This window comes from Polaromonas sp. (assembly GCF_012927455.1).
Classification (GTDB): Bacteria; Pseudomonadota; Gammaproteobacteria; order Burkholderiales; family Burkholderiaceae_C; genus Polaromonas.
Genome location: NZ_JABBPE010000016.1, coordinates 56,119 through 113,183 on the forward strand (window position 1 = coordinate 56,119; position 57,065 = coordinate 113,183).

The 57,065-nt window shown below is 62.7% G+C and carries 51 protein-coding genes and 1 pseudogene (2 of these 52 only partly in view); 12 read left to right on the forward strand and 40 right to left on the reverse strand.

Going from position 1 to position 57,065, the window contains the following annotated elements; all coding sequences use genetic code 11:
- Nucleotides 1-41, reverse strand: the beginning of a protein-coding gene (locus tag HHJ18_RS15345) for a potassium transporter Kup (protein WP_296916725.1). It extends 1,828 nt beyond the left edge of the window; the window shows 41 of its 1,869 coding nt (coding positions 1-41); its start codon is at nt 39-41; its stop codon lies off the left edge, out of view.
- Here HHJ18_RS15345 and HHJ18_RS15350 point away from each other — a divergent pair.
- A complete protein-coding gene (locus tag HHJ18_RS15350; protein WP_296916726.1) occupies nt 34-273 on the forward strand; it encodes a hypothetical protein in 240 nt (79 codons plus the stop codon). The two genes, HHJ18_RS15345 and HHJ18_RS15350, sit on opposite strands and share 8 nt — an antisense overlap.
- A 70-nt stretch (nt 274-343) precedes the next feature.
- Here HHJ18_RS15350 and gshA read toward each other — a convergent pair whose 3' ends face one another.
- From gshA to HHJ18_RS15440, 19 genes and pseudogenes are all read right to left on the reverse strand, one after another.
- On the reverse strand, nt 344-1,639 hold the full coding sequence (gene gshA / locus HHJ18_RS15355; RefSeq protein WP_296916727.1) for a glutamate--cysteine ligase: 1,296 nt from the start codon (nt 1,637-1,639) through the stop codon (nt 344-346).
- A gap of 121 nt (nt 1,640-1,760) precedes the next feature.
- On the reverse strand, nt 1,761-3,095 hold the full coding sequence (locus tag HHJ18_RS15360; protein WP_296916728.1) for a glutamate-5-semialdehyde dehydrogenase: 1,335 nt from the start codon (nt 3,093-3,095) through the stop codon (nt 1,761-1,763).
- Nucleotides 3,096-3,134: 39 nt separating this feature from the next.
- The gene (locus HHJ18_RS15365; protein ID WP_296916729.1) at nt 3,135-3,740 is read right to left on the reverse strand and encodes a hemerythrin domain-containing protein; all 606 of its coding nucleotides are present in this window, start codon (nt 3,738-3,740) and stop codon (nt 3,135-3,137) included.
- Complete coding sequence (locus tag HHJ18_RS15370) at nt 3,721-4,125, reverse strand: ribonucleotide reductase subunit alpha (protein WP_296916730.1); 405 nt, start codon at nt 4,123-4,125, stop codon at nt 3,721-3,723. Before HHJ18_RS15370 ends, HHJ18_RS15365 begins: the two co-directional genes overlap by 20 nt.
- A 53-nt stretch (nt 4,126-4,178) precedes the next feature.
- Nucleotides 4,179-4,769: a nitroreductase gene (locus tag HHJ18_RS15375; protein WP_296917341.1), complete on the reverse strand. Its 591-nt coding sequence runs from the start codon at nt 4,767-4,769 to the stop codon at nt 4,179-4,181.
- 112 nt (nt 4,770-4,881) lie between these two features.
- Nucleotides 4,882-6,204 carry an NnrS family protein gene (locus tag HHJ18_RS15380; protein ID WP_296916731.1) on the reverse strand — a complete coding sequence of 441 codons (1,323 nt, stop codon included), beginning with the start codon at nt 6,202-6,204 and terminating at the stop codon, nt 4,882-4,884.
- Nucleotides 6,201-8,624, reverse strand: a complete 2,424-nt coding sequence (locus HHJ18_RS15385; protein ID WP_296916732.1) for an adenosylcobalamin-dependent ribonucleoside-diphosphate reductase — start codon at nt 8,622-8,624, stop codon at nt 6,201-6,203. Before HHJ18_RS15385 ends, HHJ18_RS15380 begins: the two co-directional genes overlap by 4 nt.
- Nucleotides 8,625-8,801: 177 nt before the next feature.
- Nucleotides 8,802-8,926 (reverse strand): annotated as a pseudogene (locus HHJ18_RS15390) (nitronate monooxygenase); the annotation flags it as partial.
- A gap of 136 nt (nt 8,927-9,062) precedes the next feature.
- Entirely contained in the window at nt 9,063-9,923 is an 861-nt protein-coding gene (locus HHJ18_RS15395; RefSeq protein ID WP_296916733.1) for a peptidylprolyl isomerase, read from the reverse strand.
- 26 nt (nt 9,924-9,949) lie between these two features.
- Entirely contained in the window at nt 9,950-10,669 is a 720-nt protein-coding gene (gene narI, locus HHJ18_RS15400; protein ID WP_296916734.1) for a respiratory nitrate reductase subunit gamma, read from the reverse strand.
- Nucleotides 10,666-11,373, reverse strand: coding sequence for a nitrate reductase molybdenum cofactor assembly chaperone (gene narJ / locus HHJ18_RS15405; RefSeq protein ID WP_296916735.1), 708 nt, complete (start codon nt 11,371-11,373; stop codon nt 10,666-10,668). Before narJ ends, narI begins: the two co-directional genes overlap by 4 nt.
- Before the next feature lie 3 nt (nt 11,374-11,376).
- A complete protein-coding gene (gene narH / locus HHJ18_RS15410) occupies nt 11,377-12,909 on the reverse strand; it encodes a nitrate reductase subunit beta (protein ID WP_296916736.1) in 1,533 nt (510 codons plus the stop codon).
- A complete protein-coding gene (locus tag HHJ18_RS15415; protein ID WP_296916737.1) occupies nt 12,906-16,724 on the reverse strand; it encodes a nitrate reductase subunit alpha in 3,819 nt (1,272 codons plus the stop codon). Before HHJ18_RS15415 ends, narH begins: the two co-directional genes overlap by 4 nt.
- A gap of 56 nt (nt 16,725-16,780) precedes the next feature.
- Entirely contained in the window at nt 16,781-18,409 is a 1,629-nt protein-coding gene (locus HHJ18_RS21005) for an antiporter (RefSeq protein ID WP_366558843.1), read from the reverse strand.
- Between the two features lie 27 nt (nt 18,410-18,436).
- The gene (locus HHJ18_RS21010; RefSeq protein WP_366558844.1) at nt 18,437-19,699 is read right to left on the reverse strand and encodes a nitrate/nitrite transporter; all 1,263 of its coding nucleotides are present in this window, start codon (nt 19,697-19,699) and stop codon (nt 18,437-18,439) included.
- Nucleotides 19,700-19,857: 158 nt separating this feature from the next.
- Nucleotides 19,858-20,568, reverse strand: coding sequence for a response regulator (locus HHJ18_RS15425; RefSeq protein ID WP_296916738.1), 711 nt, complete (start codon nt 20,566-20,568; stop codon nt 19,858-19,860).
- Nucleotides 20,569-20,589: 21 nt separating this feature from the next.
- On the reverse strand, nt 20,590-22,518 hold the full coding sequence (locus HHJ18_RS15430) for a type IV pili methyl-accepting chemotaxis transducer N-terminal domain-containing protein (protein WP_296916739.1): 1,929 nt from the start codon (nt 22,516-22,518) through the stop codon (nt 20,590-20,592).
- Nucleotides 22,519-22,531: 13 nt separating this feature from the next.
- Nucleotides 22,532-23,659: a DNA polymerase III subunit delta gene (holA, locus tag HHJ18_RS15435; RefSeq protein WP_296916740.1), complete on the reverse strand. Its 1,128-nt coding sequence runs from the start codon at nt 23,657-23,659 to the stop codon at nt 22,532-22,534.
- 39 nt (nt 23,660-23,698) lie between these two features.
- Nucleotides 23,699-24,121, reverse strand: coding sequence for an Lrp/AsnC family transcriptional regulator (locus tag HHJ18_RS15440; protein WP_296916741.1), 423 nt, complete (start codon nt 24,119-24,121; stop codon nt 23,699-23,701).
- Between the two features lie 205 nt (nt 24,122-24,326).
- Here HHJ18_RS15440 and HHJ18_RS15445 point away from each other — a divergent pair, with 205 nt between their 5' ends.
- Together HHJ18_RS15445 and rocF are read left to right on the forward strand one after the other, a co-directional pair.
- On the forward strand, nt 24,327-25,430 hold the full coding sequence (locus HHJ18_RS15445; RefSeq protein WP_296916742.1) for an ornithine cyclodeaminase: 1,104 nt from the start codon (nt 24,327-24,329) through the stop codon (nt 25,428-25,430).
- Nucleotides 25,427-26,341: an arginase gene (gene rocF, locus HHJ18_RS15450; RefSeq protein ID WP_296916743.1), complete on the forward strand. Its 915-nt coding sequence runs from the start codon at nt 25,427-25,429 to the stop codon at nt 26,339-26,341. Before HHJ18_RS15445 ends, rocF begins: the two co-directional genes overlap by 4 nt.
- 101 nt (nt 26,342-26,442) lie before the next feature.
- Here rocF and lptE read toward each other — a convergent pair whose 3' ends face one another.
- The 6 genes from lptE to HHJ18_RS15480 all read right to left on the reverse strand — a co-directional run bounded on the left by lptE (nt 26,443) and on the right by HHJ18_RS15480 (nt 32,617).
- Nucleotides 26,443-26,949 (reverse strand): LPS assembly lipoprotein LptE, encoded by a 507-nt coding sequence (gene lptE / locus HHJ18_RS15455; RefSeq protein ID WP_296916744.1) that lies wholly within the window; start codon nt 26,947-26,949, stop codon nt 26,443-26,445.
- A 34-nt stretch (nt 26,950-26,983) separates the two neighbouring features.
- On the reverse strand, nt 26,984-29,632 hold the full coding sequence (gene leuS, locus HHJ18_RS15460; protein WP_296916745.1) for a leucine--tRNA ligase: 2,649 nt from the start codon (nt 29,630-29,632) through the stop codon (nt 26,984-26,986).
- Between the two features lie 146 nt (nt 29,633-29,778).
- Entirely contained in the window at nt 29,779-30,207 is a 429-nt protein-coding gene (locus HHJ18_RS15465) for a biopolymer transporter ExbD (RefSeq protein ID WP_296916746.1), read from the reverse strand.
- A 97-nt stretch (nt 30,208-30,304) separates the two neighbouring features.
- The gene (locus HHJ18_RS15470; RefSeq protein WP_296916747.1) at nt 30,305-30,952 is read right to left on the reverse strand and encodes a MotA/TolQ/ExbB proton channel family protein; all 648 of its coding nucleotides are present in this window, start codon (nt 30,950-30,952) and stop codon (nt 30,305-30,307) included.
- Between the two features lie 226 nt (nt 30,953-31,178).
- The gene (gene dapB / locus HHJ18_RS15475; protein WP_296916748.1) at nt 31,179-32,003 is read right to left on the reverse strand and encodes a 4-hydroxy-tetrahydrodipicolinate reductase; all 825 of its coding nucleotides are present in this window, start codon (nt 32,001-32,003) and stop codon (nt 31,179-31,181) included.
- A gap of 11 nt (nt 32,004-32,014) precedes the next feature.
- Nucleotides 32,015-32,617: an outer membrane protein assembly factor BamE gene (locus tag HHJ18_RS15480; protein WP_296916749.1), complete on the reverse strand. Its 603-nt coding sequence runs from the start codon at nt 32,615-32,617 to the stop codon at nt 32,015-32,017.
- 135 nt (nt 32,618-32,752) lie between these two features.
- Here HHJ18_RS15480 and fur point away from each other — a divergent pair, with 135 nt between their 5' ends.
- A complete protein-coding gene (gene fur, locus HHJ18_RS15485) occupies nt 32,753-33,205 on the forward strand; it encodes a ferric iron uptake transcriptional regulator (RefSeq protein ID WP_296916750.1) in 453 nt (150 codons plus the stop codon).
- An 86-nt stretch (nt 33,206-33,291) separates the two neighbouring features.
- On the opposite strand, the gene hprK is transcribed toward fur, so the two are convergent.
- The 3 genes from hprK to raiA all read right to left on the reverse strand — a co-directional run bounded on the left by hprK (nt 33,292) and on the right by raiA (nt 35,275).
- The gene (gene hprK / locus HHJ18_RS15490) at nt 33,292-34,242 is read right to left on the reverse strand and encodes an HPr(Ser) kinase/phosphatase (RefSeq protein WP_296916751.1); all 951 of its coding nucleotides are present in this window, start codon (nt 34,240-34,242) and stop codon (nt 33,292-33,294) included.
- 31 nt (nt 34,243-34,273) lie between these two features.
- The gene (locus HHJ18_RS15495) at nt 34,274-34,747 is read right to left on the reverse strand and encodes a PTS sugar transporter subunit IIA (RefSeq protein ID WP_296916752.1); all 474 of its coding nucleotides are present in this window, start codon (nt 34,745-34,747) and stop codon (nt 34,274-34,276) included.
- Nucleotides 34,748-34,942: 195 nt separating this feature from the next.
- Nucleotides 34,943-35,275, reverse strand: coding sequence for a ribosome-associated translation inhibitor RaiA (raiA, locus tag HHJ18_RS15500; RefSeq protein WP_296916753.1), 333 nt, complete (start codon nt 35,273-35,275; stop codon nt 34,943-34,945).
- Between the two features lie 433 nt (nt 35,276-35,708).
- Here raiA and HHJ18_RS15505 point away from each other — a divergent pair, with 433 nt between their 5' ends.
- Nucleotides 35,709-36,854, forward strand: a complete 1,146-nt coding sequence (locus HHJ18_RS15505) for a patatin-like phospholipase family protein (protein WP_366558847.1) — start codon at nt 35,709-35,711, stop codon at nt 36,852-36,854.
- A gap of 247 nt (nt 36,855-37,101) precedes the next feature.
- A complete protein-coding gene (gene corA, locus HHJ18_RS15510; protein ID WP_296916754.1) occupies nt 37,102-38,091 on the forward strand; it encodes a magnesium/cobalt transporter CorA in 990 nt (329 codons plus the stop codon).
- A gap of 80 nt (nt 38,092-38,171) precedes the next feature.
- Here corA and HHJ18_RS15515 read toward each other — a convergent pair whose 3' ends face one another.
- From HHJ18_RS15515 to HHJ18_RS15540, 6 genes are all read right to left on the reverse strand, one after another.
- Nucleotides 38,172-38,939, reverse strand: coding sequence for a 5'-methylthioadenosine/adenosylhomocysteine nucleosidase (locus HHJ18_RS15515; RefSeq protein WP_296916755.1), 768 nt, complete (start codon nt 38,937-38,939; stop codon nt 38,172-38,174).
- Between the two features lie 126 nt (nt 38,940-39,065).
- Nucleotides 39,066-40,778 carry a long-chain-fatty-acid--CoA ligase gene (locus tag HHJ18_RS15520; RefSeq protein WP_296916756.1) on the reverse strand — a complete coding sequence of 571 codons (1,713 nt, stop codon included), beginning with the start codon at nt 40,776-40,778 and terminating at the stop codon, nt 39,066-39,068.
- A gap of 157 nt (nt 40,779-40,935) precedes the next feature.
- Nucleotides 40,936-42,360, reverse strand: coding sequence for an NAD(P)(+) transhydrogenase (Re/Si-specific) subunit beta (locus tag HHJ18_RS15525; protein WP_296916757.1), 1,425 nt, complete (start codon nt 42,358-42,360; stop codon nt 40,936-40,938).
- Complete coding sequence (locus HHJ18_RS15530) at nt 42,357-42,683, reverse strand: NAD(P) transhydrogenase subunit alpha (protein ID WP_296916758.1); 327 nt, start codon at nt 42,681-42,683, stop codon at nt 42,357-42,359. The genes HHJ18_RS15525 and HHJ18_RS15530 overlap by 4 nt, the downstream gene beginning before the upstream one ends.
- A gap of 68 nt (nt 42,684-42,751) precedes the next feature.
- On the reverse strand, nt 42,752-43,867 hold the full coding sequence (locus HHJ18_RS15535; RefSeq protein ID WP_296916759.1) for a Re/Si-specific NAD(P)(+) transhydrogenase subunit alpha: 1,116 nt from the start codon (nt 43,865-43,867) through the stop codon (nt 42,752-42,754).
- 278 nt (nt 43,868-44,145) lie between these two features.
- Nucleotides 44,146-45,678: a CoA-acylating methylmalonate-semialdehyde dehydrogenase gene (locus HHJ18_RS15540; protein ID WP_296916760.1), complete on the reverse strand. Its 1,533-nt coding sequence runs from the start codon at nt 45,676-45,678 to the stop codon at nt 44,146-44,148.
- 124 nt (nt 45,679-45,802) lie between these two features.
- Between HHJ18_RS15540 and HHJ18_RS15545 the strand changes: the two genes are divergently transcribed.
- The 6 genes from HHJ18_RS15545 to mnmA all read left to right on the forward strand — a co-directional run bounded on the left by HHJ18_RS15545 (nt 45,803) and on the right by mnmA (nt 52,086).
- The gene (locus tag HHJ18_RS15545) at nt 45,803-46,861 is read left to right on the forward strand and encodes a LysR family transcriptional regulator (protein ID WP_296916761.1); all 1,059 of its coding nucleotides are present in this window, start codon (nt 45,803-45,805) and stop codon (nt 46,859-46,861) included.
- A 34-nt stretch (nt 46,862-46,895) separates the two neighbouring features.
- Entirely contained in the window at nt 46,896-47,405 is a 510-nt protein-coding gene (locus HHJ18_RS15550) for an NUDIX hydrolase (protein WP_296916762.1), read from the forward strand.
- A gap of 194 nt (nt 47,406-47,599) precedes the next feature.
- Entirely contained in the window at nt 47,600-48,457 is an 858-nt protein-coding gene (locus tag HHJ18_RS15555; RefSeq protein ID WP_296916763.1) for a MaoC family dehydratase N-terminal domain-containing protein, read from the forward strand.
- A 93-nt stretch (nt 48,458-48,550) separates the two neighbouring features.
- Complete coding sequence (locus tag HHJ18_RS15560) at nt 48,551-49,375, forward strand: CoA ester lyase (RefSeq protein WP_296916764.1); 825 nt, start codon at nt 48,551-48,553, stop codon at nt 49,373-49,375.
- 37 nt (nt 49,376-49,412) lie between these two features.
- Nucleotides 49,413-50,762, forward strand: coding sequence for an adenylosuccinate lyase family protein (locus HHJ18_RS15565; protein ID WP_296916765.1), 1,350 nt, complete (start codon nt 49,413-49,415; stop codon nt 50,760-50,762).
- Nucleotides 50,763-50,853: 91 nt separating this feature from the next.
- Entirely contained in the window at nt 50,854-52,086 is a 1,233-nt protein-coding gene (gene mnmA / locus HHJ18_RS15570; RefSeq protein WP_296916766.1) for a tRNA 2-thiouridine(34) synthase MnmA, read from the forward strand.
- A 63-nt stretch (nt 52,087-52,149) separates the two neighbouring features.
- Here mnmA and HHJ18_RS15575 read toward each other — a convergent pair whose 3' ends face one another.
- From HHJ18_RS15575 to HHJ18_RS15595, 5 genes are all read right to left on the reverse strand, one after another.
- Nucleotides 52,150-52,899 (reverse strand): ABC transporter ATP-binding protein, encoded by a 750-nt coding sequence (locus HHJ18_RS15575; protein ID WP_296916767.1) that lies wholly within the window; start codon nt 52,897-52,899, stop codon nt 52,150-52,152.
- A complete protein-coding gene (locus tag HHJ18_RS15580) occupies nt 52,896-54,731 on the reverse strand; it encodes a branched-chain amino acid ABC transporter ATP-binding protein/permease (RefSeq protein WP_296916768.1) in 1,836 nt (611 codons plus the stop codon). The genes HHJ18_RS15575 and HHJ18_RS15580 overlap by 4 nt, the downstream gene beginning before the upstream one ends.
- The gene (locus tag HHJ18_RS15585) at nt 54,728-55,753 is read right to left on the reverse strand and encodes a branched-chain amino acid ABC transporter permease (protein ID WP_296916769.1); all 1,026 of its coding nucleotides are present in this window, start codon (nt 55,751-55,753) and stop codon (nt 54,728-54,730) included. Before HHJ18_RS15585 ends, HHJ18_RS15580 begins: the two co-directional genes overlap by 4 nt.
- Nucleotides 55,754-55,819: 66 nt before the next feature.
- Nucleotides 55,820-56,965 (reverse strand): ABC transporter substrate-binding protein, encoded by a 1,146-nt coding sequence (locus tag HHJ18_RS15590; RefSeq protein WP_296917342.1) that lies wholly within the window; start codon nt 56,963-56,965, stop codon nt 55,820-55,822.
- 63 nt (nt 56,966-57,028) lie between these two features.
- On the reverse strand, nt 57,029-57,065 hold the 3' portion of the coding sequence (locus HHJ18_RS15595) for a TetR/AcrR family transcriptional regulator (RefSeq protein WP_296916770.1). Its footprint extends 587 nt past the window's final position; 37 of the gene's 624 nt are visible here — the last part of the coding sequence; the start codon falls outside the window, past its right edge; its stop codon occupies nt 57,029-57,031.

The following is a 57,065-nucleotide window of genomic DNA, read 5'->3' on the forward strand; positions in this document are numbered from 1 at the left end:
CCTAGTGTGAGCGCCGGGAGTGATGATTTTTTGGTGGCCACAAAGATTTATGATTTTGCCGCTCAAACCGCACAAAAGCGGCCGCTCGCGATGGGGGCGGGGTTAAGTTGGGGAACGCTATTTTGCGCCCGGCTGGCTGATTTTGCGGGCGGCGGCCAGCAGCGTCACGACAAAACAGGGATTTGTGGCAGAGAAACAACTCGTAACAAAAATCCTGGTAGCCGAATCAGAACAGGCGCTTGCGGCGCCCTCATTTTGCTATTTTTTCAATAGCAGCTAGCGCCCGTCCATCATGGCTTAGACATAAAAAAGTACGAAAATCTTTTTCACCGGGCGACTCGGCTCAGTCGTAGACCTCGGCGTTGGGATCGGTCGCTTCGAGCTCATAACTGGCGGCCAGCATGGCGAGCCGGCCAATCACCCCGTACATGTAAAAGCGGTTGGGGCTGCTGGAGCCGGGTTTTTCACCGGGCTGCGGCAGCCGGCCGCTGTCGGCAAAGGCCAGCGGTGCAAAGCTTGCGCCCGGCGCGTTGAGGTTTTCGTCGACGCCGCGCTCGGCGTGCACACGGTAAAAGCCGCCGACCACGTAACGGTCCATCAGGTAGACCACCGGCTCGGCCACCGCGTCGTTGACGCGTTCGTTGGTCAGCACGCCTTCCTGGATGATGACTTCGGACAGCGCCTGGCCGTCCTTGGTCGTACTCATCTTGTTTCTGGTCTTGCGGTTCAACGCGGCCAGGTCTTTCACGTCGTGCACTGTCATGATGCCCATGCCGTCGGTGCCGTTGTCGGCCTTGACCACGACAAAGGGCTTTTCGTTGATGCCGTATTCCTTGTACTTGCGCTTGATCTTGGTCAGCAGCGCGTCGACGTTGGTGGTCAGGCAATCCATGCCGGTTTCTTCGGAAAAATTGACCTCGCCGCAGCGCGCGAACATCGGGTTGATGAGCCAGGGGTCTATGCCCAGCAACTTGCCAAAGCGCTTGGCGACCTCCTCGTAAGCCTTGAAATGGCGTGACTTGCGCCGCACCGACCAGCCCGCATGCAGCGGCGGCAGCAGGTATTGCTCGTTCAGGTCTTCCAGCATGCCGGGAATGCCCGCCGACAGGTCGTTGTTCAGCAAAATGGTGCAGGGGTCGAAGTCTTTCAGGCCGAGGCGCCGGTCTGTGCGGATCAGCGGCTCTAGCGTGATGGACTCGCCGGTTGGCAGGTTTAGCGTGGTCGGCTCGTTGATGTCAGGGCTGAGCGAGCCGAAACGCACGTTGAGGCCGGCCTGGTGAAAAATCCGCTTGAGTTGCAGCACGTTGGCCAGATAAAAGCTGTTGCGCGGGTGGTTTTCCGGCACCACCAGCAGGTTGCGCGCTTCCGGGCAGATTTTTTCAATGGCCGCCATGGCCGCCTGTACCGCCAGCGGCAGCATCTCGGGCGCCAGGTTGTTCCAGCCGCCGGGAAACAGGTTGGTGTCTACCGGCGCCAGCTTGAAACCGGCGTTGCGGATGTCCACCGAGCAGTAAAACGGCGGCGTGTGCTCCATCCATTCGAGCCGGAACCAGCGCTCGATAGCCGGCGTGAAATCCAGAATGCGCTGCTCGAGTTCGTTAATGGGGCCGTTCAGGGCAGTAATGAGGTGCGGGACCATGCGGTCACTTTCAAAAGAGAGATGTTGCTATTAGACCCGTTCCGGATCCATCCGGATGTCAAAAAAATGGGGCCGAGCGTGCCGGATGCAAGGCAGGACTGGCCAGCGCCGTCAAACCCGCTCAGACCCGCACTTCACCCTGGCCCAGCACCACGTACTTGAGCGAAGTCAGCCCTTCGATGCCGACCGGCCCGCGTGCATGAAACTTGTCGGTACTGATGCCGATTTCCGCGCCCAGGCCGAACTCGAAGCCGTCGGCAAAGCGGGTGCTGGCGTTAACCATCACGCTGGCTGAATCTACCTCGCGCAAGAAACGCTGGGCGTGCATGTGGTCGCGCGTGACGATGGCGTCGGTGTGGTGGCTGGAGTACTGGTTGATGTGGGCAATCGCCGCGTCAACGCCGGCCACCAGCTTGATGCTGATGACCGGCGCCAGGTATTCCTGGTACCAGTCCTGCTCGACTGCCGGCACGATATTTGCTATCAACTTAATAGCTGCTTGCGCCCGCAGGATATGGGCTGCAGCCTCATCACAACGCATTTCCACGCCCTTGGCGGCGTAGATGGCGGCAATCAGGGGCAGAAATTCCTCAGCCACAGCACGCGCCACCAGCAATCCTTCGGTGGCATTGCAGGGGCTGTATTTTTGCGTTTTGGCGTTGTCGGCGATCTTCACGGCCATGGCGATGTCGCAGGGGTCATCGACATAGACATGGCAGTTACCGTCCAGGTGCTTGATGACCGGCACCTTGGCGCCTGCACTGATGCGTTCGATCAGGCCCTTGCCACCGCGCGGAATGATGAGGTCCACATACTGCGCCATGGTGATGAGATGGCCGACCGCTTCCCGGTCGGTGGTCGGCACCAGTTGCACCGCGTCTGCTGGCAGGCCGGCGCCGGCCAGGGCTTGCTGCACCAGCGCGGCCAGCGCCTGGTTGGACTCGATCGCCTCGGAGCCGCCGCGCAAGATGCAGGCGTTGCCGCTCTTGATGGCCAGGCTGGCCGCTTCAATCGTCACATTCGGGCGGCTCTCGTAAATCATGCCGAACACGCCAATCGGCACGCGCATCTGGCCGACGCGAATGCCGCTGGGCTGCTGCTTCATGCCGATGATCTCGCCGATCACGTCGGGCATGGCGGCGAGCTGCTCGCAGCCCAGCGCCACGGTTTCAATATCTTTGGCACCGAGCTTGAGCCTGTCCAGCAGCGGCCCGGCAAGTCCGGGGGCGCCGGCCCGGTCAAGGTCGCGCTGGTTGGCGGCCTGCAACATGGGCAGGTTTTGGCGCAGCAAGGCGGCCAAACCCAGAAGCGCTCTGTTTTTAATAGCCGCCGGTGCCCGTGCCACCTGCGAAGAAGCCGCTTTTGCCTTAAAACCCATGGTTTGCATGAGGTTTAGCAACTCGCTGCCGGCTTCGCTGGCCGGAGGGATGACGGGAAAAAGAGTTGACGCGTTCATGCTGGTATTCTGCCTGCAACAGGCGGCAGAGCATCGGCCTTACTTTTTCGACGCGACGCCCCGGCGCTGCATCATGTCCTCGCTCATGGCCGCCAGCGCTGCCGGCGACAAGTTGTCACGAGCGGCCGGATAAACCACGCGGTCTTCGTCAGCCAGGTGTTGCTGGTACAGGGCTGCGAATTGATTCAGCGCTTCGGCCTGGGCCGGCGTGAGCGGCATCCAGCCTGATTCAGCGCCTTCAGCAATGGCCAGCAGCGTGCGGCGGGTCTCGGCCCACGCATGCTCCATCTGCCGATGGTCCTGCATCAGCCGCTGTACCAGCGCGCGCAGGGCGGCATCCGGCCCCGCCAGCAGGGGCGGAAACACATGCAGTTCCTCGTCCTGGTGGTGCAGCGGCGCGGCGATATCGAAATAGCGCATCACGTCGCGGGCGGCCTGACGAGCGGGCTCGTCACAGCCTTTGTCCAGCAGGTGCTGCTGCAGCTTACCCTGCAGGTTCAGCATGCGCTCGACCCGGTCATGGCAGGTGGCCAACATTGCAAAAGGCTCCTCAAACCCGGCGGCAGGCGCGCGGTGGCCAGGCAGTGACACCGGGCGGGTGGTGGCGCGGGCAGCGTGGCGCATGTCAGCCCATCTGGACGGCATGGCCTTGCGAGTCGAAAGGAATGTAGGCGCCGTGTTCGCCGCGCTTGATGGCCTCCACCATGCGCTGCAACGGCTCCTCAGCGTCCTCGGAGGTCGGCGCCCGGTTCACGGTGCCGGACATGGCGGCGGCAAACACAATGCCCCAGTCGTGGCCAAACTGGCTGGATTCTTCGATCAGCGTGGCGAAAGACGCCAGTTCGTCGGGGCGCTTGTCCACGCACATCAGCGGCACCAGAGCGCCGCCCTGCCTAACCTCAAAGCGCTCGCGCTGTGCGGAGGTTGCGTCGTCAGGCAGTTCAACGCCGGCAAAGACAAACAGCAGGCGCTGCGGCTCAGGTTGGGCGCGGGCGGCCTGTAGAAGGTCGTCAAAACTCGAAATAGTCATAGTGGATGCATCCAGTCATGAAAAAAAGCGCAAGGCCCGTATTGCCCCGCTTATTAGAAACCTGTCGTCTTTTTCTCGTCGGCAGAAAGGCTACTCAGAAAGTCGGCCGGCGCCGGCCGAAAGCGGGCGATTTTGCGCGATTGCACGGTACCGATACTGGTGAAACACAGCGCATGTTCCCCGTCGCCCAAACCGAACAGTGCGCGCAGTCCGGCGAACTTCAGGGCCTTGCCGCTGGTCAGCGCCGAGCCAAAACCGAGCGCGGTGGCCATCAGCAGCATGTTCTGCACCGCGCAGCCGGCGGAAACGATGCGTTCGAACAGGTCAATGTCTGGGTCGCCGCGCAGCCCATCGACCACCACCAGCAACAGCAAGGGCGAGCGCTGCGCCTTGTCACGCGCCCGCGCCAGCTGCTCTGGCGTGGCGGCGCCATCGCGCTCGAGCAGCGCGGCAGCAAAGACCTCCGCCAGCCGGTCGCGCGCATCGGCGGGCACCAGCACGAAGCGCCAGGGCAGCAGCTGGCCGTGGTCGGGCGCGCTGGCGGCGGCGCCGAAAATCAGCGCCAGCTGCTCCGCGTCGGGGCCGGGCGGCGCCAGGCGCTTGGGCAGTATGGTCTGGCGCGTCTGCATGAGGGCCGCCACCATCGCGGTCAGCTCCTTGCCAGCCTGCGCCGCATCGAGCGACGTGGCGTCCGGAGGCACAGCGGCATTGTCAACAGGGCTTGTCACAGCGTTTTCCTTACCAAGGCGATCCAGCTTACCCCGGCCGTCCATCGACGCGCAGGCGGCCGTACCAGCCGGCCTGGCGCAGCCCCCAGACCGCCATGACGCCGGCCCACAGCAGCGCCGCCGGCAGCAGCAGCCATAGGGCCAGTGCAGCTTGCGCGGCGGCCGCCAGGCGCAACAGCGTGGCTGCCTGCAACAGCCAGAACAGCGACCAGACCAGGCGGTCGGCCACCAGGGCGCGCCCGCTGTGGCCGCAGGACACGCGCGTGACCATGGCAAACATCAGCGACGCCAGGCAGCCCATGGTGAGGGCATGCAGCGCGCCCAGCGCCAACACCGGCGCGCCCTGCAGCCAACCCAAAAGTTGCGCGGAGCCGCCCAGCAGCAAGGCCAGACCGAACCAGAGAAAACCGATGTGCAGCATGGCCAGCAGGCGGTTCTTCAGACTTTGCACCAGCCCCCAGACGAGCGCCAGCCACAGCAGCACCGCGCCTGCCGCCATCTCAAAAATGCCGCGCGCCAGCAGCCACAGCGTGGCGGCGCCGCCCGGTAGCGGGCCGGCCAGCTCGACCCAGACGGCGGTAGCCTCAAAGGCCGCTGCGGCCAGCATCAGCCACAACACCCAAAACGGGCGCCAGGCGGCGATGAAAGGCATGGCGCTAGAAGTAAAAAACGGGATCATGCGGTGCGCCACCGTGACAAACACCACCAGCACGAAGCCCCACAGGCCGGTCAGCAGGCAGGCCCGGGCCACGGCGGGAAAACCCAGCAGCAAATTGAGCGCCAGACCAGCCAGGCTCAGGCAACCGACGACGCAGGCCACGCCTATGGCGCGCGCATGCAACTGGTCTTCGGCCTGGCTGCGCCGGATCAGGCCCCAAAACAGGCCCGTCACCCAGGCCAGACCGATCCACACCAGCAACAGTCCGGCGAGTGCCGTCAGACCGTGCAGATGCACGGCGATCAGCCACAACGTCCAGCCGATAGCCTGCAGCAGCAGCGGCACCAGCACCTGCCTGGCCGCCAATGGCTGCACGCCCAGCCATTTGGGGCCAGCCGTGAATAAAAAACCCGAGAAAAACAGCGGAAGAAAGCCGAAAGTCATTACCGCGCCATGGGCCAGCGAGGGCGCCACGGCGTAAGGCAGCGCCACGGCGGCGCTGACCCGGTCCAACTGCACCAGCGCCCACCACGCGCCCGAACTCACCAGCACCGCCATGGCCAGAAAGAACCCCAGCCGGTGCGGCGCCAGCAGCAGGTAGCGGGCGCGCCAGCGCGGGTCAAGCAGCGCGCGCGCGGCGGCGGAAGGCTTGCCGGGGGTCACCCGCGAAGGGGAGACCGGGGGAAAATTCATCCGCAGGTTCCCAGATGGCCGCACTGGGTGCAATAGTCGCAGCCGTCCTTGCGGATCACGGCATGGGCGCCGCATTCACTGCATTTCTTGCCGGCCATCACCGGCGGCGACAGTGCCGAGGTGGCTTGCTGCTCGACCTCGGGCGCTGCGTGGGCGGCCGGCTGGCTGGCGCGCCGCGTGATGATGTTCTGCACCGCATAAGCGATCGCCGCCACCTCCGAGTCGTGCCACAGCGGCACGCGCGTGCCGTCGAGCTTTTCGTAGGTGCCGAGGCGCACCGGGCCGCGGTCCCACGCCACCTTGCGCATATCGCTAAGGGCGCGCTCCAGAAAGCCGCCGCGCGCGGCCAGCGACAGCATGCGCATGCTGGAGGTGATCCACTGCTGCGACTCGCCGCTTTGGCCGACCGGCATGAAGAACTCGATGGCACGGTCTACCGTGCCCGCGCCATTGGCGGCCGGCACCGGCAGAAACGACACCAGCAGGTACAAGGTCTTGTGGCCTTCCTGCGTCCAGTATTCGACCTTTTCCGCCACCGCCGCCAGTGCGCCTTTGGGGCGGCTTTCGATCACCGTGCGCATCGGATCGACGGCCGCCACGGGCGCAGCCACTTCAGGCGCCGCATGCACTTCCAGCACCGAGCCGAGAATGGCGTTGGGCCGGTAGGTGGCCAGGCCTTTCAGGCGCGCGCGCCAAGCCTGCTGGTACAGGCCCTTGAAGTCGTCATACGGGTAGTCGGCCGGCACGTTGACGGTCTTGGAGATCGCCGTGTCGACAAAGGGCTGCACCGCCTCCATCATGGCGATGTGGCTGGCCGCCGACATGTCGAGCGCCGATACAAAGTAGTCGGGCAGCTTGTCGACATCCCCGCCAAGCTCGCGGTAAAGCCGCCAGGCGTGGTCTTCCACCGCGTAATCCGTAGTGCTGCCGTCGGACTCGCGCTTCTTGCGCCGATACATCCACGAGAACGCCGGCTCGATGCCGTTGGAGGCGTTGTCGGCAAAGGCCAGGCTGACCGTGCCGGTGGGCGCAATCGACAGCAGGTGGCTGTTGCGAATGCCTTGCGCGCGTATGGCTTTTTGCAAGGCGGGCGGCAGCCGGCTGGCAAAGGTGCCGGGGGCGAGGTAGCCGGCGGCGTCGAATTTGGCGAAAGCGCCTTTTTCCTTGGCCAGCGCCACCGAAGCGGTGTAGGCAGCATCGCGCATGCGCACGGCAATGCGGGCGGCCATCTCGCGGCCCTCAGGGGCGTCGTAGCGCAGGCGCAGCATGGTCAGCGCATTGCCCAGGCCGGTAAAACCCACGCCAATCCGGCGCTTGGCGCTTGATTCGGCCTGCTGCTGCGGCAGCGGCCAGAACGTCACGTCGAGCACGTTGTCGAGTGCGCGCACCTGGGTCGCGACCGACTTTTCGAAGGCCTCGAAGTCAAACGCCGGCTCGCCGTCGAAACCGAAAGGCTGGCGCACAAAACGCGTCAGGATGATCGGGCCGAGGTCGCAGCAACCATAGGGTGGCAGCGGCTGTTCGCCGCAAGGATTGGTTGCGGCAATCGACTCGCAGTAACGCAGGTTGTTGTCCTGGTTGATGTTGTCCAGAAACAAAATGCCGGGTTCGGCAAAGTCGTAGGCGGAACGCATCACGGTGTCCCACAACTCTCGCGCGGCCACGGTCTGGTAGGCCCACAGGCCGTCAGCGCGCTGGAACGCGCCTTGCGCAATCAGCGCTGCGCCGGGCTTGGCCTTGTGCACCAGCTCCCAGGGCTGGTCGTCGGCGAGTGCCTGCATGAAGGCGTCCGACATGCCGACGGAGACATTGAAGTTGTTCCAGCGGCCGGGGGTGCGCTTGGCGGTGATGAACTCCTGCACATCGGGATGGTCGATGCGCAGCACGCCCATCTGCGCGCCACGCCGCGCGCCGGCGCTCTCGACGGTGGAGCAGGACTGGTCAAACACGTTGATGTAACTGCACGGACCGGAGGCCATCGACGAGGTGCCCTTGACCTCGGCGTTGCGCGGCCGAATGCGCGAAAAATCGTAACCCACGCCACCGCCGCGCCGCATCGTCTCAGCGGCCTCGCGCAGCGCTTCGTAAATGCCGGGGTAGCCGTCGGCGTCGACGCCCTGGATGCAGTCGCCGACCGGCTGCACAAAACAGTTGATCAGCGTCGCCTGGATGGCGGTGCCGGCCGCGCTCATGATGCGGCCCGCGCCAATAGCGCCGGCATGCAGGTTTTCCAGGAACAGCGCCTCGTGCCTGGCGCGATCAGCTTCCTTCTCAACCGAGGCCAGGGCGCGCGCCACGCGGCGGTAGATGTCTTCCATGCCGCTTTCGCCAGGCTTGAGGTATTTTTCTTTCAGCACGTCATGGCTGATGGGCTGGGTCGCTGTCAGGTCTTGCGGCCGGCCAAAACTATCACGTTTCATTTAAATGGGCTCCATGGAAATCGTTGCCGGTCGAATGCCGCCCGGCAAGCATTGCATCAACTCTTGTACCGGCAGCGGCCGGCACTACGAAAAAACAGGCCGTTGCGCGCGTCGCCGTCAAAAGCACAACCGAGCTGCTGGTCGATACAGAACGGGGTCATGTTGCCTGGGCTTGAGGCGAAGGTATTTGTTGAACCAAGGATTGGCACGGCGCGCGCCGGAGGACCGGCAACACTGACAAACTCCACCAAAGCTTCCGGCTCGGCTTGGGCCAGCACCTGCTTAAAGGCAGGGTCAGCATCGCTTAAGAATAACCGCAAAACCAGAGCTGAATTGTACGGCCGAGGCGCCGGCGTGGCAGCAGTGATGCCTTGATCTGCCTCAAAAACAGCCTGATCGACCGACTTACCGCTGTTACCTCAGTTACCTCAGTTACCGCTATTGCACCAGCGGTGAATCAGCGCTTTGAAGATCCACGCCCTCGACCAGCGCCTGACCTACCAGCAAACTCATGTATTGATGCAAGCCGCGGCCGCGCGACTGCAGCGCCAGCAGAACGGCAATGCGCTCGCGTACTTCCTCGTAGGCGGGCAGTCGCCCGCTGCGGCGCTCCAGCACGTCGACGATGTGAAAACCGAAGCGCGTGTGAAACAGCCGAGGCTGAACGCCCGTGCCGGTCTGCGCATGCTGGAGGTGAAACAGCTCCGTCGCCAGCTCGGGCGCGCAGTCGTCCGGGCCAATCCAGCCGAGGTCACCGCCCTGCGCGCTGGTCGGGCAGTTTGATAACTCGACGGCCAGCCGCGCAAAACGTTCAGGGTGAACGCCCTTGTGCGAGAGTTCCAGCAATGCGCGCTCGGCATGTACCGAAAGCGCCTGTACGTTGACGCCCGGTGTGACGGCAAACAGGATGTGCCGCACATGCAGCGTCTGACCCACCACAAACTGCGGCTGGTGGGCTTCGTAATAACGCCGACCCTCGTCTTCAGTGGGCTGGGGCGTGCGCACCTCAGCGTCGACCATGGCCTCGATGACCTGGCGCTCAGGCTCGCCGAGCTTGGGGGCGGTCAAGCCGGTGTGCCGTGGCAACAGCCCTTGCAGTACCGCCTGCTGGCGCAGCAGTTCGGCGTATGCCAGCTCACGCAGTGTGGCCGTATCCGGGCATTGCCCGGGCCCATGCAGGGCAATGCCATTGATGCTGGCGCTTGGCAGCTCACGCGGCGTGGCCGTAGCGGCGCATTGGCAGGCACTGGTGCCGCAGCCCTGGAACGCGGTTACAGCCGCGGTAGTTGGGACGTTCATGGAATTGGCCTTGTTCATGGGGAGTTTTAACGCGCGCCGGACGACTTGGCCCCGGGCACGCCGAGGCGCCGGCTGCGCACCACCTGGTAGGGGCGAAACAGGTAGCCGACCGAGGCAAAACCGCTCCACACGTGGACCAGTCGACTGAACGGAAACAGCAGGAAGATCGTCATGCCGAACACAATGTGAAACAAGTAGGGCCAGGGCAGACCGGCCAGCGCAGCTGCATCAACCGCGCGCAAAGTCAGGATGCGCTGTGCCCAGTCGGCCAGGATCAGCATCACGCTGCCGTCCGAGTGCGCCCAGGAGAACGGCAAGGTGATCAGCCCGACCACCAGCTGCACCCAGAGGATCAGCAAAATCGCCAGGTCGGTCTTGTGGCTGGTATAGCGGATGCGCTCGTCAAACATGCGGCGGTAGATCAGCATCGACAAGCCGATGAAACACAGCACGCCGAAAGCACCGCCCGAGTAGATGGCCATCTTTTGCTTGACCGATGCTTCCAGAAAGTGGGCGTAAAACGCGTGCGGTGCCAGCAAGCCGACCAGATGGCCGAAGAACAGAAACAGGATGCCGACGTGAAACAGGTTGCTGCCCCATCGCAGCAGGCCGCTGCGCAGCAGTTGTGAGGAATCGCTCTTCCAGGTGTATTGGTCGCGGTCGAAGCGGATCAGGCTGCCAAGCAGAAACACCGTCAAGCAGATGTAGGGATAGACGCCAAAAAGAAAACCTTGCAGCGTGGTCATGCTTGTGCTCCTTGGGCGGGTCGTGGTCCACGTGCGGCGTTAGGCACGATATGAATAGGTTGCGGCTGACCGGGTTTGGCCTGGCCTTTGGACGAGCAGCCATCGAACACGACGGGCTCTTCCCACACAGCGTCTATCGGCTCTTCAGCGGCGACTTCAACCGGCTGGGCCTTTTCTCCGGCGAGCTCCAGCAAGGCGCCCAGCACGCAGGCGTACGCGCTGCCGCGCTGCTGCAATGCCGAGAAGATGGCATTGAAAATATGCGCCATTTCAGCCAGAAATTCGCGCGCCTCGCGCGGCGGCTGGGTCGAGGTGAATTCAAGCACTACCGGCAGAAAGTCAGGCATTTCGCCTTCGGCCAGGAACATGCCTGCTTTTTCGTAAGTCTGCGCCAGGTCGATCATGGCCGGCCCGCGCTCGCGCGAGTCGCCGTGCACATGTTCAAACAGATGCAGCGACGTGGAACGTCCGCGGTCGAAGAGCTCGACATAGGCGGCTTCCACGTCCAGCGGCGCGGCACGCGCCAGCGACGCCATCAAGGCGTCAAGCTCGGCCAGCCGCTGCGGCGGCAAGGCGCGCTCTTGGTGCAGCGCGTCGCACAGTTCCGCAAGGTGGCCGCGCAGTTCGGCATCGGGGTAACCGAGCAGCCGCGCCAAAACGCGCAGGCTTTTCGATGCCACCGGGGAATGGGTAAAAAGTGCCATGATTCAGACCTCCACCTTGATGGGAATAGTGCGTTTGCGGTTGCCACCGAACAGGCTGACGTCGCTGGCGCCGTCGGAGCAGCCGTTGCCAAATGAGAAGCCGCAACCGCCGCGCATGTCGAATGCGTTCTCGGCGTATTCGCGGTGGCTGCTCGGAATTACGAAGCGGTCTTCGTAATTGGCAATGGCCATGACGTGGTACATCTCCTCGACCTCGGCCACTGTCAAACCAGCTTGCGCCAGCACGGCCAGGTTCTGCTCTTTGTCCACATGCTTGCTGCGCTGATAGGAGCGCATCGCCAGCATGCGCTGCAACGAGCGAATCACCGGCGCGGTGTCGCCTGCCGTCAGCAGATTGGCCAGGTACTGCACCGGAATGCGCATTTGCGCGATGTCGGGCAACTCGCCGTTGATGCCGACCTGCCCGGCGTTGGCCGCCGAGGTGATGGGCGAGAGCGGTGGCACATACCAAACCATGGGCAGCGTGCGGTACTCTGGGTGCAACGGCAGCGCGACCTTCCAATCGATAGCCATCTTGTAGACCGGGCTCTTGCGCGCCCCGTCAAGCCAGGCCTCAGGAATGCCGTCCAGGCGCGCTTGCGCAATCACGGCCGGATCATGCGGGTTCAGGAAAATGTCGAGCTGCGCCTGGTACAAATCCTTCTCGTCAGCAACGCTGGCGGCTTCCTGAATGCGGTCGGCGTCATACAGCACCACGCCTAGGTAGCGAATGCGTCCCACACAGGTTTCGCTGCACACCGTCGGCTGGCCGGCCTCGATGCGCGGGTAGCAGAAGGTACATTTTTCGGCCTTGCCGCTTTTCCAGTTGTAATAGATCTTCTTGTACGGGCAACCCGACACGCACATACGCCAGCCGCGGCATTTGTCTTGGTCGATCAGCACGATGCCGTCTTCCTCGCGCTTGTAGATGGAGCCCGAAGGGCACGATGCCACACAGGTTGGATTCAGGCAGTGCTCGCACAGGCGCGGCAAGTACATCATGAAAGTGTTTTCAAACTGGCCGACCATGTCCAGCTGGGCCTGCTCGAAGTTCGCCAGGTTGGCATCCTTGCTGCGCTTGGAGAACTCGCCGCCCAGAATTTCCTCCCAGTTCGGACCCCACTCAATTTTCTCCATGCGCTTGCCGGTGATCAAGCTGCGCGGCCGTGCCGTCGGTGTCGCCTTCATCTCGGGCGCCGACTGCAAATGGTCATAGTCGAAGGTAAAGGGTTCGTAGTAGTCGTCGATCTGCGGCATGTTCGGATTGGCGAAAAGACGCATCAAGAGCTTCCACTTGCCGCCTTGGCGCGGTTCGATCGAACCGTCGGCCTTGCGATGCCAGCCGCCATTCCACCTGTCCTGGTTTTCCCATTCCTTGGGGTAGCCAATGCCGGGCTTGGTTTCGACGTTGTTGAACCAGGCGTATTCCATGCCCGGCCGGCTGGTCCAGACGTTCTTGCAGGTTACCGAGCAGGTGTGGCAACCAATGCACTTGTCCAGATTGAGCACCATGCCGATTTGTGCGCGTACCTTCATGCTGCTTCTCCCAGTTTTTGCACGGCCTCAGCGCGGTCGTCATCGCGTGGCGTGTCTAGCCAGTCGACCTTGTCCATCTTGCGCACGACGACGAATTCGTCGCGGTTGGTGCCTATCGTTCCGTAGTAGTTGAAGCCGTAGGACAGCTGCGCATAGCCGCCGATCATGTGGGTCGGCTTGAGCACAATGCGTGTGACCGAGTTGTGAATGCCGCCGCGCTGGCCGGTGATTTCCGAACCGGGCGTATTGACGATCTTTTCCTGCGCGTGGTACATCATCACCATGCCGGGCTTGACACGCTGGCTGACGACAGCCCGCGCGGCAATCGCGCCATTTACGTTGTAGAGCTCGATCCAGTCGTTGTCTTCCACACCGATCAGCTTGGCGTCGTCCTCACTGAGCCAGACGATCGGGCCGCCCCGGCTCAGCGTGAGCATCAGCAAGTTGTCGGTGTAGGTCGAGTGAATGCCCCACTTCTGGTGCGGTGTGATGAAGTTCAGCAGTATCTCGGTATTGCCGTTAGAACGGATGCCGTGCACGCCGGCAGTCGCCTTCAGGTTCACCGGCGGACGGTAGCTGGCCAGGCCCTCGCCAAAGGCCAGCATCCAAGGGTGATCCTGGTAGAACTGCTGACGCCCGGTCAGGGTGCGCCAGGGGATCAGCTCGTTCACGTTGGTGTAGCCGGCGTTGTACGACACGGTCTCGGACTCGATGCCGCTCCAGGTCGGTGAGCTGATGATCTTGCGCGGCTGCGCCTGGATGTCCCGAAAGCGGATCTTCTCGTCTTCGCGGTGAATTGCCAGGTGCGCGTGCTCGCGCCCGGTCTGCTTCGACAACGCGTTCCAGGCTTTGACCGCCACATGGCCGTTGGTTTCAGGCGCCAACTGCAGCACCATCTCGCAGGCGTCAATGTCGCTGTCAATTCGCGGCATACCCAGCGTCACGCCAGGCTCGGTCACCAGTCCGTTCAACTGCCCAAGCTGTTTAACCTCGGTTTCGGTATTCCACGAAATGCCTTTGCCGCCGTTGCCGACTTTGTTTAGCAGCGGGCCGACCGCCGTGAAGCGCTTGTACACATTCGGATAGTCGCGTTCGACCACTTGCATTTGCGGCGCCGTCTTGCCCGGAACCAGCTCGCACTCGCCGCGCTTCCAGTCCTTCACCTCGAAAGGCTGGGCCAGTTCACCGGGAGAGTCGTGCATCAGCGGCGTCAACACCATTTCACGCTCGACCCCCAGGTGGCCATCGCAGAGTTCGCTGAATTTTTTGGCAAAGCCTTTGTAGATTTCCCAGTCGCTTTTCGACTGCCACACGGGGTCCACGGCGGTGGACAGCGGATGAATGAAGGGATGCATGTCGCTGGTGTTGAGATCGTTCTTTTCGTACCAGGTCGCGGTCGGCAACACGATATCCGAATACAGGCAGGTTGTGCTCATGCGGAAGTCCAGCGTCACCAGCAGGTCGAGTTTGCCTTCAGGCGCCTTGTCATGCCAGACCACTTCCTCGGGCTTGCCATCCTCGGCACCCAGGTCCTTGCCCTGCACACCGTTGTCGGTACCCAGCAGGTGCTTGAGGAAATACTCATGGCCCTTGCCCGACGAGCCAATGATGTTGGAGCGCCAGACAAACATGTTGCGCGGCCAGTTGGCGGGATGGTCCGGGTCTTCGCAGCTCAGCCTCAAGGTGCCGTCCTGGAGCGATTTCACCACATAGTCTTTCGCGTCCAGGCCGGCGGCCTGCGCGTCTTTTACCACCTGCATCGGGTTGGTCTGCAACTGCGGCGCGCTGGGCAACCAGCCCATGCGTTCGGCGCGCACGTTGTAGTCGATCATGCTGCCGCCGTAGAGTTTTTTGTCGGCCAGCGGCGACAGCACTTCATCGACGCCGAGCTTTTCATAACGCCACTGGTTGGTGTGCGCATAAAAAAAGCTGGTCGAGTTCATCTGACGTGGTGGACGGATCCAGTCGAGCGCGAAGGCCAGCGGGGTCCAGCCGGTCTGCGGACGCAGCTTCTCCTGGCCCACGTAGTGCGCCCAGCCGCCACCGCTTTTCCCGATGCAGCCGCACATCATCAGCATGTTGATGACGCTGCGGTAGTTCATGTCACTGTGGTACCAGTGGTTCATGCCGGCGCCGATGATAACCATGGACCGCCCTTCGGTCTTCTCGGCGTTTTCGGCGAACTGGCGCGCCACGGTGATCACCTGGTCACGCGGCACGCCGGTAATCTGTTCCTGCCACGCTGGCGTGTAGGGCGTGTTGTCGTTGAAATCGCTGGCAGCCAGTTCACCCGGCAGCCCGCGCGGAATGCCGTATTGCGCGGCCTGCAAATCAAACACCGTGGCGACCAGCGCCGAGCGCTCCTCGCCAGCCTTGCCGAGCGCAATGCGCTGCACTGGCACCGTGCGTACCAGCACATCGCCCTGCTCGTTGTTGGGAAAATGCTCGTGGTGAATGCCGCCGAAATAGGGGAAGCCGACCTTGGCGCTGTCCCGGCCAGGCGCATCGCCTTCAAGCACAGACAGCTTGAGTGTTACGTCTTGGCCCTTGCGCGCTTCCTTGGACTCGAGGTTCCACTGGCCCGCATCGGCGCGGCCATCAGGGCCCCAGCGAAAACCGATGGCGCCGTTGGGCAAGACGACCTTGCCCTGCGCATCAAACGCAACGGTCTTCCACTCGGGGTTGTTGGCCTGACCGAGCTTGCCATTGAAGTCCGACGCGCGCACGTAGCGGTCCGGCACCAGGATGGTCTCGCCGTTTTCCAGCTGGTGCTCTTTGAGCATGACCAGCATCGGCAGGTCTGTGTAGCGGCGCGCGTAGTCGTCGAAATAGGCCGAGCGCGGCCGGCCGTTGCCGCCAAAGTAGAAGTCTTTCAAAATCACATGGCCCATCGCCATGGCGACGGCGGCGTCGGTGCCCTGCTTGGGGTGCAGCCACAGGTCCGAGAGCTTGGCGACCTCGGAATAGTCGGGGGTTATCGCCACCGTCTTACATCCCTTGTAACGCACCTCGGTGAAAAAGTGCGCATCCGGCGTGCGCGTCTGCGGCACGTTCGAGCCCCAGGCAATGATGAAACTCGAGTTGTACCAGTCGGCTGACTCGGGCACGTCGGTCTGCTCGCCCCAGACCTGCGGGCTGCTGGGAGGCAGGTCGCAGTACCAGTCGTAAAAGCTCATGCAGACGCCGCCTATCAGCGACAGGTAGCGCGAACCGGCGGCATAGCTGACCATGGACATCGCCGGGATCGGCGAGAAGCCGATGATGCGGTCGGCGCCATGCTGCTTGATGGTGTAGACATTGGACGCGGCGATGAGTTCATTGACTTCTTCCCAGCTGGAACGCACAAAGCCACCCAGGCCGCGCACGCTCTGGTAGTCGCGCCGCTTGGCGTCGTCCTGCACCACGGCGGCCCAGGCCTCGACCGGTGCCAGGCTCAAGCGTGCTTCGCGCCAGTGCTTTAGCAGGCGCGCGCGAATCATCGGGTACTTGACGCGGTTGGCGCTGTACAAATACCAGCTGTAGCTGGCGCCGCGCGAGCAGCCGCGCGGTTCGTGGTTGGGCATGTCCCAGCGCGTGCGCGGGTAGTCGGTCTGCTGGGTTTCCCAGGTCACGATGCCGCCCTTGACGTAAATCTTCCACGAGCAGGAACCGGTGCAGTTGACGCCGTGCGTGCTGCGCACGATCTTGTCGTGCGCCCAGCGGTTGCGGTAGGCGTCTTCCCAAGTGCGGTCTTCAGCTGTGGTGACGCCGTGATTGCCTGAAAACGATTCCCGCGGATTGGAAAAGTGGCTTAGTCGATCCAAAAAATGACTCATTTAACGCTCCAGTAATACGGTAAAAAAGCGGCTTTAACAGTGGGTTAATCCCCGCATCAAGGGTTTTTGATTGCTGCGCCGGCGCGCAGGTAGAACCACCAGTTAAGCACCAGGCACAGCGCGTAGAAGATGGCAAAACCGTACATCGCGTTCTCGGGCGTTCCGGCCTTGATCTGCGCACCAATCACCACCGGGGCGATGAAGGCGCCATAGGCGGCAATGGCCGAGGTCCAGCCGAGTACCGGGCCGGCCTGCTGGCGGTCGAAGATCACACCTATGGTGCGAAAGGTGGAGCCGTTACCGATGCCGCTGGCGGCAAAAAGCAGCACGAACAACACCATGAAGATCAGGAAGTACTGTTCGGGCGCGGAGGACTTGTAGGCCAGCAACATCACATAACCGACCGCCGCAGAGGCCGCGACCATGATGGCTGAAATGATCTGGGTGACGATGGAGCCGCCAACCTTATCGGCAATCCAGCCGCCCACAGGACGGATCAGCGCGCCGACAAAAGGGCCAATCCAGGCATACGTCAAGGCCGAAGGCGCGTTCGGATTTTTCAGCGTGTGCTGCATGACGCCGGCGGCGTCGGGGACGTGGCTGACGCCGAAAATCACCGTGATCGCCAGCGGCAGCGCCATCGAAAAGCCGATGAAGGAGCCGAAGGTGACGATATACAGAAGGGTGAGCGACCATGTGTGCTTGTTGCGAAAAATAGCGAACTGCTTGGCAATGCTTTCCTTCATCGGACCGAAGGCAGTCAGCTTCAATACCATCAAAGTGCTGACGATGATCAGCGGCATAGCGATCCACATGTTCAGCAGGCCGAGTCCCGTTGGCTTGGGCAGGTAAAGGTAGAGCCCGACGCCGGCCGGCACAAAAGACAGGGTGTAGAGCCAGATGATTTTGAGGAAAGCTGGGATGGTTCCACCGATTGCGGGCGACACCGTCGTGAGATTGTTCATGCCGAAAAAGCACAGGATGGACAGAGGCACCAGCGACAGCAGCCAGGTGAAGCCGGCGTTCTGAATCCAGGTTGGCGTTCCGGCGGCAATCTTGCCGAAGATCCAGCCACTGTCTTTGACCAGCGTCATCGGCTCGCCGCCAAAGCTGCCGAAGACGCTCAAGGTCATGACCAGCGGAATCACGACCTGCATGGCCGTCACGCCGAAGTTGCCCAGGCCGGCGTTAAGACCCAGCGCCGTGCCCTGCAGCCGCTTTGGGAAAAAGGTGCTGATATTGGACATCGAGCTGGCGAAGTTGCCGCCGCCCACGCCCGACCACAGCGCCATCAGCTGGAAAGACCAAAGCGGCCATTCAGGGTGCTGCAGCACGATGCCCGTGCCGATGGCGGGCGCCAGCAGCATTGAGGTTGTCAGGAAGATGGTGTTGCGCCCGCCAGCAAGGCGGATCAGGAAGGAGGCCGGAATCCGCATGGTGGCGCCGGCCAGACCCGCGATAGCCGTGAGCGTGAACAGCTCGGCTTGGCTGAAGGGAAAGCCCAGGTTCAGCATCTGCACCGTGATGATGCCCCACATGCCCCATACGGCGAAGCCGCAGAGCAGGCTGGGTATGGATATCCAGAGGTTGCGGTAAGCAATGCGTTTGCCAGTGCTCTCCCAGAACTGCTCTTCCTCAGGGTGCCAGTCGGTGATATCGGCACGGGAATTCGTTGTTGCGTTCATGAGGGTTCTTTCGGAATAGGTGGGGTCTCAGGCCTGCGCGCCGACCGCGTTGCGGCCCATGACTTCAGTGCGTCGCACCTCGGTCCAGTACATCCAGATCAGCGAGACCCAGACCACGCCGTACATCAGCATGAAAGCGCTGGAGCGAATGCCTGTGAGGTCCATCAATGCACCGAAGATGATGGGCAGCACAAAGCCCCCTAGCCCGCCCGCCAAGCCTACGATGCCGCTGATGGCACCAATGTTGGCACCGTAGTCGTCGCTGATGTACTTGAAGACGCTGGCCTTGCCGAAGGCAAAGGCCACACCAAGAATGGCCATCAACGCGGTAAACGCGTACACATTCAGGCCGATGTGGAAAGTGCTGGGTCCATTGACCGTCATCACCGTGAGATCGGTCTGCGGGTAGGACAGCAGAAACAGGCAGACCCAGCTGACCCACATCACCCACCAGGTCACGCTGTGCGCGCCATACTTGTCTGACAGCACGCCGCCTACGGCGCGCAGCACACCGCCCGGCAGGGAAAAGCAGGCTGCCAGCAGAGCCGCCAGGCGGATGTCAAGGCCAAACTCGCCCACGTAGTACTGCACCATCCACAGCGACAGCGCGACATAGCCGCCGAACACGATGCTGTAGTACTGACAGTATTTGAGAACTTTCGGGTCTTTTAGCGACTTCAATTGGTCACTGAACTTGACATGGCTGGGCACCCGATGCGACGGGTCGCTGTGGCTGAACAGCCAGAACAGCACCAGCGCGCCCAGCATGATGACCGCATAGACCTGTGGCACCATGGCCCAGCCAAACGCCACCAGCAGCACCGGCGCGACGAATTTATTCACCGCGGCGCCCGAATTTCCTGCACCGTAGACGCCCATCGCCATGCCCTGCCGGTTCTTGGGGAACCAGCGTGCCACGTAAGGCGTCCCGACTGAAAACGAACCGCCTGCCAGACCCACGAACAAGCCGATTACCAGGAAGTGCCAGTACGCAGTGGCATAACTCATGAGCCAGATCGCCGGCACTGTGGCGGCCATCAGGATGGCCATCACGATGCGACCGCCGTAGCGGTCGGTCCAGATGCCAAGCGGCACGCGAATGAGCGATCCCGTCAGTACCGGCGTGGCCGCGAGCAGGCCGAACTCCGTGGCGTTGAGGTTGAGCATCTTCTTGATCGGGATGCCGATGACGCCGAACATCATCCAGACCATGAAGCAGACGGTGAAGGCCAGCGTGCTGACGATCAGCACCGACCACGCTTTTTTTGATTTGCTCAGTTCCGAGGCCATGTTTTTCTCCAAAGACATGGCATGACTGTCGGGTTTTCCCGCCCCTTTGAACATCCTCCTTTGGAACGTGGCGGTGCGGCAAAAGGCCGATGGCGGCTGGAGCCGCCATAGTTCTGAAGAACTACGACCGGGTCAATCTAACCGGGTCTTGATTTTCGTCAACACAGCGCTTGGCCTGCCGCGTAGACGGCAGCCTGCACGCGCGAGCTCAATTGCAGTTTGCGAAGAATGTGCTGGACGTGGATCTTCACCGTCGTCTCAGCGATGTCGAGCTGGCGCGCAATCACCTTGTTGCTGTCGCCGTGCGCGATCAGCGCCAGCACTTCGCGCTCCCGGGCCGACAGCAGGGCTACGCCCGAACGGTCCTGGGTCAGCGGCACCGGCTCAACAGCCGAATCGTCTGTCTGCAGCGCTGCCGTCTCGCCCGACGGAACAGGCGGCGACTTGGCACGGAAGGCGGTGACCAGCTTGGTCATCATTTCCGGGCTGACCACGGACTCACCGGCTAGGACCTTGACGATGAATTCGGACAGGTGATCGAGTTCCACGGTTTTAAGCAGATAGCCATCAGCACCGGCCTGCAGCGCGGCCGCCAGATCGTCTTCGTTCTCGCTGACAGTCAGCATCAGGATGCGGGTGCCCGGGGCTGCGTCTTTCAGCGACGCGATGCCGTCCACACCCAGAACGCCGGGCAGATGGTTGTCCAGCAGAATCAGGTCGGGCCTGGCGCGCTCGACGCAGCGCAGCGCCTCGCCAATGTCGCCGGCCTCGCCTGCGACATGGAAGCGCTCGTCCTGCGAAAGCAGTGCGATCAGCCCCCGGCGAAACAGGGTGTGGTCATCTACCACCAGCAGTCCGATCGGTTTCATCGTGTCATTTTCTCAAGCTTCTCAAGCGCCCATCACGGGCTCGGGCAGCTGAGCGGGGTTCGGGGCGGTGGTCGTGACGCCGCCCTGAACCGGATGGGGCGGCAGCGTCAGCGTAACCGTCGTTCCGTGAGCCGGCTCTGACGCCACCTCCAGTGCGGCGCCTATGCCGGCGGCGCGCTCGCGCATGATGTTGATGCCGACATGGGATGGCCCATGGCCTTGGCTGGCGTCAAATCCAATGCCGTCGTCGTGCACCACGAAACGCCAAAACGCCCCCTTGAGCACCTGCAGATTGACCTGCCTGGCCCGCGCATGCTTGCGCACATTGGACAGGGCTTCCTGCAGCACATGCAGCACCTGCACCTGCACGTCGGGCAGCAGTGGCAAGCCTTCGCCGCGAACCTGCAGTTGCGTCGGCAGACCGGTCTGGTGCTGGAACTTCTGCAGCGTTTCCTGCAGCGCCTGCTCGATATTGTCGGTATTGGTGCGCGTGCGGAAGTGAATCAGCAACTCACGCACGTCGCCAATGCTCTCGCGCAGGCCGGTGTCAAGTTCGTCGAGTGCCGTCTGCGTCTGTGCCGGCTGATTGCGCTGTACTGCAGTGCGCAGCAACTGCACCTGGATCTTGAGAAAGGCCAGCGACTGCGCAATCGAATCGTGCAGGTTGCGTGCCAACAAGGCGCGCTCATCCGAGACGGCGGCTTCTCGCTCCAAGGCAGCGGTGCGCAAGCCCTCCAGGGCGCTAGCCAGGTGACTGGCCAGCGCGTCCAGCAGTTCGGTCTCGTCGGCGCTCAGCGTGACAGGACTGCGGAAGAACAGGTTGAACTCGCCCAGCAAGCGCTGCTGCAGCCGGATCGGCACGCTGACCAGACTTTCGTAGCCGGCGCGAGCGCAATGGCGCACCGGCGCTTCGGCGTGGCTCAAGATAGGGATCACGCGCGTGCGAGCGTCGGCTTGCAGATTGCCACAGGCGCAGGCACCGGCCAGCAGGCTGCGCTCCACTTCCACAAGTTCCTGCGGGAAGCAATCCGACGCCAGCATCAGGTAGCGCTGGTTGGCCTCATCGGACCAGCGGACCGCTGCGGCATCGGCCTTCATGACGCTGCGCACACGCTGGGCAAAGCCGCGCGCCAGCTCGCTGATGCTGCCCGCCTGGGCCAAAAAGGCACTGACCTCGTACAACGCCTCCAGCCGCAGGCGCTGCGCCTCAATGTGTCGCGTCTTGGCCTCGACCTGCGATTCCAGCCCCTGATACATCGACTGAAGCGTTCCCGCCATGCGATTGAAGCCGGCCGCCACCTGGCCAAACTCGTCCGCGGTGTCGACTTCGATGCGCGTCGCAAATTCCCCTGATTCCACCTTGCGCAAACCCTGGCTGAGCCGGTTCAGCGGGCTGATCACGTACAGGTATCCGGTGTAGAGCATCAGCACTGCCGCGCCTATCGCCAGCGCCATCATGCCGAACTGGAACAGGTTCAGGATCGCCGTCAGTTGGGACAAATGCCGTTCCAGCGCAAGCACAAGGCGGTCGCTGGCATCGACAAACTCGCCCGCCGCCTTCAGCAAGGCCTGCGTAGGCGCTGGCGGCTCGGCCAGCCACTGCGGTCGCTGGCCGTTCCACAGGGATTCGACCACCGCAAAGCGCTGCTTGACCTGAGCGTCGGAGGGCATGAACAACGGCCGCGACGGGTCACCGGTCCGCAACAGCGCCAGACTCTGATCGAACTGGCCGACCAGGCCCTGCAGCTCGGCGCGCGGCACGCCCGCCTGCACCGCACTGACCAGCCGCCAGGTTTGCATGCGTAGTCGCCCAGCTTCGTTGACGGCCGCCGCGCCCCCCTCAAGCTGCCAGGTCACCCACAAGGTCAGCGCTATGGAGGTCAAGGCGACAAGCAGCAGGCCGGCACCGATACGGACCAGCTTGTTGAAGAGTGAGGCGGTCTGCGGCATCGCGCTAAGTGCTTTAACCCCGGGCGTCGCCACCCACACCGCGCGACGTGCGCGGCGCCTGCGCCGGCGCGGCGCACTGATGGCACAGCAAGCCGGCAAGCCGGTGCAGCGCCTGCCAGCCGTCCGCGGGCCAGTCGGGCTGTTTGAGTCCCTTGACTATGCCATCGACCTTGTGCGCGGCATGCAGCAGGTTGGCCAGCGTGCTGTCGCTGATGTGGGGCAGGACACGCTCGAACAGTTTTTCCTTGGCGCCCCAGACGCGGTTCTCGCGCAGCGCCATGGGCATGGGCCGACCCGCCTGCAGCGCGTCTTTCACGCGCTTCAGGCTGCGGATGTCTTCGCTCAAAGCCCAATGCACCAGCACTTCGGACTCGCCTTCGGATTGCAGGCCGTCGAGCATGCGCGCCACGCGCAGCGCCTGGCCGGCCAGCACGGCTTCGGACAGCTTGAAGACGTCGTAGCGTGCCACATTGAGCACGGCATTTTCGACCTGGTCAAAACCCAAGATGCCATCACTTGCGTCGCCTCCATTGCTTTTAACCGGGTAGAGCAGTCCCAGCTTCTGGATTTCCTGGTGCGCCGCCAGCAGGTTGCCCTCGACCCGGTCGGCAAAAAATTGCAGCGTGCGCTGACCCTCTTCGCCAGCGGCGACGCGCTGGCCCTGCAGCTGCAGGCGCTGGGCAATCCACTGCGGCAGGACGCGGCGCTCAATCGGGTCAAACTTGACGGTGACGCCAAAGCTCTCAAGCGCGCCGAACCACGCGCCCTTGCTGGTCGCGCTGTCAAGACGGGGCAGCAGCAGCAGCGTCAACGTCGAGTCATCGCCCTGGCTGCGCTCGGCAATCTGTTGCAGAGCCACCGAGCCATCCTTGCCGGGCTTCCCACTGGGGATGCGTATTTCAACGATCTGCTTATCGGCAAACAGGCTCAGCGAGCCGCCGCTGGCCAACACCTCGCTCCAGTCAAAATGCGCGCCGGCCACGCTGTGAACCGTGCGTTCGGTGTAGCCATGCTGGCGTGCATGGGCGCGCAGGGCGTCGGCAAATTCCTGCAGCAGCAGGGGCTCGTCGCCATGTAGGGTGTAGAGGCTTTTCAGGCCGCGCTGCAGGTGCTCGGAAAGTTGGGCGGGAGCCAGGTTCATGCGGGGAAGTTTAGCGGCTGGCGCTGGCGTCAAGCAAATCTAGAGTTTGCTGGTGGAGAGCAGCAGACTGGTCTCGGTATTGGCAATGCCTTCCAGGCGGCGGATGCGCCCGAGCACGCGGTCAAAAGCCTCCAGGCTGTCGGCACGCAACTCGGCCACGATGTCCCAGCGGCCATTGGTGGTGTGCAGCGCGCTTACGGCCGGGTCGCCGCGCAGGGCGCTGAGCACCTGGTCGATGCGGTTGCCCTCGACTGCCACCGTCATCAGCGCGCGTATCTGGTGGGCCTCTGCCTGCGGCCTGAGACGGGCCGTGTAGCCCACGATGGTGCCATCGGCTTCGAGCTTGTCGAGCCGGTTTTGCACCGTGCCGCGCGACAGGCGCAGCAGCTTGGCCAGTGATGCGACCGAAGCCCGGGCGTTGTCACGCAGCAGGGAGATGAGCTGGCGGTCGGTATCGTCCATGCGGTCATCTTAATGACTAAACGCTAATTGTTATTAGCTATTTGCTTAATTTATTAATTGAATTGATCAGTTCGCTGACTTTTTTTTAGCGCGCAGGCCTTGCACAATGAGGTTTTGCAAACTCATCGAGCTGCGCGTCGCGCCGGAAAGCGGCCCATCGTCGGCGTCAAAAAACAGTTAACAGTCCAGCGTCGGGAGACACCATATGGTTGAATACATCGGAATTGAAGGCATACAGCGCATCGTCGGGCGCATCGGGCCGGCGGCCTTCATCGAAGGGCTGGCGGCCGAAATCGAAACCGATTACCGGCGCTGGAGCGAATTTGACAAATCGGCGCGCCACGCGATTCACTCGCCGGGCGGCGTCATCGAACTGATGCCGACCAGCGACGGCCAGATGTATTCGTTCAAGTACGTGAATGGCCATCCCAAGAACACGGCAAAGGGTCTGCTGACCGTCACGGCTTTCGGCGTGCTGGCTGATGTTGAAACCGGCTACCCGCTGCTGCTGTCCGAGCTGACCGTCACCACGGCGCTGCGCACCGCCGCCATGTCGGCGCTGGCCGCGCGCTGGCTGGCCCGGCCCGACAGCCGGGTGATGGCGCTGATAGGCAATGGCGCGCAAAGCGAATTTCAGGCGATTGCCTTTGCCCACATGCTGGGTATTCGCGCGTTCCGGTTGTATGACGTGGACGGCCAGGCCATGAAGAAACTGGCGCGCAACCTGCAAGGCCTGGGCCGGCATGATCTGCAGGTAACGCTGCACTGCTCTGCGGCCGAAGCTGTGGAAGGCGCCGACATCGTGACCACGGTCACGGCCGACAAGCGCAATGCCACCATCCTGACGCCCGGGATGATCGCGCCCGGCATGCACCTGAACGCCGTCGGCGGCGACTGCCCCGGCAAGACCGAGTTGCACGCCGACATCCTGCGGCGCCCCGATGCCCGCGTGTTCGTGGAGTACGAGCCGCAGTCGCGCGTCGAGGGCGAGATCCAGCAGATGCCGGCCGACTTCGCCGTCACCGAGTTTGCCCAGCTGCTCAGCGGCGCGGCGCCGGGCCGTGCGTCGCCCGCTGAAGTGACGATTTTTGACTCCGTCGGTTTTGCACTGGAAGACTACTCGGCCCTGCGCTACCTGTACAAGCTGCAGCGCCAGCAGGGCCAGCCGCACAAAATCGACCTGATCCCCCATCTGGAGAATCCAAAAAACCTGTTTGGATTGTTGGCAGCAGGCAACCCCAGCGCAGCCATCACGAAAGCCGCAGCACGACTTGCAAAATCCCGCACCGCCGAGTTGACAGCACCATGACGCAGCGCATCCGGCTCATAGGCGCGCCCACCGACATCGGCGCCGGCACGCGCGGCGCCTCCATGGGCCCCGAGGCCTTGCGCGTCGCCGGGCTGCAGTCGACGCTGCAAGGCCATGGCCTGAACGTGACGGACCAGGGCAACCTGAGCGGGCCGGCCAACCCCTGGCAGGCCGCCAGCAACGGCTACCGGCATCTGGCCGAGGTGGCGGCTTGGAACCGGGTGGTGCACGAGGCCGTGCATCTGGCCTTGAGTGCGGACGAGATGCCTTTGCTGCTGGGCGGCGACCACTGCCTGGCGATTGGCTCCATCAGTGCCGTGGCGCGCCACTGCCGCAAGACCGGTCAAAACCTGCGCGTGCTGTGGCTGGACGCGCATGCCGATTTCAACACCAACACCCTGACGCCCAGCGGCAACACGCACGGCATGCCGGTGGCAGTGCTGTGCGGCCAGGGGCCACCCGAGCTGACCGGCATTGGCGGCAGTACGCCGGCGATTGCGCCTTCGGCGGTGCGGCAGATCGGCATTCGCAGCGTGGACGCGGGCGAAAAACGCCTGATCCGGCAATTGGGTCTGGAAGTGTTCGACATGCGCTACATCGATGAAATGGGCATGCGCCAGACCATGGAAGCGGCGCTGGCCGGCATGGACGAGAACACCCACCTGCATGTGAGCTTTGACGTCGACTTTCTGGACGCCAGCTTCGCGCCTGGCGTGGGCACCGCCGTCAAGGGCGGACCGACCTACCGCGAAGCCCAGTTGTGCATGGAAATGATTGCCGACACCGGCCGCATGGGCTCGCTCGACGTGATGGAGCTGAATCCCGCGCTGGACGTGCGCAACGGCACAGCCGAGGTCGCGTTGGACCTGATTGAAAGCCTGTTCGGTAAGAGCACGTTAATGCGGCGCTGATTTTTCCGACTCGCCGTATGCTATTAAATTCATAGCTGCTTGCGCCCGCATTCATTGGGCTACAGGGCTATTTTATCCCTGAAACGGGCGCAGTAGCAGTCCTAGATCTCTTTCACCGCAGCCAGTCGCCGCAGCACCTGCTGGACGATGTCGCTTTGCATGTCGCGGTACAGCAAGCCTTCCTCGGCTTCCTTGGCCAGCACCGCCGTTTCGTTAAAGCTGATGTCGCGCTGCAGCGCAATGTCGGCGTCGGGAATCAACTCCTTGCCGGCCAGCGTGCGCAGCCTGAAACGAAAGCGCAAGCGCAGCTGAAACTCGCGCACCTGCCCGGCGGTGTTCAGGCTGAGCACCACCTTTTCACGCTGCTCGGACAGCACCTCCAGAACGACTTGCGCCTGGTTGATCTGCGCGGAATCGGAAATCACCTTGACCTTGCCGGTGGCCTGCAGCGAGCGGCGCAGTTCCACGCCCAGTGGTGAAGTTTCGGCAATCGCGCTGTACAGCGTGGAGAAGGCGAAGTTGGGCGCCTTGCGCGGGGCAAAGCCGCAGCCCGCCAGGCTCAGGGCGGCGGCGGAAGCCATCAGGGACAGGGTAGCGCGACGCTGCATGGTGGGCCTTATTGCAATATGAGCGGAATGGGGTTCAGACAACGATGTTGACCAGGCGGCCCGGCACCACGATGACCTTCTTGGCCGGCGCTCCCTGGGCCTGCTTGAGAAAAACCTCAGTAGCCAGCGCGGCGACCTCGATCGCCGCCTTGTCAGCACTCGCCGGGACCGTGACAGAGCCGCGCAGCTTGCCGTTGATCTGCAGCATCAGTTCGATCTCGTCTTGCACCAGCGCGGAGGCATCGACTTCGGGCCAAGGGGCGTCGAGCAGATCGCCGTACTGCGCGGCGTAGCCCAGTTCTGGCCACAGTGCATGGGTCACGTGCGGCGTCACCGGGTACAGGCAGCGCAGCAGGATGCCAAAGCCTTCGCGCAGTGCCGCCACGGACGCTGCTGACGTCTCGCCCTTGAAGTTTTCAAGCGCGTTAAGCAGCTTCATGCCGCCAGAGACTACGGTGTTGTACTGCATGCGCTGGTAGTCGTAGTCGACCTGCTTGAGCACGCTGTGCACTTCGAACCTGAGCGCCCTGGTTTCCTTATCAAAAGTGGCTGCAGCGCACGGAAAATGGACGCCACCAGCTCCTGAATTCATAGCGTTAAGCCTGACGCCGAAATTCCAGACGCGACGCAAAAAGCGATAAGAGCCCTCGACGCCTGCATCGTTCCACTCCAGCGTGGCCTCGGGCGGCGCGGTAAACATGGTGTACAGGCGCGCGGTGTCGGCGCCGTATTTCTCGATCAGGTCCTGTGGGTCGACGCCGTTGTTCTTGCTCTTGCTCATGGTTCCCACGCCTTCGTAGGCCACCAGGGAGCCATCACGCCTGAGCCGGGCCGTCGTGACCTTGCCGTGTTCGTCGGGCACATCGTCCACATCGGCCGGCCAAAAATACTCGACGCCGCCCCGTTCGCCCTTGCGCGAATAGATGTGGTTAAGCACCATGCCCTGCGTCAGCAGTTTGGTGAAGGGCTCGTCGATCTTCACCAGACCGAGGTCACGCATGACCTTGGTCCAGAAGCGCGCATACAGCAGGTGCAGGATGGCGTGTTCGATGCCGCCTATGTACTGGTCCATCGGCATCCAGTAGTCGGCGCCTGCGCCGACCATGGCCTGCTCGTTCTTCGGGTCGCAGTAGCGCATGTAGTACCACGACGAATCGACAAAGGTGTCCATGGTGTCGGTCTCGCGCCGCGCCGCTTTGCCGCAGATCGGGCATACCACGCCGGCGTGAAAGCCTTCGTGCTGGTGCAGCGGGTTGCCGGATCCGTCGGGCACGCAATCCAGCGGCAGCACCACGGGCAGATCTTTTTCAGGCACCGGCACGGCGCCGTGTTCATCGCAGTGGATGATGGGAATCGGCGTGCCCCAGTAGCGCTGGCGGCTCATGCCCCAGTCACGCAGGCGCCAGGTGGTTTTTCTCTCACCCAGGCCAAGGGCCGCCAGGTCAGCGGCGACCGCATCGACGCAGGCCCGGAAGCCCAGGCCATCGTATTTGCCGGAGTGGATGGCCACGCCCTGCTGCTTATCGGCATACCAGTCGGCCCAGGCTTCGGTGCTGAAAGGCTGGCCGTTCACGTCGGTCACCTGCTTGATCGGCAGGCCGTATTTGTTGGCGAACTCGAAGTCGCGCTCGTCATGCGCCGGCACGCCCATCACCGCGCCGTCGCCGTAGCTCATCAGCACGTAGTTGCCGACCCACACCTCGACCTGCTCGCCACTCAAAGGATGCGAGACGAACAGGCCGGTGCGCTGGCCCTTTTTCTCTTGCGTGGCCAGTTCTGCTTCGGTGGTACCACCGGATTTGCATTCTTCGATGAAGGCGGCGAGGGCGGGATTGGTGGCCGCAGCATGCAGCGCCAGCGGGTGCTCGGGCGCCACGGCGCAAAACGTCACGCCCATGATGGTGTCGGTACGCGTGGTGAAGACATACATCTTGCCGTCGCCGATCAGCGCACCGGACGCGTCTTTAATGTCGTGCACAAAGGCAAAGCGTACGCCTTCGCTTTTGCCGATCCAGTTTTGCTGCATCAGCTTGACGCGCTCGGGCCAGCCGGGCAGCTTGTGCTGCACGCTGCCCAGCAGCTCTTCAGCGTAGTCGGTGATCTTCAGGTAGTAGCCCGGAATCTCGCGCTTTTCGACCACCGCGCCGGTGCGCCAGCCCTTGCCGTCAATCACCTGCTCGTTGGCCAGCACGGTCTGGTCGACCGGGTCCCAGTTCACCACCTGGGTCTTGCGGTAGGCAATACCTTTTTCCAGCATCTTCAAGAACAGCCACTGGTTCCACTTGTAGTAGGCCGGGTCGCAGGTGGTGACCTCACGGCTCCAGTCGATGGCCAGCCCCATCGCCTGCATCTGCTTTTTCATGTAAGCGATGTTGTCGTAAGTCCATTGCGCGGGCGGCACGCCGTTTTTCATGGCGGCGTTTTCAGCGGGCAGGCCGAACGCGTCCCAGCCCATCGGCATGAGCACGTTGTAGCCCTTCATGCGCAGGTAGCGCGTGAGCATGTCGTTGATGGTGTAGTTGCGCACATGGCCCATGTGCAGCTTGCCGCTGGGGTAAGGCAGCATGGAACAGGCGTAGTACTTTTGACGGGTCGCGTCTTCGCTCACGCGGTAAGCGTCGGCGGCGGTCCAGTGGGCTTGCGCGCTGCGCTCTACGTCTAGGGGCTTGTAGGTGTCTTGCATGAATAGGTCACCCGAGGCTTTCACTTAGCCGGGGAGCACGGTACTTTCGGGCGGTTAATGACAGCGGAAAAACGGGAAAACGGGGAAAAGGCCCAGCCGGGCCTGCCGCTCTTCCAGTTCCTGGAAATTATGCTTTCGCCGCAATTTTACGGGCGGGCCGCAGGCGGGGGCTCGGCCACGAAACCGATGCGGTTCAGACCGGCTTTTTGCGCCACGCCCATCACCGTCACGACCTTGCCATAGGGTACGGCTTCGTCGGCGCGCAACTGCACCTCGGTGTCGGGGTTCTGGCCGGCGGTTTGCGCCAGCTGGCGGGCCAGCTCGTCCAGCTGAAGCGCTTTGTCATTGAGAAAGGTCTGGCCCGATTTGTCGACCACCAGCGTGACAAACTCGGGCGTATCAACCGGTTTGGCCGCATCGCTTTTGGGCAGATCGAGCCGGATAGCACTGGCCAGCAAGGGCGCCGTGATGATGAAAATGACTACCAGCACCAGCATCACATCGACCAGCGGCGTGACGTTAATCTCGCTGATGGGCTGGGGCCCCGGCGTGCGTTCGAGGCGGCCGAAAGTCATAGAACCCCCACGCTTGTCGCTTCGAGTACTGCGCTGCCCCCCCGGGAGGCTATTTTTCCTAGGGGCGGCTCGGCGGAAAAATGCTGGGCTAGCAGCGTCATGCCCGGCTCGCTTGCTTCAGCGTGGCAGAGGATGCCAGCAGCTCCCGCAAATCGCGCGCAAAGCCTTCGAGGTCGGCTTCGATGCGCCCGATGTGGCGGCCAAAGATGTTGTAGGCCAGCACGGCGGGGATCGCTACCGCTAAGCCGGCTGCCGTCATGATGAGGGCCTCGCCGACCGGGCCCGAGACCTTGTCAATGGTGATCTGCCCGGCCGACGCCATGCCAACCAGCGCATGGTAGATGCCCCAGACGGTGCCCAGCAGGCCGACGAAGGGCGCGGTGGAGCCCACGGTGGCCAGCAAGACCTGGCCAAATTGCAGCTTGTTCAGCACGCCATGCAGGGCGTCGCGCAGCACGCGGGTAAGCTGCTGCGCTAGGTCGCCGCTGCAGGCCAAGGTGGCGCTGGGCTGAATGCGGGTAGCGGCAATCAGCGGCAGCACCAGCGCCTCGCGGTCAAACGCGGCGACTTTTTCGCCGGCTTCTTCGACCGACGCCGACTGCCAGAAAGCCGCCGTACTGCGCGCCACGTCGCCCACGGCGCGGTGCAGCAGCCAGCCCTTCCACAGGATCACGACCCAGCTGGCCACCGACATCGCCAGCAACAGCACCGCGACCAGCTGGCTGACAACGCCGCCTTGGGTCATGAGGCTGAAGAAGTTCACCGGAATGTGGCCCCCACGCTTGCCACTGCGTGTGCTGCGCTGCCCCCCGAGGGGGCTGAACTCCGCTTGGGGCGGCCCGGCGCTCCGTTCTTGGCCCCCACGCTTGCCACTGCGTGTGCTGTGCTATCCCCCGAAGGGGCTGAACTCCGCTTGGGGCGGCTCGGCGCTCCGTTCGGCGCCCCCACGCTGGTCGGGGCGCGCGCCGCGCTCATTTCAAGCCCAGCACATCAAACATGTCAAACAGGCCGCTCGCCTGAGCGTTCAGAAAGCGCGCCGCGCGCAGGCTACCCTGGGCGTAGGTGGCGCGGCTCGATGATTTGTGGCTGATCTCGATGCGCTCGCCGATGCCTGCAAACAGCACGGTGTGGTCGCCCACAATGTCGCCGCCGCGTATGGTGGCAAAGCCGATACTCGAAGGGTCGCGCTCGCCGGTCACGCCTTCGCGTGCGTAGACGGCGCAATCCTTCAGATCCCGGCCCAGCGCGCTGGCGATCACTTCGCCCATCTTGAGCGCGGTGCCCGAGGGTGCATCGACCTTGTGCCGGTGGTGCGCCTCGATGATTTCAATGTCGTAGCCGGTGGACAGCGCCTTGGCCGCCATGTCCAGCAGCTTGAGCGTGACATTGACGCCCACGCTCATGTTGGGGGCCATGACGATGGCGATGTCCCGGGCGGCAGCGGCAATCTCTGCTTTCTGCGCCTCTGAAAAGCCGGTGGTGCCTATCACCAGCTTGACACCCAGCTCGCGGCAGACGGCCAGATAAGCCAGCGTGCCCTCGGGCCGGGTGAAGTCGATCAGCACGCTGGAGTTTTCAAGCCCCCGGCGGATATCCGCATGAATCAACACCCCGCTGGCGCGGCCGGAAAACGCCGCGGCGTCCAAGCCGATCGCCGGGCTGCCGGCCACATCAAGGGCGCCCGTCAGCCGGCAGTCGCTGCTGGCGCCCAGCGCTTCAATCAGCATCTGGCCCATGCGCCCGCTGGCGCCAGCGATGGCGATCCGGTGCTGGCCAGACGGCGTCACGGGCGTCATGACGTCGCCGCTCACTGTTTCGGGCTCTCGAGCGGCGGGTAAACCGTGGGCTGCACCGCGGCGGGTGTGCTGCCGGAGGCGGCCGCGGCGGTATCACTGGCTGCGGCGGCTGCATCGGCAGTTGCCGGCTTGGGCGACTTATCGAAAGCTTTGAGCTGCTCTTCGGTGGCTTGCAGAGGCGGCACCTTGCCGAGCTTGCGTGTCGAATCCAGTTTGGCGATGAACTCGGCCTCGCTGGGCATGTTGTCGCCTTCAAAACGCTCCAGCGCATCGCCTTTGAAAAACACCGTGTACTTGAAAGACTGGGGCGCTATGCCCTGGCGCTTCAGCGTGAATATATAGTCCCAGCGGTCGGCATGAAACAGGCTGGCCATCAGCGGCGTGCCCAGCACCGCCTTGACCTGATCGCGCGACATGCCGGCGCGCAACTGCTCGACCTGTTCCTTGGCGATGAAGTTACCCTGGATGACGTCGACCTTGTAGGGCGTGATCCAGTTGACCGGATTGACCGCGCCGCCGTTCAGGTTACTGCAGGACGCCAGCACCATGCACGCCGTAACGACAAGAGCAGATTGGAAGCGAACACGGTACTGGTGGTGGTGATTTTCGGGCATGGCTGACATAGGTGGGGTGTAGCGATATGATCAATCATTGTAACGGCTGGGGTCTGCTGGCCGCAGCCCCGCAGCAGGCGCCCACGCCGCGCCTCATCCACCGTTTCGCGCACCGTTTCACCCAGAGAGTTTTTCATGAGCAACATTGAAGAGTTGAAAAACACCGGCCTCAAGGCGACCTTACCGCGGCTGAAAATTCTTGAGATTTTTCAGGCCGGCAAACAGCGCCACATGACGGCGGAAGACGTATTCCGAGTGCTGCTGGAGGACCGCTCCGATATCGGTCTGGCCACGGTTTACCGGGTGTTGACCCAATTCGAGCAGGCCGGTCTGCTCAACCGCAGCAATTTCGAGTCGGGCAAGGCGGTATACGAGATCAACGAAGGTCAGCACCACGACCACCTGGTTTGCCTGGACTGCGGCAAGGTCGAGGAGTTTTTCGACGCCGAGATCGAAAACCGCCAGCAGGCGGTGGCCAAGGCCAAGGGCTTTACCATCGCAGACCATTCACTGGCGATTTACGCCAACTGCACCAAAGAGAACTGCCCCAACCGCGGCAGCGCACCGGGCCGGCACCATCATCTCTGATATTTTGGGGGTTAAAAGTCCTTCTAGCCCAATGAAAACGGGCGTTATAAGCTATTAATTTAATAGCAAAACCGCAATTCAGAAACTCAGTCGTCGCGCTCCATCGCCTTGCGGTGGCGCTCGACAAACTCCTGGTAGGTGTTGATGCCGCGCAGTTGCAAGATGGCATTGCGCACGGCTGCCTCGACCAGCACGGCGATGTTGCGGCCAGCCTCGACCTGGATGATGACCTTGCGCACGGGAATGCCCAGCAAGTCCTGCGTCAGCGGCTCGTAGGGGATGCGTTCGTAATGGCGCTCCAGCGTTTCCCGGCGTACCAAATGCACGATCATCTTGAGGCGCATCTTGCGGCGCACCGCCGTCTCGCCAAAAATCGCCTTGATGTCGAGCAGGCCGATACCGCGCACTTCGAGCAGGTTTTGCAGCAATTCGGGACAACGCCCCTCGATCGTCGTCTGGTTGATGCGGTCCAGGTCTACCGCGTCGTCGGCCACCAGGCCGTGACCGCGCGAGATCAGCTCCAGCCCCAGCTCACTTTTACCCAGCCCCGACTCACCGGTAATCAGCACGCCCATGCCCAAAATGTCCATGAACACGCCATGCATCGAGGTGCGGTCGGCGAAATGCTTGGAGAGATAGGCGCGCAGCACGTCAATCACAAAAGCGGCCGATTCCGGCGTGGCAAACATCGGCATCTGCGCGCGCTCGCACATCGACAGCAGCGTATCCGGGGCGGCCTGGCCGTCGGCCACGACCAGCACCGGCGGCTCTAGCGTCACGATGCGTGAGATGCGCCGAGCGCAGTCTTCGGCGCTGCCATTGGTCAGGTAGGCGACCTCACGCTCGCCCAGAATCTGCACGCGGTAGGGGTGGATGTAATTGAGGTAACCGACCAGATCGGCGCCGGAGCGCGCGGCGCGCACGGCCACTTCGTCAAAGCGCCGCTCCGAGGCGCCCAGGCCGGCCACCCATTCCCACTTCAGCGTGGCACGGTGGTCTTCAAACAGGACGTCGGCGCTGACAACGGTGGGTTTCATGCCGCCCTGCCCCTCCAATAAACCGGCGCGTTCAAGGACTGACTTCGTGCACTGATCGCCAGGAAGCAATCAGCCGATGCAGCACCACGGCATCGGTGCTGGATTTGAGCTGCTCGCGCAACGCACTGTCGCTGAGCAGCTCGGCAATTTCAGAGAGGATTTCGAGATGTTTCTGCGTGGCGGCCTCCGGCACCAGCAAAAAAATCAGCAAGGCCACCGCCTGCTCATCCGGCGCATCAAAACCAATCGGGTTCTGCAGCTGAAAGACCGCCGCCATAGGCGCTTTCAGGCCCTTGATGCGGCCATGCGGAATGGCCACGCCGTGACCCAGCCCGGTCGAGCCGAGGCGCTCTCGGGCAAACAGGCTGTCGGTGATCAGGGCACGGTTTAACCCGTGCTGGTTTTCAAACAACAGGCCGGCTTCTTCAAAAGCGCGCTTCTTGCTGGTCGCTTCAACGCTGACCAGCACATGGGAGGGGGGCAAAATTTGCGAAAGACGGTTCATAACAATCTTTTAATCGCAGGATTATGCACGTTACAACGAGTTGGCGGAAAAACAGGCGAAAAAAAGCCGCCTGTCCGCAGGCGGCTTCTTGGGGCGCGCATCAAGCCACTCAACAACGCAAAAACAGGGCGGGCGAAATGGGTGGAAATGCGGTCAGCACTGGCCGAAATCCGCTTGGACAGCGAACGCGCCAGGCTAGCTTTCCAGCCGCTTGGCCGTCACATGATGATGGTCCTTGGATTTGGTCTTGTAGCGCCCTACCTGGCGGTCCAGCTTGTCGGTCAATTCATCGACTGCGGCATACAGATCGGCGTGAGAACTTTCGGCAAACAAGTCGCGGCCCTTGACGCGCACATTGCACTCAGCCCGCTGTCGTCCGTCTTTTTCCTTCATGTTGTCCACTGTCAAAAGAACTTTTACATCCACTACCTGGTCAAAATGCCGGGTAATTCGATCCAGCTTGCTGGTCACATAACCGCGCAGCGCGGGTGTAACTTCAAGATGGTGACCGCTGATCGTCAAATTCATAGAGACACTCCTTTTCCAAAGCTGGAACTGGGTTGAAAATACTGTCTGACCGGTGACGGCCAAGCAGCAGACGGGGGACACGCTCTTAAAGTCACTATGCGCGTTCAGCCCCGCAATTGCAACCTTGCGCTGCGCCAAATATTGAAATCTTCTGAAAAAGTCCTTGACTCGCGCGGAGCGGGGACCACGGCTCAAACGGAAAAAGCGCCTCAAGGCTACTGATTTTTCGGACTTTTTCCACGCCACCGGCCACGGCGCCAGCGGCCAAGCGTTGCGCAAACTTCACCCTGACGGCATCATGGCCTGAACGCCGCAGCAGCCCTTGTCATGTCGCTTGAAACCACTTTCTCTTCCACGGAACCACCGCAGCCGGGCATTGAACGCACCGCTCTGGTGCTGAGGCGGCGGCTCGCGTACCGCCTACCAGGCCGGCGTGCTGCACGCGCTGGCCACTTTGCTTGGCCTGCAGGGCGGCGCCAACAGTGGGACGCAGGCGCGTGCGCGCGGCAGTTTTCCGTTCAATATTCTGGTTGGCACATCGGCCGCCGCGCTCAACGCCGCCTTCCTGGCGAGCCGTGCCAGCCAGGGGCTGCCAGCCTTTGACCAGCTGGCCAGCTTCTGGGCCACCCTGCGCTCAGCGCATGTCTACAAGCTCAAGGTGCCCGCATGGATACGCTCAAGCCGGATTGCCGCTGCGCTGATGCTGTCGCAGCAAGTACGCGCCCAGCAGGCGCTGCTCGACAACACGCCGCTGGTGGACACCTTGCACCGGGTGATTTCGTTGGGCCGCATCGAGCAGGCGCTGCAGGACCAGACCCTGCAGGCCGTGGCGGTGACAGCCTCCAGTTACAGCAGCGGCGTTCACTGGACGTTTTGCCAGATGGCGGCGGACGGGCCAGCCGACTTGTGGAGCCGGCCAGGGCGACGCGCCGAATTCCAGCAAATCACGATCGAGCACCTGATGGCCTCCAGCGCTATCCCTTTCCTGTTTCCCTGCACGCCGCTGTGGGTCGACGGGCACCGGGAATTTTTTGGCGATGGCTCCATGCGTCAAAGCTCGCCGTTGTCGCCCGCCCTGCATCTGGGGGCCAGCAAGGTGCTGGTGATTGGTGTCGGCCAGCCCGAACGGGCCAGCCTGGCGGGTGACAACGCTGCGGGTAGCAGCGGCCGACCGACGCTAGGCGCCATCGCCGGCCATGCGCTGGCCAGTGTCTTTCAGGACACGCTGCAGGCCGATGTGGAGCAGGCCCAGCGGGTGACCCAGACCCTGCGCCAGATGCCGCGCGAAATCGCCGCCCTGATGCCCTACCGCCCCATCGAGGTGCTGGCCATCGCGCCCTCGCAATCGCTCGATGCGCTGGCGCAGCGCCATGCTGGCGAGTTGCCTGCGGGCGCCTACAACGCGCTGGCCGGGCTGGGCGCGCTGGGGGCCAAATGCAGCCCGGGTGGCGCTGCGCTGGCCAGCTACCTGCTGTTTGAAGCGGGATTTATCAGGGCGCTGATGGCTCTCGGCGAGCACGATGCCTATGCCCGGCGCGACGAGTTGATGGCCTTTTTCGGCCAGCCATCAGGCCATTGAAACCACACGCAGCGCTAGATCAATCGGCCTCGCAATGCCATAATTACAGTATCAATTGTTACGGAGAAATCCTTGGAAAGCAGCCCCAGTCGCTAGCTTTCAACACCGCAAACTGACGCAGGGTCATACCGACTGACCACCGACTGACGTTAAAGGGGTTGAAAGCGATGCCACCTTCAACCCTTTTTTGCGACCAGGCATCTTGCAGATGGCTGGTGCCGACCCCTGAATCGATAGGCAGTCAGTCATGCTCAATATTTTTACGCTCGCCAATGGCCGGCTGTTCCAGGAAGAAATCGAATCCCTGGAAGAACTCTCCAAATTCCAGCCAATCTGGGTCGATCTGGAATCCCCTACGCTGGAAGAAAAACGCTGGATCAAGCAGTACTACGGCCTGTCGATTCCGGAAGACGCGATGGACGAGGACATTGAGGAGTCGGCGCGCTTTTACGAGGAAGACAACGGCGAACTGCACATCCGCTCGGACTTTCTGGTGGCCGACGAAGACGAGCCGCGCACGGTGCGAGTGGCTTTCATCCTGAATCTGGTCAACGACGACTTGAAAAGCAAGGGCGTGCTGTTTTCAATTCACGATGAAGACGTGCCGGTGTTCAGGCTGCTGCGCATGCGCGCGCGCCGCGCGCCAGGGCTGATCGAGGACGCCAAAGAAGTGCTGCTCAAGCTGTTCGATGCCGACGCCGAATACTCGGCGGACACGCTCGAAGGCATTTATGTCGAACTCGAAAAGGTCAGTACGCAGGTGCTGTCGGGCGACGTGACAGATGCGCTGGCCGGTGAAGTACTGGGCGCCATTGCCCGGCATGAGGACTTGAACGGCCGCATCCGCCGCAACATGATGGACACGCGGCGCGCCGTCAGCTTCATGATGCGCAGCAAAATGCTGAACGGCGAGCAGTTCGAGGAGGCACGACTAATTCTGCGCGACATCGACTCGCTCGATTCGCACACCGCCTTCCTGTTTGACAAGATCAACTTCCTGATGGACGCGACGGTCGGTTTCATCAACATCAACCAGAACAAGATCATCAAAATATTTTCAGTGGCCAGCGTTGCCTTGCTGCCGCCCACGCTCATTGCCAGCGTCTACGGCATGAACTTCAAAGGCTACTTCCCCGAACTCGAATGGACCTTTGGCTATCCCTATGCGCTTGGGCTGATGATTGCGAGCGCCGTGGTGCCGATGTGGTACTTCAGGAAGCGCGGCTGGCTTAAATAAGCTAAGCTGGCTGCCTTTTTCGAAAAAACCATGCTTTATGCCTGTAGCCCAATAAACACGGGCGCAAGCAGCTATTAAATTTATAGCATTCTCAGGAAGTTCTCTATGATCAACTGCGCATAGCGGCTGGCGACCTGTTCAATAAAGCTCGGAAAATCGACATGGGCGCTGTCGTCCGCGCGGTCTGAAATGACGCGCACGGCGGCAAACGGCACGGCGTAGTCCAGGCAGACCTGCGCCACAGCGGCGCACTCCATCTCGACGGCCAGCACCGGATGACCAGCTTCAGTCAACGCATCGCGCAGCGCACGCGATTCCCCGGCGCCGCTGACAAAGCGATCACCGCTGGCAATCAGGCCCTGGTGCACGCGGGCTGCGGCAAAGCCATGCGCGGCCAGCCCCTGCTGCGCCAGCGCCGCACAGGCCGCCTTGAACAGCAAAGCCGTCAAGGCGCCGTCACTGTCGAATCGGGTTTTGCCATAAAAAGGGACTTCATAGCGCGGAAACAGCGGGGAGACATCGAGGTCGTGCTGCACGAAATCGGTGGCGACCACCACGTCGCCCACCCGCACCCCCTCAGCCAGGCCACCCGCCACTCCGGTGAAGACGACGCGCCCGACGCCAAAGCGTTCGATCAGCGCTGCCGTGGTGGTGGCAGCCGCGACCTTGCCAATTCTTGACAATGCCAGGACCACCGGCTGGCCATGCAGATCACCCTGCCAGAAATCGCGGCCCGCGTGCGTGATCTGGCGTGGCTGCTGCAGCAGTTCGATCAGGCCACGCTGCTCCTGAGGCAGGGCACTGAGGATGGCGGTTGGCTGGACGGGAGGGATTGCGGGGAAAAGCATGCGCCGATTTTGCCTATAACGCTTGCGTTAAATACGTAGACACAAAAAAAAGGGGCAGCTTGCGCCGCCCCTGGAAAGCCTTTGCAGGCTTTAAAACTTGTTCCTCAACTCACCTGGTGACCCGGCTTACTTCTTGTCGCGCAGCTCGCGGCGCAAAATTTTGCCTACCGGCGTCTTGGGCAAATCGGTGCGAAACTCCACCACCTTGGGCTGTTTGTAGCCGGTGAGATTGATCTTGCAGTACTCGCGAATCTGCGCTTCCGTCAGGTCCGGATTTTTCTTGACGACCACCAGCTTCACGGCTTCGCCTGAGCGCTCGTCGGCCATTCCGACGCAAGCGACTTCCATCACGCCGCTCATCTTGCCAACCACATCTTCGATCTCGTTGGGATAGACGTTGAAGCCGCTGACCAGAATCATGTCTTTTTTGCGATCGACGATCTTGAAGAAACCGTTGTCATCCACTACCCCGATGTCGCCGGATTTGAAGTAGCCATCCGCCGTCATGACCTTGGCGGTTTCGTCGGGGCGCTGCCAGTAGCCGGCCATGACCTGCGGTCCCTTGATGGCAATCTCGCCGGGCTGGCCCTGCAGCACTTCACGTCCCTCGTCGTCGAGCAACTTGAAGTATGTGCCAGGAATCGGCACGCCGATAGTGCCGGTAAAGACTTTGCTGTTGGTCGGGTTGCAGCTGGCAGACGGCGAAGTCTCGCTCAGGCCGTAACCCTCGCAGATCGGACAACCGGTTTTTTCCAGCCACAGCTTGGCTACGGCGCTTTGCACCGCCATGCCGCCGCCCAGCGAGATTTTCAAGTGCGACCAATCCACCGTGTTGAAGTCGGGATGGTTGGCCAGGCCGTTGAACAGCGTGCTGACGGCCGGGAAGCTGTGCACCTTGTGTTTGGCCAGCTCTTTGAGCACAGCCGGCAGATCGCGCGGGTTGGGAATCAGGATATTCTTGCCACCGGTGCGCATGCCGAGCATCATGTTCACTGTGAAAGCGAAGATGTGGTACAGCGGCAGCGCGCAGACATAGACAGGCTGCTCGCCGGCCGGCAGGCTGGCCATGGCCGGACCATTCCAGGCTTCGGACTGCAGCACATTGGCTATCACGTTGCGGTGCAGCAAAACCGCACCCTTGGAGACACCGGTGGTGCCGCCGGTGTATTGCAGCACGGCCACATCGTCGGGCCGGATGTCGGGGCGCTTAAGCGTGCCACGCGTACCCTGCGCCACGGCGTCGTTGAAGCGGACCGCGCCCGGCAGGTTGTAGGCGGGCACCATTTTCTTGACGCTGCGCACCACATAGTTGACCAGCGCCCCTTTGACCAGCCCCAGCTGATCGCCCATGGCGCACAGCACCACGTGCTTGACCGGCGTACTGGCAAGGCATTGCTCCAGCGTATGGGCAAAATTCTCGACAATGATGATCGCCTTTGCGCCCGCGTCCTTGAGCTGGTGCTCGAGCTCACGCGGGGTGTAAAGCGGGTTGACATTGACCACTACAAAACCGGCGCGCAGTATGGCGGCGACCGCTACCGGGTACTGCGGCATGTTGGGCATCATGATGGCGACGCGGTCGCCCTTGGCCAAACCCAGGCCCTGCAGATAGGCGCCGAAGGAGACCGACAGACCGTCTGTCTCGCCAAAGGTGATGTCCTTGCCCATGAAGCTGTAGGCCACACGCTCACGGTACTTCTTGAAGCTCTCCTCCATCAGGGCTACCAGCGACGGGTACTGCGAGGCGTCTATGTCCGCAGGCACGCCAGCCGGGTAGGCCTTGAGCCAAGGGCGGTCGATGACCTCTGCATTGCTCTTTGCGTTACTCACTGCATTCATGCGTGTCTTCTCCAATACGATTTACTTGATGCCACGGATTCTGGTGGCGCACACGCTGCATGGCTAGTGCGTTTTCCCTATGAAACAGGGAAATAGCAGAGGAATACCTCCCACCATCACCTGTCGCCGCGCTGGCGCCGTGCGGCAGCGAAGCGCTTTACTCAATCGCCTTGGCCATGTCCTCAATCACTTTTTTGGCATCGCCAAACACCATCATGGTCTTGTCCATGTAGAAGAGTTCGTTGTCGAGCCCGGCATAGCCTGCGGCCATGGAGCGCTTGTTGACGATCACGGTCTTGGCCTTGTACGCCTCCAGAATCGGCATGCCGTAGATGGCGCTGCCCTTGACGTGCGCGGCAGGATTGACCACGTCGTTGGCGCCCAAAATGATGGCGACGTCGGCCTGGCCGAATTCGCCGTTGATGTCTTCCATCTCGAACACTTGGTCATAGGGCACTTCGGCCTCGGCCAGCAACACATTCATATGGCCCGGCATGCGCCCGGCCACCGGGTGGATGGCATATTTGACGATGATGCCTTTCTCAGTCAGTTTGGCAGCCAGTTCTTTCACGGCATGCTGGGCGCGCGCCACAGCCAGCCCGTAGCCGGGCACGATGACCACAGTCTCAGCGTTGCCCAATACAAAGGCCGCATCATCGGCACTGCCGCTTTTAACCGAGCGCTGCACAGCCGAGCCCACGACAGCAGTAGTGGCCTCACCCCCAAAGCCGCCCAGAATCACGTTGAAGAACGAGCGGTTCATGGCCTTGCACATGATGTAGCTGAGGATGGCACCGCTTGAGCCCACCAGAGAGCCGGCGACGATCAGCATCGCGTTGTTCAAGCTAAAGCCGATGCCTGCTGCCGCCCAGCCCGAATAGCTGTTGAGCATCGACACCACCACCGGCATGTCGGCGCCTCCAATCGGGATGATGATGAGCACGCCCATAACAAACGCCATCAGTGTCGCAATGGCGAAAAAGATTGCGCTGCCCGTCAGCGTGTACATCACCACGTTGGCTATCAAAATCAAACCGAGGATCAGATTGAGCTTGTGCTGCCCGGCAAACTGCACCGGTGCACCCTGGAACAAGCGGAACTTGTAGGTCCCCGATAGTTTTCCGAAAGCGATCACCGAGCCGCTGAACGTGACTGCGCCGATCACCGAACCCAAGGCCAGTTCCAGCCGGTTGCCCGCCGGTATCGCCGCACCCTTGGCCACGATCTGAAAGGCCCATGGCTCGGCCACTGCAGCAATGGCAATGAATACCGCAGCCAAACCGATCATGCTGTGGAAGAACGCCACCAGCTCGGGCATCTTGGTCATCTCGACGGTCCTGGCGCGGTACGCGCCGTAGCCACCACCGACCACCAGACCAAGCAGCACCCAAGCCATGCCCAGCGCCTTGCCACCCGAAATTTCAACAATAAGCGCGGCGGTTGTCAAAATGGCAATCGCCATGCCGATCATGCCAAACAGGTTGCCGCGTATCGACGTAGTCGGATGACTCAGGCCCTTGAGCGCCTGAATGAAACAGACGCTAGCGACCAGGTACAGCAGCGTGACAAGATTCATGCTCATTTGGAAGCTCCTTCAGCCGCAGGCGCTGCCTTTTTCTCTTTTTTCTTGAACATTTCCAACATGCGCCGGGTCACCAAAAATCCGCCAAATACATTAACCGCCGCCAACGCCACCGCCAGCACGCCCATTGATCGGCCCAGCGTGGTTTCAGTCAACGCAGCCGCCAGCATGGCGCCAACGATCACGATGGCCGAGATCGCATTGGTCACCGCCATCAGCGGCGTGTGCAAGGCCGGCGTCACCGTCCACACCACGTGGTAACCCACGTAGATGGCCAGCACAAAAATAATCAGATTGATGATGGTGGGGGACACTGCATCCATGGTCTTCTCCTCTTGTTGGTCAGGACTGCGCCGCTCGTTACTTCGCGTCGCCCGATTAATCCGATGGTTTATTTCTTCTTGACTTCGCCGCCCTGCGTCATCAGGCAGGCAGCAACGATGTCATCTTCAAGATCGATGGCGAGCGCGCCGTCCTTGCTGATGATCAGCTTGAGGAAATCGAGCAGGTTGCGCGCGTAGAGCGCGCTGGCATCGGCCGCCACCAGCGCCGGCACATTGGTCTGGCCGATCAGTGTCACGCCGTACTTCACCACGGTCTTGCCGGGTTCGGTCAGCGGGCAATTGCCGCCCTGCGGAGCGGCAAGGTCAACAATCACGCTGCCGGGCTTCATGGATTTCACCATGTCTTCGGTCACCAGCACGGGTGCCGCACGGCCCGGAATCAGGGCGGTGGTGATCACTACGTCGGCCTGCGCCACGCGCTTGGCGACCTCCAGCTTCTGGCGCTCCAGCCAGCTTGGCGGCATCGGTTTGGCATAACCGCCCACGCCTATCGCCGCTTCACGTTCTTCATCGGTTTCGTAGGGCACGTCGATGAATTTGCCGCCCAGGGACTCGACCTGCTCTTTCACGCTCGGGCGCACGTCACTGGCTTCAATCACCGCGCCCAAGCGCTTGGCCGTGGCAATCGCCTGCAGACCGGCCACCCCCACGCCCAGAATCACCACGCGCGCCGCCTTCACCGTGCCGGCGGCCGTCATCAGCATGGGGAAGAAGCGCTGGTACTTTTCAGCGGCCATCATCACCGCCTTGTAGCCTGCAATATTGGCTTGCGATGAGAGCACGTCCATGCTTTGCGCGCGGCTGGTGCGCGGCGCGGCTTCGAGCGCAAACGCGGTCAGCTGCGCTGCTGCCAGCCGCTGCAGGCCGGTCGCGTCAAACGGGTTAAGCATGCCGACCAGCACACTGCCGGCTTTGGCATAGGCCATCTCGCTGTCCAGCGGGCAACGCACCTTGAGCACGATGTCGGCGCTGTAGGCGCCGGCTGCGTCGGTGATCTCGGCGCCGACTGCGGTGTAAGCCTCGTCCGGAACACTGGCCGCCACTCCAGCGCCCGACTGGACGCGGATGGTGTGGCCTTGCGCCATGAGCTTTTTGGCCGTTTCCGGCGTGATCGCGACGCGTGTCTCTTCGGCCGTTATTTCGGCAGGTACCCCAATCAGCATGGGTCTCTCCTCAGTGCGTTAGTTTTATGGCTTGATTCACGTCAAGTCGCAGGCAAGCTGATGCGAAACCTGGACAAAAATTTCAGCTGTCTGGGAGCTTACATGAGATTTTTGGAATTTGCCGCAAGCCAGGCGAGAGTTTTTAGCCGCATCAGGCCCATGACTCACAGGCTCATGAAAAAGCCTCTTGCGCCGTGTGATCGGCTGACGCGGCTAGCGCGGGACAGAGCAGAGACCGCGCCAGACCGCCAAGGCGGCCCGTCACAGCTATGAACGCATTACTTGGCGGTCGGCATCACAAACTCGGCGCCCTTGCCAATGCTTTCGGGCCAGCGCTGCATGATGGATTTTTGCTTGGTGTAAAAGCGCACGCCCTCTTCGCCGTAGGCGTGCATATCGCCGAAGAGACTTTTTTTCCATCCGCCGAAGCCATGCCAGGCCATGGGCACGGGAATCGGCACGTTGATGCCAACCATGCCGACCTGAATGCGGCGGCCGAATTCGCGCGCCACGTGGCCGTCGCGCGTGAAGCAGCTCACACCGTTGCCAAATTCATGCGCGTTGATCAGGTCCACCGCTTCCTTCAAATCCTTGACGCGCACGCAGCCCAGCACCGGGCCAAAAATTTCTTCCTTGTAAATGCGCATGTCCGGCGTGACATGGTCGAACAGCGTGCCGCCCATCCAGAACCCATCCTTGCAGCCTTCGCCAGCGTTGGCACCGGTGAAGGTGCGGCCATCGACCAGCAGCTTCGCGCCCTCTTTCACGCCGGTGTCGATGTAGCCGGTGATGCGCTGGTGCGCGGCGGCCGTCACGATCGGACCCATCTCGGCGTCCAGGTTGACGCCGTTCTTAATCACCAGCGTTCTGGCGCGCGCTTCCAGCATCGGCAGCAGCCGCTCGGCCACGTCGCCCACCAGAACGGCAATCGAAATCGCCATGCAGCGCTCGCCGGCCGAGCCGTAACCGGCGCCAATCAGCGCATCAACCGCCTGCTCCAGATCGGCATCAGGCATGACCACCATATGGTTCTTGGCTCCGCCCAGCGCCTGCACGCGCTTGCCGTGGTGGGCGCCGGTCTCGTAGATGTAGTTAGCGATCGGTGTCGAGCCGACAAACGACACGGCCTTCACATCGGGATGCACTAGCAAGGCATCGACCGCTTCCTTGTCACCCTGCACCACGCTAAAAACGCCGTCAGGCAGACCCGCCTGCTTGAGCAGCTCGGCCATGAACAGACTGGCGCTTGGGTCAATCGGGCTGGGTTTCAGCACAAAGCAGTTGCCCGCCGCAATCGCGACCGGAAACATCCACATCGGCACCATCACCGGGAAGTTAAAGGGCGTGATGCCGGCGACGACACCCAGAGGCTGGCGCAGCGTCCAGTTGTCAATGCCGGTGGAGACCTGGTCGGTGAAATCACCCTTGAGCAGTTGCGGGATGCCGCAGGCAAATTCGACAATGTCGATGCCGCGTGAGACCTCGCCCTGCGCATCGGTAAACACCTTGCCGTGCTCGGCGGTGATCAGGTGGGCCAGCTTGTCCTTGTTCTGGTTCAGCAGTTCCAGGAACCTGAACATGACCCGCGCGCGGCGGATCGGCGGCGTGTCGGACCAGGCCGGAAAAGCCGCCTGGGCTGATGCCACGGCGGCGTCCACATCGGCCGCGCTGGCCAAGGCGACATGGCCGGACACGGCGCCGCTGGCTGGGTTGAAAACTTCCTGGCTGCGGGCTGGCTTGGCGGCGCTGACGCGGCCATTCAGATAGTGGCCAATGGTGGCTTGGGCGGTGGTGGTGGGTGACAAAGACATGACGGATCCCTATGAATGAATGAGTGAACTCAGTCTAGGGCGCTCCGCTCGCCTTGATAAGCCGGTCAAAGCTGATTACATTGTTCACATTAATGAACAATAGATGAGCTTTTAAAGGTTATTCATGTCATCCGACCTACTTTCCCCGCTGGTGGCTGACCTGCATCTGCTCACGGTGCTTGCCAGCACGAAAAGCTTTACCGAGGCCGCCCGCCGCCTTGGCGTATCCAAAGCTTCGGCCAGCATGCGCATCAGCGAGCTGGAGCGCGTGGCCGGCGTGCTGCTGGTGCGCCGCACAACCCGCTCGGTCGGCCTGACAGAAGCCGGCCAGCAAATGGTGAGCGGCATGCAGCCGGCTTTTGAGCGCATCAGCGAGAGCTACACCGCCGCGCGCGATCTGGTCGGCACCCCGCGCGGGCTGGTCCGGCTGACGGCGCCGGTCGCCTTGGGACGCCAGCATCTGGCACCGAGAATAGCCAGCTTCCTGCAGCGCTACCCCGATATTCATATTGAGTTGGAACTGACCGACCGTTTCGTCAATCTGGCCAGCGAAGGGTTTGATTTGGCCGTGCGCCATACCAGCACGCCGCCCGAAACGCATGTCGCCTGGGTGCTGTGCGAGACCCGGTCGGTGCTGGTCGCCAGCCCCGACTACCTGCTGCGGCGCGGCGTGCCAGCGCACCCGTCCGAACTGGTGTCGCACGACTGCCTGCTTTACCTGGGCGACCATGCGGAAAGCTGGACTTTTGTCCGTTCGGCCCGCAACACCAAACGCAAGTCGGCCGATCGGGTGGGCGTAAACATCGCCGGCTCGCTGAAAGCGAACAACAGCGAAGTGCTGCGCGACGCGCTGCTGGCTGGCCTGGGTATCGGCCTGCTGCCCGACTTCAGTCTTCCGCCAAGCGAGGCCCCCACGCTTTTCACTTCGTGTAATGCGCTGCCCCCCGAGGGGGCTGCGCTTGCTCGGGGCGGCCCGGCGCGGCGCGCGGCCCGCCAAAAAGACGCAGCGCTGGTGCAGGTGTTGCCCGACTGGCAGGTGCAAGGCTTTTTCGGTGATCGAATCTACGCCTTGCGGCCTTGGTCGGCACAGGTACCCAAGGCGGTCCAGTGCCTGGTTGAGCATTTGCGCCAGAGCTTCGCCGGTGGCTTTCCCACCGTTCTTAAAAGCCCGTCTGCCACTTGAGGTCATGTCATCAATGCCACGCATAATCTCGCCCATGAATAAACGATGGAAACCCAACGTCACGGTCGCGGCGGTGATTGAACGCACGATCGACGGCATGCAGAAATTTTTGCTGGTCGAAGAAGAAACCCGTGACGGCCTGCGGCTGAACAACCCGGCGGGCCATCTGGACGCGGGCGAAAGTCCGCAGCAGGCCTGTGCGCGCGAAACACTGGAAGAAACGGCTTTTCATTTCTCGCCGACGGCCTTGGTGGGCATTTATCTCTCCCGTTTTGAGCGCATCCAGCCCGGCCACGCGAAGCCGCTGGACGTGACCTACCTGCGCTTTACGTTTTGCGGCGAGCTGGGCGAACATGTAGCCGGTCAGCCGCTGGACCACGGCATTGTGCGCACCGTGTGGATGAGCGCCGATGAAATCAGGGCCTGTGTTCCCCGGCACCGCAGCCCGCTGCTGCTGGCCAGTCTGCAGGACTACCTGGCCGGGCGACGTTTTCCGCTGGACCTTATCGCCACCGATCAATCTGTTTTGCTACAAAATAGATAGCTGCTTGCGCCCATGCAATATGGGCTAGAGGCCTATTTGTCTATATTTTTGGGGAACTGGGCGGCGTCGAGTTGAAAACAGTTCACCCGAACAACTCAACACCCTGGTTCAAAATGAAGCATTGCGCTGAAAAAGCCTAGTCGCTGCCGCAAAGATCAAAGCCGAATGAGCGGCTCAAACCCGAAAGCATTGTCATGAATCTGCAAGACTGGATTGGCCGCAGCGAGACGGTGGACGACATCGCTACCGCAACGCCGTACGCGGCACTGGCTGCCACACTGGACTGGCCGAAAACGCCAGGCAAGGATAGACCCCCGCCCGGTACACCGCTGCCCAGACTGTGGCACTGGCTGTACTTTTTGCCGATCAACCGGCAGTCCGACATCGGGCCTGACGGCCACGCCAGGCGGGGCGGTTTCATGCCACCGGTGCCGCTGCCGCGCCGCATGTGGGCGGGCAGCGATTTTGCGTTTCATACGCCGCTGTTGATTGGAGACAGCCTGCAACGCACCTCCACCATTGCCGACGTGAAGGAAAAGTCGGGCCGCACCGGCAGCCTGATCTTTGTGAAAGTGCGCCATGAAATCCGCCGCAACGGCGCAGCAGAGGTGGCCCTGACAGAGCACCACAACATCGTTTACCGCGCGGCGCCGCAGCCCGATGACGTCACGCCCGCGCCACAAGCCACCGCCGAAGAATCAACGTGGGAACGACGCATCACGCCCGACGACGTGCTGCTGTTTCGCTACTCGGCGTTGACCTTTAATGGCCACCGCATTCACTACGACCGCAAGTATGTGACCGAGGTCGAAGGCTACCCGGGCCTGGTCGTGCATGGTCCGCTGATCGCCACGCTGCTGATGGACCTGTTGCGCCGCCAGTTGCCCGATGCGACCGTAGCGCGCTTCGAGTTCAAGGCGCTGCGGCCGACTTTTGACATCCACCCTTTCTCCGTGCACGGCCAGCCTTCGGCTGACGGCAAAACCGTGCACCTGTGGGGCCGCGACCATGAAGGCTGGCTCACGATGGACGCCACCGCAACGCTGGCCTGATCAGGACACTTTTATGCAAACCCTCAAAGACATTACCGTCGTCTCACTCAAGATCGCCATTGCCGCGCTGCGCGGTGGAAAGGTGGTTTAAGCATGCTTGACCCCACACCCCAGACTTACCTGTTCGTTCCCGGCAACCGGCCCGAGCGCTTTGCCAAGGCGCTGGCAGCAGGCGCTGACCGCATCATCATTGACCTGGAAGACGCGGTAGCGCCTGCCGACAAGGCAGCCGCACGCGCTGCGATTGCCGAGTGGATGGGTCACGCCGGCGAAGCGCGCGAAAAAGTCCTGATCCGCATCAACGACGCGGCCACCGCCTGGCATGGCGAAGACCTGGCGCTGATCCATGCCGTGCAGTCGCGCAGCGTCATGCTGCCCAAGTGCGAAGCCGCCGCGCAGGTGGCGGCCGTGCTGGCCCAGCTGGCCAGCAGCGCGAGCGTGCTGCCGCTGATCGAGACCGCGCGCGGCCTGCTGGCCTTGCCCGCCATTGCGGCCGCGCCCGGCGTGGCGCGCCTGGCCTTTGGCGCGCTCGACTACATGCTGGACCTGGACATTCCGGCCGACAGCCTGGCGCTGGACTATGCTGCAGCGCAACTCGCCATCGCCTCGCGCGCGGCCGGACTTGCGCCGCCTGTGGCCGGTGTCACGCCCGCGCTGGATGCCGCACGCGTGAGCGCAGACATGGGGCATGCGCGTAGCTTGGGCTTTGGCGCCAAGATGTGCATTCATCCTTCCCAGGTCGCCGCAGTGCATGCAGCGCTGGCGCCCCGCGCCGAAGAACTGGTCTGGGCGCAGCGCGTCATGCAGGCCTGGCAGGCGGCCAGTAGTGGCGCCATCCAGGTCGACGGAAAAATGGTCGACTTGCCGGTGGTCCGCAAAGCCGAGCGCCTGCTGACCCAGGCGGCCCGCATGCCTTGACGCTCAAAAAAATCAAACCCCATCCAACGGAGTAACCATGCCCGCAAGCATCATTGATTCCAGAATATTCGGCGACATGTTCAGCGACGCCAGGATGCGCCAGGTCTGGTCTGACGAAAACCGCACCGCCAAGTACCTCGACATCGAGCGCGCGCTGGCCAAGGTGCAGGGCGAGCTGGGCTTGATCCCGCAAGATGCCGCCGACGAGATCGTCAAGAACTGCAATCTCCAGCAAATTGACTGGCCCCAGCTCAAGGCCAGGACCGAGCAGATCGGCTATCCCATCATTGCCGTGGTCAACCAGATCAATGCCGCTTGCCGCGACAAGCTCGGCGAATACTGCCACTGGGGGGCCACCACACAGGACATCACCGACACCGCCGCCGTGCTGCAAATCCGTGAAGGCCTGGCGCTGGTGGAAGAAGACCTGAAAGACATTTCCGCTGCACTGGCCAAGCTGGCGCTTGAGCACCGCAACACACCCGTCATCGGCCGCAGCAATCTGCAGCAGGCCACGCCGATCACTTTTGGCTACAAGATGGCCAGCATCCTGGCGGGCATAGAGCGCCACCGTGAACGGCTGGAGCAGCTCAAGCCCAGAGTGCTGGTCGGTGAGTTTGGCGGCGCGTCGGGCACGCTGTCGTCGCTGCAAAAAGGCGCGATGCAAACCCAGGCCGGCCTGATGAAAGAGCTGGGTCTGGGCCAGCCGCTGATTTCATGGCACACCGTGCGCGACAACTTTGCCGAGGTCGGCGCGTTTTTAGCCATCGTCGGCGGCTCGCTCGGCAAGATCGCCATGGACGTGAAGCTGATGATGCAGACCGAGGTTGCCGAAGTGTTTGAACCCTATGCCCCCGGGCGCGGCTCGTCGTCGACCATGCCGCAAAAGCGCAATCCGATCTCCTGCCTCTACATCCACGCCAACATCTCGGTGGTGCGCCAACTGGCCGCCTCGCTGATGGACGCGATGGTGGCCGACCATGAACGCTCTACCGGCCCGTGGGAAATTGAATGGGTGGCCATGCCCGAGATTTTCTGCCTGATGTCGGGTGCGCTCAAGCAAACCAAATTCATTTTGAGCGGGCTGGAAGTGGATGCCGAGCAGATGCGCCGCAACATCGACATGACGCACGGGCTGGTGATGTCCGAGGCCGTGATGATGGGCCTGGGCCCCTTCATTGGCCGCGAATACGCCCACGATCTGGTCTATGACATCTGCCGCGAGGCGCTAAAGCAAAAGCGCCCGCTGATCGAGCTGCTGGCCGCGCACCCCGAGATCAACAAACATGTGACACGCGAACAGCTGGCGTCGTTTTGCGACCCGAAGAACAACCTCGGACAGGCTGGCGTCATGGTCGACCGGGTGCTGGCCAGCCTGAAACATTGACGGGAAGCGGGCCCTGACATTCAAACCCGACAACCAGGCCTGCAAAACCGCAGATTAGCCCAGCCTTCAGCCCCCGGGGATAATCAGCCCCATGGGCGAAGTATCTACAAGGAAGCAACGGGTGGTGGTGGGTTTGAGCGGCGGCGTCGATTCGGCCGTGACGGCGCACCTGCTTAAGCAGCAGGGCCACGAGGTCATCGGCATCTTCATGAAGAACTGGGAAGATGACGACCGACCCGCCGGGTCGGGTGACGACGACGTCGGCTATTGCACATCCAACATCGACTTTGTCGATGCGGCGGCCGTCGCCGACGTGATCGGCATCGAGATCGAGCATGTCAACTTCGCGGCCGACTACAAGGACCGCGTGTTCGCCGAATTCCTGCGCGAATACCAGGCCGGCCGCACGCCCAACCCCGACATCCTGTGCAACGCCGAAATCAAGTTCAAGGCCTTTTTGGACCACGCGATGCGCCTGGGCGCCGAGAAAATCGCCACCGGCCACTACGCCCGCGTGCGCCAGAGCGAGGCGAGCGGCCTGTACGAGCTGCTCAAGGGGCTGGACCCGGCCAAGGACCAAAGCTATTTTTTGCACCGCCTGAACCAGGCACAGCTGTCCAAAACTCTCTTTCCGGTCGGCGAGTTGCGCAAGACCGAGGTGCGCCGCATCGCCGACGAGATTGGTCTGCCGAACGCGAGGAAAAAAGACTCGACCGGCATCTGCTTCATTGGCGAGCGGCCGTTTCGTGAGTTTTTGAACCGCTACATCGCCAAGGCGCCCGGCCCCATCAGAAACGACCAGGGCCGCCTTCTGGGCGAGCATGTCGGCCTGTCGTTTTACACGCTGGGCCAGCGCCAGGGCCTGGGCATTGGCGGCGTCAAAGCCAGAGGCGCGGACCTGAAGGCGGCACAGGCGCGCGGGCAGCGCGGCGTGGGCGAGCACGAACCCTGGTTTGTGGCGCGCAAAGACTTGGAAACCAATACCTTGTGGGTGGTGCAAGGCCATGCGCACCCGTGGCTGCAATCGACGCTGCTGAGCGCGCAGAACTGCAGCTGGGTGGCGGGCACCGCGCCGCTGCCGGGCGCGCTGGCCGCCAAAACCCGTTACCGCCAGCTTGACGCCGCCTGCGAGCTGCGCAGCGCCAGCGGCGACGCCTGCGAACTGGCGTTTTCACAAGCCCAGTGGGCCGTCACGCCAGGGCAATCCGCGGTGCTGTACCAAGGCGAGGTCTGCCTGGGCGGCGGTGTGATCGACAGCAGCAACGTGCAGAACCTGCCAGCCAGCGCGAAACCACCCAACAGCCACAAAATACCTATCAAATAAGGCTCTAGCCCAATAGGTACGGGCGCAATCAGCTATTAATTTAATAGCGGCAAAACGCCCGGCTCAGGTCGGCCTGCACGCGTTCCGCTTGCCGCCCAGGCCCAGGTAGCTATCGATAATCCGTCCGTCGCGCAGCAGCGCCTCGGCCTGGCCACTGAGCGCCACGGCGCCCATTTCCAGCACATAGGCCCGGTCGGCCAGTTGCAGCGCGGCGCGGGCGTTCTGCTCGACCAGCAGCACCGACACGCCGGCGCTGCGCAGCGAGGCCACGACCTGCAGCACCTCGCACACGATCCGCGGGGCCAGGCCCAGCGAGGGTTCGTCGAGCAGCAGCAGCCGCGGCCTGGCCATCAGCGCCCGGCCTATGGCGAGCATCTGCCGCTCGCCGCCCGACAGCGTGGCAGCCCATTGGGCGCGGCGCTCGTGCAGGCGCGGAAAGATGGCGAACACCTCCTGCATGCGTTCGGACTGGTCGCGCAGGCCCTTGCGCCAGCGCGAAAAGCCGCCCAGCAGCAGGTTGTCCTCGACCGACATCTCGCCAAACAGCTCGCGCTTTTCCGGCACCAGCGCCACGCCGCGCGCCACCATCGCCTCGACCGTGGGGCGACCGATGGACTCGCCCGCCAGCGTCAGCCGGCCACTGGACGGCAGCAAGCCCATCGCCGCGCACAGCAAGGTGGTTTTGCCCGCGCCATTGGGACCAATCACGGTGACGATTTCGCCCGGATGGACCAGCAGTTCGACGCGGTGCACTGCTTCCACCGAGCCGTAGCAGACGCAAAAATCCTTCAACTCAAGCAGCGGCTGGCTCATGCGGCGGCCTGCAGCAAGTCGTCGCTGCCGCCCAGATAGGCGTCCAGCACACGCGGGTTGGCCTGCACCTGCGCCGGTGTGCCACGGGCGATCACGGCGCCAAACTCCAGCACCGTGATGCGATCGGCCAGGTTCATCACAAACTCCATGTCGTGCTCCACCACCAAAATGCCCATGCCCTCGGCGCGCAACTGGCGCAGCAGCGTCGCCAGCGCCTGCTTTTCAAGATGGCGCAGGCCGGCAGCCGGTTCGTCCAGCAGCAGCACGGCCGGTTGACTGGCGAGGGCCCGCGCAATCTCGATAATGCGCTGCTGCCCCAGTGCCAGCGAGGCAGCTGGTGCATTGGCATAGGCGGCCAGCCCGCAACGCGCCAGCTGGCGCAAGGCTTCCTGGCGCAAGGCGGCCTCCTGCGCGCGGTCCAGCCGCAGCATGGCGGCCAGCCAGCTGGCGTGACTGCGCCCGTGCGTGCCAAGTGCCACGTTCTCCAGCACGCTGCGCTGGCCGAGCAGGCGCACATGCTGGAAGGTGCGGCTCAGGCCGAGCAGGGCGAAATCACGGGCCGGCTGCGCCTTCATGGCGCGCCCCATCAACACAACCTCGCCCGCCGTCGGGTCGTCCACGCCCGAGATCATGTTGAAGAAGGTGCTCTTGCCGGCGCCGTTGGGACCGATCAGCGCGTGGATTTCGCCCGCCTGGACATCCATCGTCACGGCGTTGTTGGCGAGCAGGCCGCCGAAGCGCTTGGTCACGCCGCGCGCCTGCAGCACCACCTGGCCGGCCGGCGGCAGGGCACGCGAGGGCAGCGGCGCCGCGGCTACGGCGGACGCGGGCTTATCGGGCACATCAGGTCTTAACCAGCGCTGCGACAGACGCGCCAGGGACGGCCAGAGCCCGCCGGCAAAGCGCTGCAGCACGAACAGCATCAGCAGGCCGAACACAATCACTTCAAAATTGCCGGTAGCGCCTAGCAGGCGCGGCAGCACATCCTGCAGCTGCGCTTTCAGCAAGGTGATGAGGGCCGCGCCCAGCAGCGCGCCCCACAGGTGGCCGGCGCCGCCAACCACCGCCATGAACAGGAACTCGATGCCGATATGAAGATTGAACGGCGTCGGGTTGACGAAGCGCTGCAGGTGCGCGTAAAACCAGCCCGACAGGGCTGCCAGCAGCGCCGCCAGCACGAACACCTTGACGCGGTAGCGCGCCGTGTCCACGCCCATGGATTCGGCCATGACGCGGCTGGTTTTAAGCGCGCGCAGGGCACGGCCTTCGCGTGAATCGAGCAGGTTGTGCAGCGCCCACAGCGCCAGCAGCAGGGCCGCCCAAACCACTATCCCCAGCCCGCGCGGCGCGGCCAGCGAGACGCCGCCCAGCGTGAGCGGCGGTACGCCGGCGATGCCGGTATGCCCGCCCAGCAGCTCCAGGTTGCCAAACAGGTAGTACAGGCTGAGGCCCCAGGCAATCGTGCACAGGGGCAAATAATGACCCGACAATTTGAGCGTGATGCTGCCCAGCAGCCAGGCCACGGCAGCGGTCAGCAGCAGGCCGAGCAAAAGCCCCAGCCAGGGCAGCAAGGCGGGCGCGACCAAGCCGCCCAGCGCGTCAGTCACCGCCGGCGAGGTGCAAAGCCAGGCCGTGGCATAGGCGCCCAGGCCGACAAAAGCCGCCTGTCCGAAGGAGGTCATACCGGCCACGCCTGTCAGCATCACCAGGCCTGCGGCCACCAGCGCGTACAGCCCGATATAGTTGAGCAGCGTGATGCTGTAGTCGGGCAGCCAGCCCCAGGCCAGCGCCAGCGCGGCGACGAAAACCAGCGTGAGGCGGCGGCGTGTCATTCCTCGTCCTCTATGTGGTGGCTGCGCAGCGAGCGCCACAGCAACACCGGAATGATCAGGGTAAAAACCAGCACCTCCTTGAAAGGGCTGGCCCAGAACGAGGCAAACGCTTCGAGCTGGCCGACCAGCAGGGCGCCGGCCAGCGCCAGCGGGTAGCTGGCCAGTCCGCCGACGATGGCCGCCACGAAACCCTTGAGTCCGATCAGAAAACCGGTGTCGTAGTACATGGTTGTCAAGGGCGCGATCAACAGGCCTGAGACCGCGCCTATCAGGCCCGCCAGCGCAAAGCTCAGGTCGCCCGAGAGGCCGGTCGGAATCCCCATCAACCGCGCGCCAACGCGGTTCATCGCCGTGGCGCGCAAGGCCTTGCCCACCATGGTGTGGCCAAAAAACCAGAATAGCGCGCCGACCAGGCCGAACGAGACCCCCATGACAACCAGCGACTGCCCGCTGAGCGTCAAACCGCCCAGCGCCAAGCGCGCTTCTGAAAATGCGGCGGTACGCGAACCTTCGGCGCCGAAAAACAGCAAACCCAGGCCAACCAGCACGCCGTGCAAGGCCACCGACACGATCAGCAGCATCAGCACCGTGGCGTCGGCCAGCGGGCGGTAGGCCAGGCGGTAGAGCAGTGGGCCTAGCGGCGTGACTAGCAGCAGCGTGGCCGCGCTCTGCGCGACCATGGACGTGGGGTGCAGCAGCACCAGGGCGCCGGCCGCCGCAGGCAAGGCCACCGTCCAGAGCAGGGTGGCGCCCCAGTCCACCAGCGCACCGCGTTGCCAGCGCCAGGCCTCAACGGCCAGCGCCAGCGCCGCCAGTGCCAGCAGCAGCCACAAGGTGGGAGGCACACCGCCGGCCTGCAGCACAGCCATCGACAAGGCGGCAAACGCGACCAGCTCGCCTTGCGGGATAAAGATCACGCGCGTCACAGAAAACACCAGCACCAGGGCCAAAGCCATCAGGCCGTAAACCGCGCCGTTGACGACGCCGTCCTGCGCGAGCAACATCGCGATCTGCACATCCATAGTCGATTCCGGTTAATAGCTCCAAACCCTTGCCAAAATTGCGGGGGCGCACCCCGCGCCTGACGATCAGGGCTGGTATTTCCAGGCGCCGTTCTCGATTTTCACCATCACGCGCGCGCGCTGGTCCAGGCCCAGATGGTCACTGCTGGACATGTTGAAAATGCCGTGGGCACCGGCCAATTCCTTGACCTGCTCCAGCGCGTCGCGCAGTGCGATGCGGAACTCAACGCTGCCGGGCTGGGCCTTCTTCAGCGCTTGCGGCAGGGCGGCCGCCATCAGCAGCCCGGCATCCCAGGCATGCGCGCCAAAGGTAGATACCGAGCCCTTGCCATGCGCCGCCTCGTAGACGCTGACATAGGCCGCCGCGGACTTTTTCAGCGGATGACCGGCCGGCAGCTGGTCAAACACCAGGACGGGACCGGCGGGCAAGAAAGTTCCCTCGACGTCCTTGCCGCCGACGCGCAGGAAGTCTGCGTTGGCGACGCCGTGGGTCTGGTAGATTTTGCCGGTGTAGCCGCGCTCCTTGAGCGCCTTCTGCGGCAGCGCGGCCGGTGTTCCAGCGCCGGCAATCAGCACCGCATCGGGTTTGGCGGACATCGTTTTAAGAACCTGGCCGGTCACCGACGTGTCGCTGCGGGCATAGCGTTCGCTGCCGACAATCTGTATCTTTTTCAGCGCGGCGGCCTTGCTGAACTCCTGAAACCAGCCCTCGCCGTAGGCATCGGAAAAGCCGATGAAGGCCACGCTTTTGATGCCGCTGTTGGCCATGTGCTCGACGATGGCCAGCGACATCATGATGTCGTTTTGCGGCGTCTTGAAGACCCAGCGCTTCTTGGCGTCTTGCGGCTCGACAATGCGCGCCGACGCGGCCATCGAGATCATCGGCGTCTGCGCTTCGGCGATCACGTCGATCATGGCCAGCGAGTTCGGCGTGATAGTGGAACCCAAAATGATATCTACCTTGCTTTCCGTGATCAGCTTGCGCGTGTTGCTCACGGCACCTGTGGTGTCCGACGCGTCATCGAGCACGATATAGTTGATCTTCTGCCCCGCAATCGTTTTGGGCATCAGGGCGATGGTGTTCTTCTCGGGGATGCCCAGCGACGCGGCCGGCCCGGTGGCCGACACGGTGACGCCGACGTTGACGTCGGCCAGCGCCAGCGTACTGGCCAGCAGCGCGGCAGCCAATACCACGGGCTTCAGGGGTTTCATGATTTTCATGGGGTCTCCAGTTATGGTTGAGTGAAAACGAATTGGCGCGGGCGGAAAGCTGCTTTATTTGACGAGAGCGCTGACTTGCCGGGGCGGTTTG

Coding starts and splice junctions, on each gene's coding strand:
- gshA (WP_296916727.1), bottom strand. CDS start 1,639: ATGGTCCCGCACCTCATTACTGCCCTGAACGGCCCCATTAACGAACTC.
- HHJ18_RS15360 (WP_296916728.1), bottom strand. CDS start 3,095: ATGAACGCGTCAACTCTTTTTCCCGTCATCCCTCCGGCCAGCGAAGCC.
- HHJ18_RS15365 (WP_296916729.1), bottom strand. CDS start 3,740: ATGCCGTCCAGATGGGCTGACATGCGCCACGCTGCCCGCGCCACCACC.
- HHJ18_RS15370 (WP_296916730.1), bottom strand. CDS start 4,125: ATGACTATTTCGAGTTTTGACGACCTTCTACAGGCCGCCCGCGCCCAA.
- HHJ18_RS15375 (WP_296917341.1), bottom strand. CDS start 4,769: ATGGTGGCGGCCCTCATGCAGACGCGCCAGACCATACTGCCCAAGCGC.
- HHJ18_RS15380 (WP_296916731.1), bottom strand. CDS start 6,204: ATGAATTTTCCCCCGGTCTCCCCTTCGCGGGTGACCCCCGGCAAGCCT.
- HHJ18_RS15385 (WP_296916732.1), bottom strand. CDS start 8,624: ATGAAACGTGATAGTTTTGGCCGGCCGCAAGACCTGACAGCGACCCAG.
- HHJ18_RS15395 (WP_296916733.1), bottom strand. CDS start 9,923: ATGAACGTCCCAACTACCGCGGCTGTAACCGCGTTCCAGGGCTGCGGC.
- narI (WP_296916734.1), bottom strand. CDS start 10,669: ATGACCACGCTGCAAGGTTTTCTTTTTGGCGTCTATCCCTACATCTGC.
- narJ (WP_296916735.1), bottom strand. CDS start 11,373: ATGGCACTTTTTACCCATTCCCCGGTGGCATCGAAAAGCCTGCGCGTT.
- narH (WP_296916736.1), bottom strand. CDS start 12,909: ATGAAGGTACGCGCACAAATCGGCATGGTGCTCAATCTGGACAAGTGC.
- HHJ18_RS15415 (WP_296916737.1), bottom strand. CDS start 16,724: ATGAGTCATTTTTTGGATCGACTAAGCCACTTTTCCAATCCGCGGGAA.
- HHJ18_RS21005 (WP_366558843.1), bottom strand. CDS start 18,409: ATGAACGCAACAACGAATTCCCGTGCCGATATCACCGACTGGCACCCT.
- HHJ18_RS21010 (WP_366558844.1), bottom strand. CDS start 19,699: ATGGCCTCGGAACTGAGCAAATCAAAAAAAGCGTGGTCGGTGCTGATC.
- HHJ18_RS15425 (WP_296916738.1), bottom strand. CDS start 20,568: ATGAAACCGATCGGACTGCTGGTGGTAGATGACCACACCCTGTTTCGC.
- HHJ18_RS15430 (WP_296916739.1), bottom strand. CDS start 22,518: ATGCCGCAGACCGCCTCACTCTTCAACAAGCTGGTCCGTATCGGTGCC.
- holA (WP_296916740.1), bottom strand. CDS start 23,659: ATGAACCTGGCTCCCGCCCAACTTTCCGAGCACCTGCAGCGCGGCCTG.
- HHJ18_RS15440 (WP_296916741.1), bottom strand. CDS start 24,121: ATGGACGATACCGACCGCCAGCTCATCTCCCTGCTGCGTGACAACGCC.
- HHJ18_RS15445 (WP_296916742.1), top strand. CDS start 24,327: ATGGTTGAATACATCGGAATTGAAGGCATACAGCGCATCGTCGGGCGC.
- rocF (WP_296916743.1), top strand. CDS start 25,427: ATGACGCAGCGCATCCGGCTCATAGGCGCGCCCACCGACATCGGCGCC.
- lptE (WP_296916744.1), bottom strand. CDS start 26,949: ATGCAGCGTCGCGCTACCCTGTCCCTGATGGCTTCCGCCGCCGCCCTG.
- leuS (WP_296916745.1), bottom strand. CDS start 29,632: ATGCAAGACACCTACAAGCCCCTAGACGTAGAGCGCAGCGCGCAAGCC.
- HHJ18_RS15465 (WP_296916746.1), bottom strand. CDS start 30,207: ATGACTTTCGGCCGCCTCGAACGCACGCCGGGGCCCCAGCCCATCAGC.
- HHJ18_RS15470 (WP_296916747.1), bottom strand. CDS start 30,952: ATGACCCAAGGCGGCGTTGTCAGCCAGCTGGTCGCGGTGCTGTTGCTG.
- dapB (WP_296916748.1), bottom strand. CDS start 32,003: ATGACGCCCGTGACGCCGTCTGGCCAGCACCGGATCGCCATCGCTGGC.
- HHJ18_RS15480 (WP_296916749.1), bottom strand. CDS start 32,617: ATGCCCGAAAATCACCACCACCAGTACCGTGTTCGCTTCCAATCTGCT.
- fur (WP_296916750.1), top strand. CDS start 32,753: ATGAGCAACATTGAAGAGTTGAAAAACACCGGCCTCAAGGCGACCTTA.
- hprK (WP_296916751.1), bottom strand. CDS start 34,242: ATGAAACCCACCGTTGTCAGCGCCGACGTCCTGTTTGAAGACCACCGT.
- HHJ18_RS15495 (WP_296916752.1), bottom strand. CDS start 34,747: ATGAACCGTCTTTCGCAAATTTTGCCCCCCTCCCATGTGCTGGTCAGC.
- raiA (WP_296916753.1), bottom strand. CDS start 35,275: ATGAATTTGACGATCAGCGGTCACCATCTTGAAGTTACACCCGCGCTG.
- corA (WP_296916754.1), top strand. CDS start 37,102: ATGCTCAATATTTTTACGCTCGCCAATGGCCGGCTGTTCCAGGAAGAA.
- HHJ18_RS15515 (WP_296916755.1), bottom strand. CDS start 38,939: ATGCTTTTCCCCGCAATCCCTCCCGTCCAGCCAACCGCCATCCTCAGT.
- HHJ18_RS15520 (WP_296916756.1), bottom strand. CDS start 40,778: ATGAATGCAGTGAGTAACGCAAAGAGCAATGCAGAGGTCATCGACCGC.
- HHJ18_RS15525 (WP_296916757.1), bottom strand. CDS start 42,360: ATGAGCATGAATCTTGTCACGCTGCTGTACCTGGTCGCTAGCGTCTGT.
- HHJ18_RS15530 (WP_296916758.1), bottom strand. CDS start 42,683: ATGGATGCAGTGTCCCCCACCATCATCAATCTGATTATTTTTGTGCTG.
- HHJ18_RS15535 (WP_296916759.1), bottom strand. CDS start 43,867: ATGCTGATTGGGGTACCTGCCGAAATAACGGCCGAAGAGACACGCGTC.
- HHJ18_RS15540 (WP_296916760.1), bottom strand. CDS start 45,678: ATGTCTTTGTCACCCACCACCACCGCCCAAGCCACCATTGGCCACTAT.
- HHJ18_RS15545 (WP_296916761.1), top strand. CDS start 45,803: ATGTCATCCGACCTACTTTCCCCGCTGGTGGCTGACCTGCATCTGCTC.
- HHJ18_RS15550 (WP_296916762.1), top strand. CDS start 46,896: ATGAATAAACGATGGAAACCCAACGTCACGGTCGCGGCGGTGATTGAA.
- HHJ18_RS15555 (WP_296916763.1), top strand. CDS start 47,600: ATGAATCTGCAAGACTGGATTGGCCGCAGCGAGACGGTGGACGACATC.
- HHJ18_RS15560 (WP_296916764.1), top strand. CDS start 48,551: ATGCTTGACCCCACACCCCAGACTTACCTGTTCGTTCCCGGCAACCGG.
- HHJ18_RS15565 (WP_296916765.1), top strand. CDS start 49,413: ATGCCCGCAAGCATCATTGATTCCAGAATATTCGGCGACATGTTCAGC.
- mnmA (WP_296916766.1), top strand. CDS start 50,854: ATGGGCGAAGTATCTACAAGGAAGCAACGGGTGGTGGTGGGTTTGAGC.
- HHJ18_RS15575 (WP_296916767.1), bottom strand. CDS start 52,899: ATGAGCCAGCCGCTGCTTGAGTTGAAGGATTTTTGCGTCTGCTACGGC.
- HHJ18_RS15580 (WP_296916768.1), bottom strand. CDS start 54,731: ATGACACGCCGCCGCCTCACGCTGGTTTTCGTCGCCGCGCTGGCGCTG.
- HHJ18_RS15585 (WP_296916769.1), bottom strand. CDS start 55,753: ATGGATGTGCAGATCGCGATGTTGCTCGCGCAGGACGGCGTCGTCAAC.
- HHJ18_RS15590 (WP_296917342.1), bottom strand. CDS start 56,965: ATGAAACCCCTGAAGCCCGTGGTATTGGCTGCCGCGCTGCTGGCCAGT.